General features: G+C 72.8%; 56 protein-coding genes (2 of these 56 running past the window's edge). 38 read left to right on the top strand and 18 right to left on the bottom strand.

All coding sequences use genetic code 11. The features are described from left to right. The 6 genes from ftsZ to AMK27_RS33285 form a co-directional block, all read left to right on the top strand. Positions 1-42 carry the end of a cell division protein FtsZ gene (gene ftsZ / locus AMK27_RS33260; RefSeq protein WP_073916795.1) on the top strand. 1,173 nt of this gene lie to the left of the window's left edge, so only the last 42 of its 1,215 coding nucleotides appear in the window; its start codon lies beyond the left edge, outside the window; the stop codon is at positions 40-42. Then, complete coding sequence (gene pgeF, locus AMK27_RS33265; RefSeq protein WP_073916797.1) at positions 39-767, top strand: peptidoglycan editing factor PgeF; 729 nt, start codon at positions 39-41, stop codon at positions 765-767. Before ftsZ ends, pgeF begins: the two co-directional genes overlap by 4 nt. Positions 768-775: 8 nt before the next feature. Continuing rightward, positions 776-1,495 (top strand): YggS family pyridoxal phosphate-dependent enzyme, encoded by a 720-nt coding sequence (locus AMK27_RS33270; RefSeq protein ID WP_073916800.1) that lies wholly within the window; start codon positions 776-778, stop codon positions 1,493-1,495. Positions 1,496-1,634: 139 nt separating this feature from the next. After that, the gene (locus AMK27_RS33275) at positions 1,635-2,258 is read left to right on the top strand and encodes a cell division protein SepF (protein WP_073916802.1); all 624 of its coding nucleotides are present in this window, start codon (positions 1,635-1,637) and stop codon (positions 2,256-2,258) included. An 81-nt stretch (positions 2,259-2,339) separates the two neighbouring features. Then, on the top strand, positions 2,340-2,630 hold the full coding sequence (locus tag AMK27_RS33280) for a YggT family protein (protein ID WP_017238790.1): 291 nt from the start codon (positions 2,340-2,342) through the stop codon (positions 2,628-2,630). A 55-nt stretch (positions 2,631-2,685) separates the two neighbouring features. Continuing rightward, entirely contained in the window at positions 2,686-3,795 is a 1,110-nt protein-coding gene (locus AMK27_RS33285) for a DivIVA domain-containing protein (protein ID WP_073916804.1), read from the top strand. Positions 3,796-4,026: 231 nt separating this feature from the next. Here AMK27_RS33285 and ileS read toward each other — a convergent pair whose 3' ends face one another. Further along, positions 4,027-7,170, bottom strand: a complete 3,144-nt coding sequence (gene ileS / locus AMK27_RS33290; RefSeq protein WP_073916807.1) for an isoleucine--tRNA ligase — start codon at positions 7,168-7,170, stop codon at positions 4,027-4,029. A 541-nt stretch (positions 7,171-7,711) separates the two neighbouring features. Here ileS and AMK27_RS33295 point away from each other — a divergent pair. From AMK27_RS33295 to AMK27_RS33320, 6 genes are all read left to right on the top strand, one after another. Continuing rightward, on the top strand, positions 7,712-8,536 hold the full coding sequence (locus tag AMK27_RS33295) for a TraR/DksA family transcriptional regulator (protein WP_073916809.1): 825 nt from the start codon (positions 7,712-7,714) through the stop codon (positions 8,534-8,536). Positions 8,537-9,021: 485 nt separating this feature from the next. Then, positions 9,022-9,645, top strand: coding sequence for a signal peptidase II (gene lspA, locus AMK27_RS33300; RefSeq protein ID WP_073916811.1), 624 nt, complete (start codon positions 9,022-9,024; stop codon positions 9,643-9,645). Positions 9,646-9,696: 51 nt separating this feature from the next. Continuing rightward, a complete protein-coding gene (locus AMK27_RS33305; protein ID WP_073916813.1) occupies positions 9,697-10,638 on the top strand; it encodes an RluA family pseudouridine synthase in 942 nt (313 codons plus the stop codon). Continuing rightward, entirely contained in the window at positions 10,635-11,111 is a 477-nt protein-coding gene (locus tag AMK27_RS33310) for a GNAT family N-acetyltransferase (protein WP_073916816.1), read from the top strand. The genes AMK27_RS33305 and AMK27_RS33310 overlap by 4 nt, the downstream gene beginning before the upstream one ends. Before the next feature lie 110 nt (positions 11,112-11,221). Next, on the top strand, positions 11,222-12,808 hold the full coding sequence (locus AMK27_RS33315; protein WP_073917363.1) for a Na+/H+ antiporter: 1,587 nt from the start codon (positions 11,222-11,224) through the stop codon (positions 12,806-12,808). 226 nt (positions 12,809-13,034) lie between these two features. After that, positions 13,035-13,604 carry a dienelactone hydrolase family protein gene (locus AMK27_RS33320; protein ID WP_073916818.1) on the top strand — a complete coding sequence of 190 codons (570 nt, stop codon included), beginning with the start codon at positions 13,035-13,037 and terminating at the stop codon, positions 13,602-13,604. A 65-nt stretch (positions 13,605-13,669) separates the two neighbouring features. On the opposite strand, the gene AMK27_RS33325 is transcribed toward AMK27_RS33320, so the two are convergent. From AMK27_RS33325 to AMK27_RS33345, 5 genes are all read right to left on the bottom strand, one after another. Beyond that, the gene (locus AMK27_RS33325; protein ID WP_241847681.1) at positions 13,670-14,641 is read right to left on the bottom strand and encodes a zinc metalloprotease; all 972 of its coding nucleotides are present in this window, start codon (positions 14,639-14,641) and stop codon (positions 13,670-13,672) included. Positions 14,642-15,021: 380 nt separating this feature from the next. Beyond that, positions 15,022-16,671: an alkaline phosphatase D family protein gene (locus tag AMK27_RS33330; RefSeq protein ID WP_073916824.1), complete on the bottom strand. Its 1,650-nt coding sequence runs from the start codon at positions 16,669-16,671 to the stop codon at positions 15,022-15,024. A gap of 269 nt (positions 16,672-16,940) precedes the next feature. Continuing rightward, positions 16,941-17,756 (bottom strand): thioredoxin domain-containing protein, encoded by an 816-nt coding sequence (locus tag AMK27_RS33335; RefSeq protein WP_073916827.1) that lies wholly within the window; start codon positions 17,754-17,756, stop codon positions 16,941-16,943. Between the two features lie 60 nt (positions 17,757-17,816). Further along, positions 17,817-18,503, bottom strand: coding sequence for a hypothetical protein (locus tag AMK27_RS33340; protein ID WP_073916830.1), 687 nt, complete (start codon positions 18,501-18,503; stop codon positions 17,817-17,819). A gap of 114 nt (positions 18,504-18,617) precedes the next feature. Beyond that, complete coding sequence (locus AMK27_RS33345) at positions 18,618-19,967, bottom strand: DUF2252 domain-containing protein (protein WP_073917365.1); 1,350 nt, start codon at positions 19,965-19,967, stop codon at positions 18,618-18,620. 191 nt (positions 19,968-20,158) lie between these two features. Here AMK27_RS33345 and dnaE point away from each other — a divergent pair, with 191 nt between their 5' ends. Then, on the top strand, positions 20,159-23,698 hold the full coding sequence (gene dnaE / locus AMK27_RS33350) for a DNA polymerase III subunit alpha (RefSeq protein ID WP_073916833.1): 3,540 nt from the start codon (positions 20,159-20,161) through the stop codon (positions 23,696-23,698). Between the two features lie 71 nt (positions 23,699-23,769). Here the strand turns inward: dnaE and AMK27_RS43125 are convergent, their stop codons facing one another. After that, on the bottom strand, positions 23,770-23,943 hold the full coding sequence (locus tag AMK27_RS43125; RefSeq protein WP_167346844.1) for a hypothetical protein: 174 nt from the start codon (positions 23,941-23,943) through the stop codon (positions 23,770-23,772). Positions 23,944-24,159: 216 nt separating this feature from the next. Here AMK27_RS43125 and AMK27_RS33355 point away from each other — a divergent pair, with 216 nt between their 5' ends. The 4 genes from AMK27_RS33355 to AMK27_RS33370 all read left to right on the top strand — a co-directional run bounded on the left by AMK27_RS33355 (position 24,160) and on the right by AMK27_RS33370 (position 28,150). Beyond that, entirely contained in the window at positions 24,160-25,515 is a 1,356-nt protein-coding gene (locus tag AMK27_RS33355) for an NYN domain-containing protein (protein ID WP_073916840.1), read from the top strand. Between the two features lie 20 nt (positions 25,516-25,535). After that, positions 25,536-26,507, top strand: a complete 972-nt coding sequence (locus AMK27_RS33360) for an ABC transporter ATP-binding protein (protein WP_198955984.1) — start codon at positions 25,536-25,538, stop codon at positions 26,505-26,507. A 139-nt stretch (positions 26,508-26,646) separates the two neighbouring features. Then, complete coding sequence (locus tag AMK27_RS33365; protein WP_073916845.1) at positions 26,647-27,474, top strand: ABC transporter permease; 828 nt, start codon at positions 26,647-26,649, stop codon at positions 27,472-27,474. Positions 27,475-27,508: 34 nt separating this feature from the next. After that, positions 27,509-28,150, top strand: a complete 642-nt coding sequence (locus AMK27_RS33370; protein ID WP_073916847.1) for a DUF2567 domain-containing protein — start codon at positions 27,509-27,511, stop codon at positions 28,148-28,150. 33 nt (positions 28,151-28,183) lie between these two features. Here the strand turns inward: AMK27_RS33370 and ybaK are convergent, their stop codons facing one another. From ybaK to AMK27_RS33390, 4 genes are all read right to left on the bottom strand, one after another. Then, on the bottom strand, positions 28,184-28,681 hold the full coding sequence (gene ybaK, locus AMK27_RS33375) for a Cys-tRNA(Pro) deacylase (RefSeq protein WP_073916849.1): 498 nt from the start codon (positions 28,679-28,681) through the stop codon (positions 28,184-28,186). Between the two features lie 14 nt (positions 28,682-28,695). Then, positions 28,696-29,433: an LON peptidase substrate-binding domain-containing protein gene (locus AMK27_RS33380; protein ID WP_073916852.1), complete on the bottom strand. Its 738-nt coding sequence runs from the start codon at positions 29,431-29,433 to the stop codon at positions 28,696-28,698. A 10-nt stretch (positions 29,434-29,443) separates the two neighbouring features. Continuing rightward, positions 29,444-30,523, bottom strand: coding sequence for a hypothetical protein (locus AMK27_RS33385; RefSeq protein ID WP_073916855.1), 1,080 nt, complete (start codon positions 30,521-30,523; stop codon positions 29,444-29,446). Between the two features lie 111 nt (positions 30,524-30,634). Continuing rightward, positions 30,635-32,239, bottom strand: coding sequence for an oxidoreductase (locus tag AMK27_RS33390; protein ID WP_073916857.1), 1,605 nt, complete (start codon positions 32,237-32,239; stop codon positions 30,635-30,637). A 214-nt stretch (positions 32,240-32,453) separates the two neighbouring features. Between AMK27_RS33390 and hisD the strand changes: the two genes are divergently transcribed. From hisD to AMK27_RS33435, 10 genes are all read left to right on the top strand, one after another. Continuing rightward, positions 32,454-33,797, top strand: a complete 1,344-nt coding sequence (hisD, locus tag AMK27_RS33395) for a histidinol dehydrogenase (RefSeq protein ID WP_073916858.1) — start codon at positions 32,454-32,456, stop codon at positions 33,795-33,797. Beyond that, complete coding sequence (locus tag AMK27_RS33400; protein ID WP_374119747.1) at positions 33,794-34,918, top strand: histidinol-phosphate transaminase; 1,125 nt, start codon at positions 33,794-33,796, stop codon at positions 34,916-34,918. The genes hisD and AMK27_RS33400 overlap by 4 nt, the downstream gene beginning before the upstream one ends. Next, the gene (gene hisB / locus AMK27_RS33405; RefSeq protein WP_015032911.1) at positions 34,915-35,508 is read left to right on the top strand and encodes an imidazoleglycerol-phosphate dehydratase HisB; all 594 of its coding nucleotides are present in this window, start codon (positions 34,915-34,917) and stop codon (positions 35,506-35,508) included. Before AMK27_RS33400 ends, hisB begins: the two co-directional genes overlap by 4 nt. Before the next feature lie 2 nt (positions 35,509-35,510). Next, entirely contained in the window at positions 35,511-35,675 is a 165-nt protein-coding gene (locus AMK27_RS43130; RefSeq protein WP_187623890.1) for a hypothetical protein, read from the top strand. After that, positions 35,672-36,319 (top strand): imidazole glycerol phosphate synthase subunit HisH, encoded by a 648-nt coding sequence (hisH, locus tag AMK27_RS33410; protein ID WP_073916861.1) that lies wholly within the window; start codon positions 35,672-35,674, stop codon positions 36,317-36,319. The genes AMK27_RS43130 and hisH overlap by 4 nt, the downstream gene beginning before the upstream one ends. 2 nt (positions 36,320-36,321) lie before the next feature. After that, complete coding sequence (gene priA, locus AMK27_RS33415) at positions 36,322-37,053, top strand: bifunctional 1-(5-phosphoribosyl)-5-((5-phosphoribosylamino)methylideneamino)imidazole-4-carboxamide isomerase/phosphoribosylanthranilate isomerase PriA (protein ID WP_073916864.1); 732 nt, start codon at positions 36,322-36,324, stop codon at positions 37,051-37,053. Beyond that, entirely contained in the window at positions 37,050-37,463 is a 414-nt protein-coding gene (locus tag AMK27_RS33420) for a RidA family protein (protein WP_073916866.1), read from the top strand. The genes priA and AMK27_RS33420 overlap by 4 nt, the downstream gene beginning before the upstream one ends. Next, positions 37,460-38,215 carry an imidazole glycerol phosphate synthase subunit HisF gene (gene hisF, locus AMK27_RS33425; RefSeq protein ID WP_073916868.1) on the top strand — a complete coding sequence of 252 codons (756 nt, stop codon included), beginning with the start codon at positions 37,460-37,462 and terminating at the stop codon, positions 38,213-38,215. Before AMK27_RS33420 ends, hisF begins: the two co-directional genes overlap by 4 nt. 118 nt (positions 38,216-38,333) lie before the next feature. Further along, positions 38,334-38,921: an ArsR/SmtB family transcription factor gene (locus tag AMK27_RS33430; RefSeq protein WP_073916870.1), complete on the top strand. Its 588-nt coding sequence runs from the start codon at positions 38,334-38,336 to the stop codon at positions 38,919-38,921. Beyond that, positions 38,918-40,165 (top strand): MFS transporter, encoded by a 1,248-nt coding sequence (locus tag AMK27_RS33435; RefSeq protein WP_073916872.1) that lies wholly within the window; start codon positions 38,918-38,920, stop codon positions 40,163-40,165. Before AMK27_RS33430 ends, AMK27_RS33435 begins: the two co-directional genes overlap by 4 nt. 4 nt (positions 40,166-40,169) lie before the next feature. Here AMK27_RS33435 and AMK27_RS33440 read toward each other — a convergent pair whose 3' ends face one another. Further along, entirely contained in the window at positions 40,170-40,805 is a 636-nt protein-coding gene (locus AMK27_RS33440; RefSeq protein ID WP_073917368.1) for a TIGR03085 family metal-binding protein, read from the bottom strand. Positions 40,806-40,889: 84 nt separating this feature from the next. Here AMK27_RS33440 and hisI point away from each other — a divergent pair, with 84 nt between their 5' ends. From hisI to lgt, 11 genes are all read left to right on the top strand, one after another. Then, positions 40,890-41,282: a phosphoribosyl-AMP cyclohydrolase gene (gene hisI / locus AMK27_RS33445; RefSeq protein ID WP_073916874.1), complete on the top strand. Its 393-nt coding sequence runs from the start codon at positions 40,890-40,892 to the stop codon at positions 41,280-41,282. Between the two features lie 11 nt (positions 41,283-41,293). After that, positions 41,294-42,784: an anthranilate synthase component I gene (locus AMK27_RS33450; RefSeq protein ID WP_073916876.1), complete on the top strand. Its 1,491-nt coding sequence runs from the start codon at positions 41,294-41,296 to the stop codon at positions 42,782-42,784. A gap of 14 nt (positions 42,785-42,798) precedes the next feature. Then, positions 42,799-43,449 (top strand): TIGR02234 family membrane protein, encoded by a 651-nt coding sequence (locus AMK27_RS33455; RefSeq protein WP_073916879.1) that lies wholly within the window; start codon positions 42,799-42,801, stop codon positions 43,447-43,449. Positions 43,450-43,606: 157 nt separating this feature from the next. After that, positions 43,607-43,855, top strand: coding sequence for an HGxxPAAW family protein (locus AMK27_RS33460; protein ID WP_073916882.1), 249 nt, complete (start codon positions 43,607-43,609; stop codon positions 43,853-43,855). 299 nt (positions 43,856-44,154) lie between these two features. Further along, positions 44,155-44,622 carry a DUF2752 domain-containing protein gene (locus AMK27_RS33465; RefSeq protein WP_079188669.1) on the top strand — a complete coding sequence of 156 codons (468 nt, stop codon included), beginning with the start codon at positions 44,155-44,157 and terminating at the stop codon, positions 44,620-44,622. 155 nt (positions 44,623-44,777) lie between these two features. Further along, positions 44,778-45,587, top strand: a complete 810-nt coding sequence (gene trpC / locus AMK27_RS33470; protein WP_073916884.1) for an indole-3-glycerol phosphate synthase TrpC — start codon at positions 44,778-44,780, stop codon at positions 45,585-45,587. 7 nt (positions 45,588-45,594) lie between these two features. Beyond that, positions 45,595-45,855, top strand: coding sequence for a tryptophan biosynthesis modulator TrpM (gene trpM / locus AMK27_RS33475; RefSeq protein WP_073916887.1), 261 nt, complete (start codon positions 45,595-45,597; stop codon positions 45,853-45,855). Between the two features lie 446 nt (positions 45,856-46,301). Next, positions 46,302-47,540, top strand: a complete 1,239-nt coding sequence (trpB, locus tag AMK27_RS33480) for a tryptophan synthase subunit beta (RefSeq protein ID WP_073916890.1) — start codon at positions 46,302-46,304, stop codon at positions 47,538-47,540. Continuing rightward, complete coding sequence (trpA, locus tag AMK27_RS33485) at positions 47,537-48,361, top strand: tryptophan synthase subunit alpha (protein ID WP_073916893.1); 825 nt, start codon at positions 47,537-47,539, stop codon at positions 48,359-48,361. Before trpB ends, trpA begins: the two co-directional genes overlap by 4 nt. Positions 48,362-48,424: 63 nt before the next feature. Beyond that, positions 48,425-49,282, top strand: a complete 858-nt coding sequence (locus AMK27_RS33490) for a DsbA family protein (protein ID WP_073916896.1) — start codon at positions 48,425-48,427, stop codon at positions 49,280-49,282. A gap of 88 nt (positions 49,283-49,370) precedes the next feature. Next, on the top strand, positions 49,371-50,366 hold the full coding sequence (lgt, locus tag AMK27_RS33495) for a prolipoprotein diacylglyceryl transferase (protein WP_073916899.1): 996 nt from the start codon (positions 49,371-49,373) through the stop codon (positions 50,364-50,366). Between the two features lie 106 nt (positions 50,367-50,472). Here lgt and AMK27_RS33500 read toward each other — a convergent pair whose 3' ends face one another. The 6 genes in view from AMK27_RS33500 to AMK27_RS33525 are tightly spaced (each overlapping or abutting the next) and all read right to left on the bottom strand, a layout consistent with a single transcriptional unit that may run on beyond the window. Further along, on the bottom strand, positions 50,473-51,327 hold the full coding sequence (locus AMK27_RS33500; protein ID WP_073916902.1) for an HpcH/HpaI aldolase/citrate lyase family protein: 855 nt from the start codon (positions 51,325-51,327) through the stop codon (positions 50,473-50,475). Then, positions 51,324-52,535 (bottom strand): CaiB/BaiF CoA transferase family protein, encoded by a 1,212-nt coding sequence (locus AMK27_RS33505; RefSeq protein WP_073916905.1) that lies wholly within the window; start codon positions 52,533-52,535, stop codon positions 51,324-51,326. Before AMK27_RS33505 ends, AMK27_RS33500 begins: the two co-directional genes overlap by 4 nt. After that, complete coding sequence (rbsK, locus tag AMK27_RS33510; RefSeq protein WP_073916908.1) at positions 52,532-53,470, bottom strand: ribokinase; 939 nt, start codon at positions 53,468-53,470, stop codon at positions 52,532-52,534. Before rbsK ends, AMK27_RS33505 begins: the two co-directional genes overlap by 4 nt. Further along, positions 53,467-54,915 carry an ADP-ribosylglycohydrolase family protein gene (locus AMK27_RS33515; protein ID WP_073916911.1) on the bottom strand — a complete coding sequence of 483 codons (1,449 nt, stop codon included), beginning with the start codon at positions 54,913-54,915 and terminating at the stop codon, positions 53,467-53,469. Before AMK27_RS33515 ends, rbsK begins: the two co-directional genes overlap by 4 nt. Continuing rightward, the gene (locus tag AMK27_RS33520) at positions 54,912-56,090 is read right to left on the bottom strand and encodes an ADP-ribosylglycohydrolase family protein (protein ID WP_073916915.1); all 1,179 of its coding nucleotides are present in this window, start codon (positions 56,088-56,090) and stop codon (positions 54,912-54,914) included. Before AMK27_RS33520 ends, AMK27_RS33515 begins: the two co-directional genes overlap by 4 nt. Next, positions 56,047-56,629 carry the final stretch of an ADP-ribosylglycohydrolase family protein gene (locus AMK27_RS33525; RefSeq protein WP_241847682.1) on the bottom strand. 929 nt of this gene lie beyond the right edge of the window, so only the last 583 of its 1,512 coding nucleotides appear in the window; the start codon falls outside the window, past its right edge; the stop codon is at positions 56,047-56,049. Before AMK27_RS33525 ends, AMK27_RS33520 begins: the two co-directional genes overlap by 44 nt.

The raw sequence follows: 56,629 nt of genomic DNA on the forward strand, positions 1-56,629 counted from the left end.
AGCCAGGCCGAAGAGCTGGACGTCCCGGACTTCCTGAAGTGATAGGACAGCGCTTCGACGCGAACGGCGCGCACTTCGCCTTCACCGACCGGTGGGGCGGGGTGAGCGCCGTTCCGTACGAGGAGCTCAACCTCGGCGGCGCGGTGGGCGACACCCCCGAGGCGGTACGGACCAACCGGGCACGCGCGGCCGGAGCCCTCGGGCTCGACCCCGCGTCGGTGGTCTGGATGAACCAGGTGCACGGCGCGGACGTCGCCGAGGTCGAAGGGCCGTGGGGCGCCGACGGGATCCCGTCGGTGGACGCCCTCGTCACCTCCCGGCCCGGAGTCGCCCTCGCCGTCCTCACCGCGGACTGCGTCCCCGTCCTCCTCGCCGACCCGGTCGCCGGGGTCGCGGCCGCCGCCCACGCGGGACGGCCCGGGATGGTGGCGGGCGTCGTTCCCGCCGCGGTCGCGGCCATGATCGACCTCGGCGCCGACCCCGCCCGTATCGTCGCCCGCACCGGCCCCGCCGTCTGCGGGCGCTGCTACGAGGTGCCGGAGGCCATGCGGGCCGAGGTCGCCGGGACCGAACCCGCCGCCTGGGCCGAGACGAGCTGGGGCACCCCGGCCGTCGACGTCACCGCCGGAGTCCTCGCCCAGCTCGAACGGCTCGGCGTCACGGACCGGCAGGCCAGTACGGTCTGCACCCGGGAATCCGTTGACCACTACTCGTACCGCCGCGATCGCACCACGGGGCGACTCGCGGGATATGTCTGGTTGGACTGAGAAGAGACATGACGGACCGCACGTCGGAACTCGCCGAGAACCTGGCCCGGGTGGAGGCGCGCATCGCAGCCGCCTGCGCGGCCGCCGGGCGCCCGCGGGAAGAGGTGACGCTCGTCGTGGTCACCAAGACCTATCCCGCGAGCGATGTGAGGATCCTCCACGGACTCGGCGTGCGGCACGTCGCCGAGAACCGGGACCAGGACGCCGCCCCGAAGGCGGCCGCCTGCGCCGACCTTGATCTGACCTGGCACTTCGTGGGTCAGTTGCAGACCAACAAGGTCAGATCCGTGGTGGGTTATGCCGATGTGGTGCAGTCCGTCGACCGCTTGAAGCTCGTTTCCTCGCTCTCCGCGGCCGCGGAGAGGGAGGGCCGCGAGCTCGGCTGCCTCCTGCAGGTCGCGCTCGACGCCGAGTCCGGCGAGCGGGGCGACCGCGGCGGTGTCGCCCCCGACGGGATCGAGGAGTTGGCGGCCGCGGTGGACGCCGCTCCGGGGCTGCGGCTCGGCGGACTCATGACCGTCGCGCCGCTCTCCGGCCCGTACGCGGGACGGCAACGCGCCGCCTTCGACCGGCTGATGGATTTGTCGACTGCCCTGCGCGCGACCCGTCCGGCTGCGAACATGGTGTCAGCAGGGATGAGTGCGGACCTCGAGGAGGCCGTCGCTGCCGGGGCGACACACGTACGCGTCGGTACGGCGGTACTCGGAGTCCGCCCGAAGCTCGGGTAACGTCGCGAAGCAAGTCGGACCACAGCAGAAAATATGGTCATTCCGCAGAACGGCGGGACGACCCGTGGATCGCGGGCACTTGGTGACGCTGCGACATCGGCCGGTATGGCGATCCACCACAGAGCGGAGGACTCAGAGAATGGCCGGCGCGATGCGCAAGATGGCGGTCTACCTCGGCCTCGTGGAGGACGATGGGTACGACGGCCGGGGCTTCGACCCCGACGACGACTTCGAACCCGAGCTGGAGCCGGAGCCCGAGCGCGACCGGCGCCACATCGCGCCCCCGCGACAGGTGGAGCGTGAGGAACCGGTGCGAGTGGTGCAGCCTCCGGCCCCCCGCGAACCGATGTCCCATCCTGTACCGGTACTCGCCGAAAGCGGACGTCCGGCCCGAATTGCCCCCGTGGCATCCATCACACCCGAACGTCCCAGCATGGAGAAGAACGCACCCGTGATCATGCCCAAGGTCGTGTCCGAGCGGGAGCCCTACCGCATCACCACGCTGCACCCCCGGACCTACAACGAGGCCCGTACCATCGGGGAACACTTCCGCGAGGGCACCCCGGTGATCATGAACCTCACGGAGATGGACGACACGGACGCGAAGCGACTTGTCGACTTTGCCGCCGGACTCGTCTTCGGGCTCCATGGCAGCATTGAGCGAGTGACGCAGAAGGTGTTCCTGTTGTCGCCTGCTAACGTCGATGTCACGGCGGAGGACAAGGCCCGGATCGCAGAGGGCGGATTCTTCAACCAGAGCTGAGAACACGAGAACCGGACGGACCGGTCGCGAAGCGGCCGGAACAAGTGAGAGCACGTAAGTCAGGGGAGAGGGAACCGCGGGATGGGCGTCGCACTACAGGTGGTCTACATCGTGCTGATGTGCTTCCTCGTCCTCCTGATCGTCCGACTTGTCATGGACTACGTCTTCCAGTTCGCCCGTTCATGGCAACCCGGTAAGGCGATGGTGGTCGTCCTTGAGGCCACCTACACTGTCACCGATCCACCGCTCAAGCTTCTGCGGCGACTCATCCCGCCGCTGCGTCTCGGGGGCGTGGCACTCGACCTGTCCTTCTTCGTTCTGATGATCATTGTCTACATCCTGATCTCCATCGTGAGCAGCTTCGCGAGGTGAATGTGGACGATACGGTCTTGCCGACTGCCGACGACTACGTAGAGGTGAAGAAGAGATGCCGCTGACCCCCGAGGACGTGCGGAACAAGCAGTTCACGACCGTCCGCCTCCGAGAAGGCTATGACGAGGACGAGGTCGATGCCTTCCTCGACGAGGTCGAGGCCGAGCTGACCCGCCTGCTCCGCGAGAACGAGGACCTGCGCGCCAAGCTGGCCGCCGCGACGCGTGCCGCCGCGCAGAACCAGCAGCAGCAGGGCATGCGCAAGCCCCCGGAGCAGCAGGATCGTCCCGTCGGTCCCGGCGCGCCCGTGCCCGCCGCCATATCCGGACCTCCGGTCCAGCAGCAGCCGCCGCAGATGGGCCCGCCGCAGCTTCCGTCCGGTGCCCCGCAGCTCCCGGCCGGCCCGATGCAGGGTGGCCCGATGCAGGGCGGCCCCATGCAGGGCGGTCCGATGCAGGGCGGCCCCATGGGCCCCGGCCCGATGCAGGGCGGCCCCATGGGTCACCCGCAGCAGCAGCAGATGCAGCAGCAGATGCCGCCGCAGATGCAGCAGCCGCAGCAGGGCCCCGGTGGCGACAGTGCCGCGCGTGTCCTCTCGCTGGCCCAGCAGACCGCCGACCAGGCGATCGCCGAGGCCCGCTCCGAGGCCAACAAGATCGTCGGCGAGGCGCGTTCGCGCGCCGAGGGCCTGGAGCGGGACGCCCGCGCCAAGGCGGACGCTCTTGAGCGGGACGCGCAGGAGAAGCACCGCGTCGCGATGGGCTCCCTGGAGTCCGCCCGCGCGACGCTGGAGCGCAAGGTCGAGGACCTGCGCGGCTTCGAGCGCGAGTACCGCACGCGTCTGAAGTCGTACCTGGAGTCGCAGCTGCGTCAGCTGGAGACCCAGGCCGACGACTCGCTCGCCCCGCCGCGCACCCCGGCCGCGGCCTCGCTGCCGCCGGCCCCGTCGATGGCCTCGGCCGGCGCCGGTGCGCCGTCCTACGGCGGCAACGGCGGGATGGGCGGTGGACCGTCCATGGGCGGCGCCCCGTCCTACGGCGGCCAGCAGCAGATGTCTCCGGCGATGACCCAGCCGATGGCTCCGGTCCGTCCGCAGGCTCCGCAGCCGATGCAGCAGGCGCCGGCGCCGATGCGCGGCTTCCTGATCGACGAGGACGACAACTGACGGCGCGTGGTCGCGCGATGAGCGCGTAGCCGTCGGCAGGCCGAAGGGCCGGACCCGGGAAACCGGGCCCGGCCCTTTGCCGTACCCGCGGCCGGCTGTGCACCGCACCGGCGGTGCGGGTTCAGGCGAGGGAGCCTGGGCCCGGCAAGGGTGGTGCCCGCGGTGAGGTGGGTGGGAGGGATGGCGAAGGGCCCGGCACCAGGTTGGTGCCGGGCCCTTCGCGCGGGGGGGTTAGGCCTTGCGGAGGCGGAAGGTGAGGTTCAGGGAGTCGTCCGTGAACGGCTCGCCGTACGTGGTGTCCGCCTCGCCCTGCGCGTGGTCCGTCGCCAGGACCTCGTCCGCGATCAGGCCCGCGTGGGCCGTCAGGGCCTCCGCCGTCTCCGGGGAATCCGTCACCCAGCGGAGCGCGATGCGGTCCGCCACGTCCAGGCCGCTGTTCTTGCGGGCCTCCTGGATCAGGCGGATCGCGTCACGGGCCAGTCCCGCCTTGCGGAGCTCCGGGGTGATCTCCAGGTCCAGGGCGACCGTCGCGCCCGCGTCCGAGGCCACCGACCAGCCCTCGCGGGGGGTCTCCGTGATGATGACCTCCTCGGGGGTGACGGTGATCTCCTCGCCGTTCACCGAGAGGGTCGCCTCGCCCGAGCGGAGGGCCAGCGAGAGCGCCGCCGCGTCCGCCGCCGCCACCGCCTTCGCCACGTCCTGGACGCCCTTGCCGAAGCGCTTGCCCAGGGAGCGGAAGTTCGCCTTGGCGGTGGTGTCCACCAGCGAGCCGCCCACCTCCGAGAGGGAGGCCAGGGAGCTGACGTTCAGCTCCTCCGTGATCTGGGCCTGGAGGTCCGTGGAGAGGGCCGAGAAGCCCGTCGCCGCCACCAGGGCCCGGGAGAGCGGCTGGCGGGTCTTCACGCCCGACTCGGCGCGCGTCGCCCGGCCCAGCTCGACCAGGCGCCGGACGAGGAGCATCTGCTCCGAGAGCGTCTTGTCGATCGCCGTGGTGTCCGCCTCCGGCCACGTCGCCAGGTGGACCGACTCGGGGGCGTCAGGCGACACCGGCACCACCAGGTCCTGCCAGACCCGCTCGGTGATGAACGGGGTCAGCGGGGCCATCAGGCGCGTGACCGTCTCCACCACGTCGTGGAGGGTGCGGAGGGCCGCCTTGTCGCCCTGCCAGAAGCGGCGGCGGGAGCGGCGCACGTACCAGTTGGAGAGGTCGTCGACGAAGGCGGAGATCAGCTTGCCGGTGCGCTGGGTGTCGTACGACTCCATCGCCTCGGTCGTCTCGGCGACCAGCGTGTTCAGCTCGGAGAGCAGCCACCGGTCGAGGACCGTGCGGTCGGCCGGCGCCGGGTCCGCGGCCGAGGGGGCCCAGCCGGACGTGCGGGCGTACAGCGCCTGGAAGGCGACCGTGTTCCAGTACGTCAGGAGGGTCTTGCGGACGACCTCCTGGATCGTGCCGTGGCCGACCCGGCGGGCCGCCCACGGGGAGCCGCCGGCCGCCATGAACCAGCGGACGGCGTCGGCGCCGTGCTGGTCCATGAGCGGGATCGGCTGGAGGATGTTCCCCAGGTGCTTGGACATCTTGCGGCCGTCCTCGGCGAGGATGTGGCCCAGGCAGACCACGTTCTCGTAGGACGACTTGTCGAAGACCAGCGTGCCGACGGCCATCAGCGTGTAGAACCAGCCGCGGGTCTGGTCGATGGCCTCGGAGATGAACTGCGCCGGGTAGCGGGACTCGAAGAGTTCCTTGTTCTCGTACGGGTAGCCGTACTGCGCGAACGGCATCGAGCCCGAGTCGTACCAGGCGTCGATGACCTCCGGCACCCGGGTGGCCTCCAGCGAGCAGCCCTCGGTGGGGCAGCCGAAGGTCACCGCGTCGATGTACGGGCGGTGCGGGTCGAGCTGCGACTGGTCGGTGCCCGTCAGCTCGGTCAGCTCGGCGCGCGAGCCCACACAGGTCAGGTGGCCCTCCTCGCAGCGCCAGATCGGCAGCGGGGTGCCCCAGTAGCGGTTCCGGGAGAGCGCCCAGTCGACGTTGTTGGTCAGCCAGTCGCCGAAGCGGCCGTGCTTGACCGAGTCGGGGAACCAGTTCGTCCGCTCGTTCTCCGCGAGCATGCGGTCCTTGACCGCGGTCGTGCGGATGTACCAGGACGGCTGCGCGTAGTACAGCAGCGCCGTGTGGCAGCGCCAGCAGTGCGGGTAGCTGTGCTCGTACGCGATGTGCTTGAAGAGCAGCCCGCGCGCGTCCAGGTCGGCGGTGAGCGCCTCGTCGGCCTTCTTGAAGAAGACGCCGCCGACCAGCGGCACGTCCTCCTCGAAGGTGCCGTCGGGACGGACCGGGTTCACGACCGGCAGGCCGTATGCCTTGCAGACCTTGAGGTCGTCCTCGCCGAAGGCGGGGGACTGGTGGACCAGACCCGTGCCGTCCTCGGTCGTCACGTACTCGGCGTTGACGACGTAGTGGGCCGGCTCGGGGAACTCGATCAGCTCGAAGGGGCGCTGGTAGGTCCAGCGCTCCATCTCGGCGCCCGTGAAGGACTCGCCGGTGGTGACCCAGCCCTCGCCGAGGGCCTTCTCGACCAGCGGCTGGGCGACGACGACGCGCTCGTCGCCGTCGGTGGCGACGACGTAGGTGACCTCGGGGTGGGCGGCGACCGCGGTGTTGGACACCAGGGTCCACGGGGTCGTCGTCCAGACCAGGAGCGCCGCCTTGCCGGCGAGCGGGCCGGAGGTCAGCGGGAAGCGGACGTAGACCGAGGGGTCGACGACCGTCTCGTAGCCCTGGGCCAGCTCGTGGTCGGAGAGGCCGGTGCCGCAGCGCGGGCACCAGGGGGCGACGCGGTGGTCCTGGACCAGCAGGTCCTTGTCGAAGATCTGCTTCAGCGACCACCAGACCGACTCGATGTACGAGGGGTCCATGGTCCGGTACGCGTCGTCCAGGTCGACCCAGTAGCCCATGCGGGTCGTGAGCTCGGCGAACGCGTCGGTGTGCCGGGTCACGGACTCGCGGCACTTGTCGTTGAACGCGGCGATGCCGTAGTCCTCGATGTCCTTCTTGCCGGAGAAGCCGAGCTCCTTCTCGACGGCGAGCTCCACGGGGAGGCCGTGGCAGTCCCAGCCGGCCTTGCGGGCCACGTGGTAGCCGCGCATCGTCCGGAAGCGGGGGAAGACGTCCTTGAAGACGCGGGCCTCGATGTGGTGGGCGCCCGGCATGCCGTTGGCGGTCGGCGGGCCCTCGTAGAACACCCACTCGGGGCGTCCCTCGGACTGTTCGAGGGTCTTGGCGAAGACCTTGTTCTCGTGCCAGAAATCGAGCACGGCGTGCTCCATCGCGGGCAGGTCGACCTGGGCGGGCACCTGGCGGTACTGCGGCGGTGTCATCGAGTTCCTCCGGCGGACTGTCGTCGTTCCGTCGGAGGGACGAGAGCGCTGCTCCCGCGGTACCACCCTCCTTGGCCCGGGGCGCGCACGCCCTGAGCCCCCTCATTGGGGTCGCGACGCCGGGTCTAGTCACCGCAGTGCCCTGCGGCTTTCTTCCGACGGCTCCGGGGTGATGCTTCACATCGGGCTCGCCCCCGGGCTCTCACCGTCCCCGGGTCGCTCATGGCTGCGTACGACGCTACTCGTCCCCATCCAAGCCTTTCGCCAGCACCAGTGTACGGGCCCAGGGGTGGGGTGGCAGACAGGTTTTCCCGTGACCCGAATGGCCACACGGGGCGGCGCGGACTTGGTGTGCGGCCATGTGGGGGAGGGGCGGGACGGATTACCCGGCGGGGAGCTGGGCACAACGGAGGCAGGCCCGCCCCGAGGGGTGCGGGGGCGGGTGGGAACGGCGGCGTGCCCCGTTGCCGCGGGCCTTGGGCCGATTTATCGTCCCAGCACGATTCGCGAGCAAGATCACAAAATGTGAAGGGGCCGCGACATGGTGGCGAAGAAGACCGCCGCGAAGAAGCCCTCGGCCGCCGGTTCCACCGGTTCGGCGGAGGGCGCCAAGGACGTGGCCGGGAAGAAGACGACGGTCGCGGAGCCGCCGACGGTCGCGAAGAGCACCACCGCGAAGAAGACCACCGCGAAGAAGACCACCCCCCGGAAGACCACCGCGAAGAAGGCCGCCGTGAAGAAGACCGCCGTGAAGAAGAGCGCGGGGGAGGTGGCGGTCGCCGAGGAAACGGTTGCCCCGAAGGCCGCCGCCAGGAAGACGCCCGCCAAGAAGGCCGCGGCGAAGAAGGCGGCCGCCGCCCCGGCGTCCGCCGCGAAGAAGCAGACAGGAGCCAGGACGGTGGCAGCGAAGAAGACGGCGGGTGGCGTCACGACCGCCGGGGACGAGGCCGCCGTGCCTCCCGCCCGGACCGGCGAGCTCGCGGTACGTCCCGGGGAGGACCCGTGGACCCCGGCCGAGGTCACCGAGGCCCGCGACGAGCTCCAGTCCGAGGTGCTGAGACTCCGCAGCGAGCTCGCGCACTCCCAGGAGGAGCTCACCGGCCTCATGCGGGACTCGGGCGACGGCGCCGGGGACGACCAGGCCGACACCGGCACCAAGAACATCACCCGCGAGCACGAGCTCGCCCTGGCCGCCAACGCCCGGGAGATGCTGGAACAGACCGAGCACGCCCTGGAACGGCTCGACGCGGGCACGTACGGCCTCTGCGAGGTGTGCGGGAAGCCGATCGGCAAGGCGCGGATGCAGGCCTTCCCCCGGGCCACGCTCTGCGTCGAGGACAAGCAGCGGCAGGAGCGGCGCGGCTGACGCCTGCGGGCGGCGCCGTTCGGCGGGCGCCGGGGGGCCGGGGCCGCGAGGGTTGTGGCCGGGGCGGCCCGGATCCGGCCGGGGTGGCACGGATCGGATCGGGGCGGCGCGGGGCGTGGCCGGGGAGGGCCGTGGCCGGGACGGGCCGGGCGGCGAGCCGGTGTAGCGCCGCCCCCCGCCCGGGGCGGCCTGCGCGGCGAAGCGGCGAGTCTGTGCTGCGCGGCTGCGCGGCTGCGGCCGGGGCGGCGAAGCGGCGAACCTGCGCAGCGCCGCTCCGGCCGACGGCGGCCCGCGCGGCGAACAGGCGCCGCGCCGCCGTCACCGCCGCGCCGTCGCCGGCCGGACGCCCCGCCGCCGCCCCGCCCCCGCCGCCGCGCCGTCGCCGGCCGGACGCCGCGCGGCCGGTGATCTCGGCTGCCGGTCTCGTACGCCTGTGCCGTACCCTCGGTGCACGGTCAGGCATCGAGGTCGAGGGACTCACTCACGTGGCAGAGGCGGAGCGCATCATCGGTACGCCGGATTCAGCAGGGGCCGAGGAGCCGGCCGCCTCCGACGAGACGGTGGCCGCCGACGGTACGGCCACCCCCGACGACGGTTCCGCCGCTCCCGGGGAGCGGCCGAGGGGCAGGCGCAGGATCCTCGCCCTGTTCGTCGTGGCCGTCCTCGCCTACCTGCTCGACCTGGGCAGCAAGATGCTCGTGGTCGCCAAGCTGGAGGGCCGTGAGCCGATCCGGGTGATCGGCGACTGGCTGCGCTTCGACGCCATCCGGAACCCGGGCGCCGCGTTCGGCATGGGCGAGGCCTTCACGATCATCTTCACCTGTATCGCGGCCGCCGTGATCATCGTGATCATCCGGCTGGCGCGGAAGCTCTACAGCCTGCCCTGGGCGATCGCGCTCGGCCTGCTGCTCGGCGGCGCGCTGGGCAACCTCACGGACCGGATCTTCCGCTCCCCCGGCGTCTTCGAGGGCGCGGTCGTCGACTTCATCGCCCCCGCGCACTTCGCCGTCTTCAACCTCGCCGACTCGGCGATCGTCTGCGGCGGCATCCTCATCGTGATCCTGTCGTTCCGGGGTCTGGACCCCGACGGCACCGTCCACAAGGACTGAGCCGATCCGGCCGCGAGACCCGAGCACCTCGGGGCAAGGCATACTCGACGAGTGAGTACGAGTCCCGAGATCCGCACGCTGCCCGTTCCCGATGGCCTGGAGGGCGAGCGCGTCGACGCCGCCATCGCCCGTATGTTCGGGTTCTCCCGTACGAAGGCGGCCGAGCTGGCCGCCGCAGGGAAGGTCCAGGTCGACGGCTCCGTCGTCGGCAAGTCCGAGCGGGTGAGCGGCGGCGCGTGGCTCGAGGTCGAGATGCCGGGCGCGGCCGCGCCCGTGCAGATCGTCGCGGAGCCCGTCGAGGGCATGGAGATCGTTCACGACGACGACGACATCGTCGTGATCATGAAGCCGATCGGTGTGGCCGCGCACCCCAGCCCCGGCTGGACCGGCACCACGGTCATCGGCGGCCTGGCCGCCGCCGGCTACCGCATCTCCACCTCCGGCGCCGCCGAGCGCCAGGGCATCGTGCACCGCCTCGACGTCGGCACCTCCGGTCTGATGGTGGTCGCCAAGTCGGAGTACGCGTACACCTCGCTCAAGCGCCAGTTCAAGGAGCGCACGGTCGACAAGCGCTACCACGCGCTGGTGCAGGGCCACCCGGACCCGATGAGCGGCACCATCGACGCCCCCATCGGCCGGCACCCGAACCACGACTACAAGTGGGCCGTCACCGCCGACGGCAAGGCGTCCGTCACGCACTACGACCTCATCGAGGCGTACCGCTCGGCGTCGCTGCTCGACATCAAGCTGGAGACGGGCCGCACCCACCAGATCCGGGTGCACATGTCCGCCCACCGCCACCCCTGCGTCGGTGACCTCACCTACGGAGCCGACCCGACGATCGCCAAGCGCCTCGGTCTCACCCGGCAGTGGCTGCACGCCGTCCGGCTGGGCTTCGAGCACCCGGGCGACGGCTCGTGGGTCGAGTTCGCCAGCACGTACCCCGAGGACCTCCAGAAGGCCCTGGACCGGATCGCGGCGGAGAGCCAGTGAGCGCCCCGCAGCCCGCGTACCGGGTCCGTGAGGCGGCCGCTCCCGAGGACCGCGAGGCCTGCTTCGCCGTCCGCCGGGAGGTCTTCGTCGGCGAGCAGGGCGTCCCGCCCGAGCTGGAGTACGACACGTACGACACCACCGCGGTGCACGTGCTCGCCGTCCGCGAGGACGGGCTGCCGCTGGGCACCGGACGGCTCCTCCTCGGGGCGGACGCGGTCGGGAAGACCGGCGCCGACGACTCGGTGGGCTCGCTCGGCCGGCTCGCGGTCTCGAAGGCCGCGCGCGGCCTCGGCGTCGGCGCGGCGCTCGTGCGGGGCATCGAGGCGGTGGCGCGCGAGCGCGGTCTGACCGCCGTCGACCTGCACGCGCAGACCCACGCGCTCGGTTTCTACGAGCGGCTCGGCTACGAGGCGTACGGCCCCGAGTTCCCGGACGCGGACATGCCGCACCGGGCCATGCGCAGGGCTCTGTAGGGCGCGGACCGCACCCGGACCGCCCGACCGCCCCCTGTCACACCCGCCGCGCGCGGGCGTACACAGGGGGCAGTCATCGTTAAAACGGACATACGTGACAGGGTGTGTCCGTGGATCAATTGGCCCTGTTGTTCTTGCTGCTGCTCGGCGCGCTGCTGACGGTCCCCCTCGGTGAGCGGCTCGGACTGCCCGCACCCGTCCTGATGACGCTCATCGGGATCGGGCTGGCGGTCCTGCCCTTCGTGCCGAACGTCGAGGTGCCGCCGGAGCTCATCCTTCCGCTGGTCCTGCCACCGCTGCTCTACGCCTCCGTGCAGCGGACCTCCTGGCGTCAGTTCGCGGCCAACCGGCGGCCGATCTTCCTGCTCGCGGTCGCGCTCGTGTTCGTCACCACGGCCGCCGTCGGCGCCGTCGCCAACGCCCTCGTGCCCGGTCTTCCGCTGGCCGCCGCGATCGCCCTCGGCGCCCTCGTCGCCCCGCCCGACCCGGTCGCGGCGACCGCCGTCGCCGGCTCGCTGGGGCTGCCGCGGCGACTGGTGTCGATCCTGGAGGGCGAGGGCCTCTTCAACGACGTCACCGCGATCGTGCTCTACCACGTGGCCATCGCCGCCGCGGTCAGCGGCTCCTTCTCCTGGCCCGACGCGCTCGGCGAGTTCGTCCTCTCCGCGGTGGTCGCGGTGGCCGTCGGCCTGGCGCTCGGCTGGCTCTCCAACAAGCTCATCGGGCTGCTCGGCGACGCCACCCTCCAGACCGGCCTCACCCTCCTCGTGCCCTTCGTGAGCTACGTCCTCGCCGAGGAGCTGCACGGCTCGGGCGTCCTCGCGGTCCTGGTCACCGCCCTCTTCCTCGCCGAGCACGCGGCCGACGCCGACGACGTGATGGGCCGGCTCGCCGGGCAGACGTTCTGGCAGATCGTCGACACCCTCGTCACCGGCATCGCCTTCGGCCTCATCGGCCTCGAACTCGTGCATGTCTTCGGGGTGGCCGAGGGGCGCGGCTGGCAGATGCTCGGCTGGGGCGCCGCCGTCGTCGGAGTGGTCGTCGGCGTCCGGCTGCTGTGGCTGCTGCCGGCGACCTGGCTGGCGAAACGGCTGCACGACCGCCGGGACGTCGACGAGGAGATCCCGACCAGCTGGCGGGAGACCATCGTCATGTGGTGGGCGGGGATGCGCGGCGTGGCCTCGGTGGCGCTCGCGCTCGCCATCCCGCTCCGCACCGACGACGGTGCGCCCTTCCCCGGCCGCGACGAGATCGTCTTCATCGCCTTCTGCGTGATCATCGCCACGCTCGTCGTCCAGGGGCTCACGCTTCCCTGGCTGGTGAAGCGGCTCGGCGTGCGGGCCGACGCGGACGCCGAGCGGGTCCTGGAGCGGGATCTCGCCATCCGGGCCGCGAAGGCCGCCCGGCGCAGGCTCAAGGAGATCGAGGAGGTGGAGGAGCTGCCGGAGGAGGTCCAGGAGCGGCTGCTGCGCGGGGCGTACGACATCGGTGCGCGGATCAGTCCGGACATGGTCGACGAGGAGCGGCGGGCGGCGTTCGTCGAGCGGACGAAGCGCTTCAAGGCGGTGCAGCGGATCCAGCGGGAGCTGATGTCGGCCGCCCGGCACGAGGTGCTCGCCGCGCGCAGCGAGCCGGGTGCCGACCCGGAGGTGGTGGACCGGGTGCTGCGTCAGCTGGACGTGCGCAGCATGCGGTGAGCGGTGAGCGGTGAGCGGTGAGCGGTGAGCGGTGAGCGGTGAGTGGTGAGTGGTGAGTGGTGAGTGGGGGGACGGGCGGCGGGCGCGGAGGAGGCGGGCGCCCCCCGTGGGCGGAGGAGGCGGTAGCGCCAGGTGGGAGGCGGTGCCTCTGCCGTCCGGTCGGCGGCGGGCGCCGCGGCGGTCGGTGCGGCCGGAGTCCCGTGGGGCGGGTGGCAGGATGGGACGCATGGACATCATGCTCTTCCACTCGGCCTACGGGCTGACCCCTTCCGTCGAGGCCGCTGCCGAGCGGCTCCGTGCCGCCGGGCACCAGGTCTGGACCCCGGACCTCTACGGAGGCCGGACGGTCGGGACCGTGGAGGAGGGCGTGGAGCTCCGGGACGAGATCGGCAAGGACGAGCTGCTGAAGCGGGCGGTCCTCGCCGCCGCCCCGTACTCCGAGCGCGGCCTGGTCTACATGGGCCTCTCCCTCGGGGCCTCGATCGCGCAGACCCTGGCGCTCGGCGACGAGAAGGCGCGCGGGCTGCTGCTCCTCCACGGCACCTCGGACCTCGCGGAGTCGGCCTCGGTGGACGAGCTGCCCGTGCAGCTGCACGTGGCCGATCCCGATCCGTTCGAGACCCACGACTGGCTGTCCTCCTGGTACCTGCAGATGCGCAGGGCCGGTGCGGACGTGGAGATCTACCGCTACCCGGGCGCGGGCCACGTGTACACCGACCCGGAGCTGCCCGACTGGGACGAGGAGTCGGCCGACCGGACGTGGTCGGTGGCGCTGGCGTTCCTGGACGGCCTGTAGGACCGCGCCGAACGGGTGTGGCCCCCGGGGGAGTTCCCCGGGGGCCACACCCGTGTCCGGTCGGATCAGGCGCGGTACGCCGTCCAGTAGTCGTTCATCCGGGTCACCTGGCCCGAGGTGAACTGGTACATGCAGGCGTCGTACGTGTAGTCCATGAAGTTGTGGATCGGGTCCACGCCGGCCTTGTTGGTGCAGGTGTCACGGCCGGTCGGGCACTCGTAGGCGGGGCTCTTCTCGGCCGGGGTGTCGGCGACGCCGTCGCCGCTGCCGCTGCAGCCGCCCTGGAAGGTGTGGTAGAGGCCCATCCAGTGGCCGACCTCGTGGGTGGCGGTGTCGCCCTGGTTGTAGTTGGCCGCGGAGCCGCCCGGGAGGGAGGCGTCGAGGACGACGACGCCGTCCATGGACGGCTGCGAGGCGTACGAGGACGGGAAGGTCGCCCAGCCGAGGAGGCCGCCGCCCAGGTTCGCGGTGTAGAAGTTCAGCGCGCCCGCGCCGCCCTTGCGGAGGGTCTGCTTCATCTGCTTCTCGGCGGTGGAGCCGGAGGACAGGTTGTACCAGGACGCGTTGTCCGTGTAGTCGGTACCGGCCAGGGTGAACTGGAAGTTGGAGTTCACGTTGCCGGTGCCCTGGCCCGCGTAGGCCGCGTTCAGGACGTTCATCTGGCTGGTGATCGCGCTCGCGGAGAGCTTGCCCGTCGTACCGGAGTGGATGACGTGGAAGTAGACGGGGATGTTCACCACCGCGGCGGCTCTGTCGGCGGAGCCGCTGAGGCGGGCTTCGGAACGGGCGGCGGACAGCTTCTTCTTGAAGTCGGCGTCCATGGCCGCGGCCTTGGCGGCCGTGACCTCGTTCGGCTCGGCGGCGTGGCCGTCGGCGCCGCGGGCCTTGCGGGCGCCGGACACGGCGCCGGCGTCGTCGGCGCACTCCTCGGCGGAGGCGCCCGCCAGGGTGGTGGTGCCGCTCGCGACCGGGGCGGAGAGCGGGGCAAGGGCCAGGGTTCCGGCCATGACGGCCGTACCGATCATCCGACGTGACATACGCGGGGATATGCGGACAAGAGCACGCATGGTGACTCCTCGTGGGGGGTGGGGGGAGGAACTTCCTCCGCCACGCCGGGGAGATTACGCGTCCATGTCAGCCACGGTTGAGGAGTGATCAAGCCCAATCATTCAGGGGGCAATTCGGGTCATCGGGAAGAAATTCTTGTGCTGTTTCCGGAGTTTGAGACCTCGACGTAACAGCTGAGGTGACGGAGGCGGGTGGTGTGTCCGGATTCGATCTCCGAAACCAGCCACCCGCCGTAGCGACGTGATCTCCCGTTAACAGAAGGGATCATGGCTGAAAAGCATCGCTGTGGAGCCGTCAGGACGTCACCGGGGAGACGTCAGGGAGACATCGGGGAGACATCCGGGGGACGTCAGCGGACCGGCTGGTACACCCGCTCGACACGCTGCGTCCCGCTCAGCGTCCGGTACGAGCGCGCCCAGGACGTCGTCGCGGCCGGGTCCGCCTTGTCGGAGACCGTGTAGTAGTCCATCTGCGAGCGCTCGGCCGTCACGTCGAGCACGCCGTAGCCGTGGTGGTCCATGTCCACCCACTTCACGTGCCGGTTGGCCGCCTTGACGGCGCCGGCGGCCACCACCGAGAGCGTCCCCGGGGCCACGTGCAGCAGGTCGTCCAGGTTGTCCGAGGTCACCGAGGTGACCACGAACTCGGTCGCGGCGGACGCCGACAAGGGGTACGTCGCCGCCTTCACCGGCACGTCGTTGGCCCAGGCCATGTGGATGTCGCCGGTCAGGAAGACCGTGTTGCGGATCGCCCGCGAGGTGAGGTGCCCGAGCAGCTCCTTGCGGTCGTCCGTGTAGCCGTCCCACTGGTCGACGTTGACCGCGAGCCCCTCCTTCGGCAGGCCCATCAACTCGGCGAGCGGCTCCAGGAGGTGGGCGGGCAGGGCGCCGAAGGCGATCGGCGAGATCATCACCGAGGTGCCGACCAGCTGCCAGGCCGCGTCCGAGCCCGCGAGCCCGGACTTCAGCCAGTCGAGCTGCGCGCGGCCGGTGATACTGCGAGCCGGGTCGTCGACCGAACCGCTGCCGGTCTTCGCCGGCGCGGACCGGAACGACCGCAGGTCGAGCAGGTGCAGATCGGCCAGCTTGCCGAAGCGCAGCCGCCGGAAGACCGTGCCCTCGGTGGACGCGCGGACCGGCATCCACTCGAAGTAGGCCTGCTTGGCCGCGGCGACCCGGGCCGCCCAGTCCCCCTCGGCGCCGGGGGTGTGGTTCTCGGCCCCACCCTCCCAGGCGTCGTTCGCGAACTCGTGGTCGTCCCAGATGGCGATGACCGGATGGGCCGCGTGCAGCGCCTGCAGGTCGGCGTCCGTCTTGTAGTGGCCGTGCCGGGTGCGGTAGTCGGCCAGCGAGACGATCTCGTGGCGCGGCTCGTGCTGCCGGACGGTGTACTTCGCCTCCGGGTAGGTGCCGCTGCCGTACTCGTACACGTAGTCGCCGAGGTGGAGGATCGCGTCCAGGTCGGCGCGGGCGGCGAGATGGCGGTACGCGGAGAAGTGGCCGGCCTCCCAGTTGGCGCAGGAGACGACACCGAAGCGGACGCCGGGCGCCGCGGCGTCGACGGCCGGCGTGGTGCGGGTGCGGGCGGCGGGGGAGACGGCGGATCCCGCGGTGAAGCGGAACCAGTAGGAGGTGGCCGGGCGCAGGCCCCGGACGTCCGCCTTCACCGTGTGGTCGGAGCCTGCGCTCGCCGTGCTCGTGCCGGAGGCCGCGATCCGCGTGAAGCCGCGGTCCTCGGCGAGCTCCCAGCCGACCTGGACGTCGGGGCCGAGGCCGGAGCCGGGCACGGCTTCGGGGGTGGGGGTGACGCGCGTCCAGAGCAGGACGCCGTCGGGCAGGGGGTCGCCGGAGGCGACGCCGTGGAGGAACGCGGGCGCCCCGGGGGCCGCGTGGGCCGTGGTGGCCGCGCCGAGGAGGGCGGGCGCGGTGACGGCGGTGACGGCGGCGGCCTTGACGACCGTGCGCCGCGTGGGGGCGGAGGATATGAAACGACTGGTCACGGGCAGTCAGATTACTGGCGGGTACGGTGGGTGGGGAGGGGCTTGCGGGAAAGTTCGCCGGATCGTCGCCCCCCGGTCGCGTCCGCCGCCGCGGCGGCGACGCCACCCGTGGGGCGCTGACCTGACGTGACATCAGAGGGTCGTCGGCCCCGGGAGACGATTCGCCCCACACGGCTCCGCCCGCACACGGCTTCGCCCCGCACACGGCTTCGCCCCCTGACCCGGTGGGCGGGTCAGGGGGCGAAGGAGGCCGTTCCGTGCGGTCCGGGTCAGCCCTTGAGGGCCGTGGCGATCGCCGTGTCGAACTCCGGCACGGTCATCGGCGGGTTGTCGGTGCCCGCCACCGTCACCGGCTTGCCGTCCATCTTCAGCGTCGGGGTGCCCGTGACCCCGCTGTCGTCGAAGGCCTTCGACATCTTCATCGCCCAGGCGTCGAACGTGCCGTCCTCGACGTTCTTCTTGAACGCGGCGCTGCCCTTCAGGGCCGGCACCGAGTCCGCCACCTCCAGGAGGTAGGAGTCCTTGGCGAACTTGTCGTCGTTCTCCTCCGGGTGGAACTTCGCCGAGTAGAGCGCCGCCTTGTACTTCAGGAAGGCCTCGGGGCTCACGTCGAGGGCGGCGCCCAGCGCCGAGAGGGCGTTCTTCGACCCCTCGCCCGTGGCGGCGTTGTCGATGAACGTGGCGCCGACGTACTTGATCTTGTACTTGCCGGCCTCGACGTCCTTCTCGACCGTGGAGCCCACGGACTGCTCGAAGGTCGCGCAGACCGGGCAGCGCGAGTCCTCGTACAGCTCCAGGGTCTTCTTCGCGGCCGGCTTGCCGACGACGACGGTCGTGCCGTTCGTGCCGGAGGTGTTCTTCGGGGCGGTCACGGTGGTCGCCTTCGCCGCCGACTCCCACGCGGAGGGCTTGTTCGACTGGACCACCGCGTAGCCGATGCCGCCGGCGGCGGCGAGGACGGCCACGGCCGAGACGCCGACGACGAGCTGCCGGCGGGCCCGGTCCTTCTTCGCCTGGCGCTCGCGCTCGACGCGCAGACGCTCGCGGGCGGCAGCCTTGTTGGCCTGGTTGTTGCGTGCACTCATGATCGTGTTCTCCGTGACGGTGAGGAAGGAAGGGGGTACGGCGTGCCTGGGGCGCGTCGCTCAGACGAGAGCGAGGCGCGGGCACGGCGGTCCCCGCCGTCCCACGGAGTGGGTGAGGAGCCGGGTCCGGGAGGGCCGGGGCCGTCCCGCGGGCCGTCCGGCGCGCCGCGGCGCCGGACCACCGGTCCGGAAGAGGGCCGCCATCAGGAGCAGCGGCCGGAACGCGAAGGCCGACACCGCGGCGAGCAGCCGGGCGAGCGCCCGCTCCCCGCCGCGCAGCCAGGCCGCCGCGAAGAGCCCGACGCCCACATGGGCCAGCAGCAGCAGCCAGGGCAGCGCCGGGTCGGGGGAGTCGAGGAGCGCGGCGGCCGTGCCGCTCTCGGGGACCGCCACGCCGGGCAGCGGGGTGCCGACGGCGCCGCCGCAGAACACCTCCACGCCGACCGCGCGCAGCGAGCCCGCGACCGGGCCGCCCGCGGCGCCGTAGCAGACCGCCTGACCGCTGGTGAAGAGCGTGTCGGCGGCCAGCTCCAGCGGGACCAGGAGCCCGGCGATCGGGCCGAGGCCCCGCTCGCGGCCCGCGAGGGCGTACGCCACGGCGAAGACGCCGACGGCGACCGGGACGACCGTCCCGAGCGGCAGCGGCACGCGGGAGAGCAGCACGTGGGACGCCACGGACAGCGTCACGACCAGTGCCGTGAAGAACGCCGCCCGCAGCGCCCTCAGCTGCGTCCCTGCCATGTCCATCGTCGTGGAGTGTCCCATGCCGGTCCGTAAGACGTCCTTAAAGGCAGTCTGTGAAGCGGCCCCGCAGGCACGCGATGCCCGCAGGACCCGTCACCGCCGACTGCCCGGAGTCCGCTACAGCCCCGGGATCCGGCCGTTGCGGAAGAGGTCCACGAAGATCTGGTGGTCGGCCCGCGCCCGTGCCCCGTAGCTGTGGGCGAAGTCGACCAGGAGTTCCGCGAAGCCGTCCTCGTCGGCGGCGATCGCCGCGTCGATGGCCCGCTCCGTCGAGAACGGCACCAGCGAGTGCCCGCTGGACTCGTCCGCGGCCGCGTGCATGGTCGCCGTCGCCCGGCCCAGGTCGGCGACCGTGGCGGCGATGTCCTGGGGGTCGTCGATGTCCGACCAGTCGAGGTCCACGGCGTACGGCGAGACCTCGGCGACGAGCTGCCCGGCGCCGTCCAGCTCCGTCCAGCCGAGCCACGGGTCGGCGTGCGCCTGGAGCGCCCGCTGCGAGATCACGGTGCGGTGGCCCTCGTGCTGGAAGTACTCCCGGACCGCCGCGTCCGTCACATGGCGGGAGACCGCCGGGGTCTGCGCCTGCTTGAGGTAGATCACGACGTCGTTCTCCAGGGCGTCGCTGTTGCCCTCCAGCAGGATGTTGTACGACGGGAGGCCGGCCGAGCCGATGCCGATCCCGCGCCGCCCCACCACGTCCTTGACCCGGTACGAGTCGGGGCGGGCCAGGCTGGCCTCCGGCAGGGTCTCCAGGTAGCCGTCGAAGGCCGCCAGGACCTTGTACCGGGCGGCCGCGTCCAGCTCGATCGCCCCGCCGCCCGCGGAGAAGCGGCGCTCGTAGTCGCGGATCTCCGTCATCGAGTCGAGGAGGCCGAAGCGGGTCATGGCGCGGGCGTCGCGCAGCGCGTCGAGCAGCGCGCCCTCGGCGGTGTCCAGGGTGAACGGGGGCAGGTCGTCGGTCTTCGTGCCGGTGGCGAGGGCGTGGATCCGCTCCCGGTAGGACGCGGCGCATATCCGGACCAGGTGGCTGATCTGCTCGTCGCTGAGCGCCTTCGCGTAGCCGACGAGGGCGAGCGAGGCCGCGAGCCGCTTGAGGTCCCAGGTGAAGGGGCCGACGTAGGCCTCGTCGAAGTCGTTGACGTTGAAGATCAGCCGTCCGTTGGCGTCCATGTACGTGCCGAAGTTCTCGGCGTGCAGGTCGCCGTGGATCCAGACCCGGCCGGTGCGCTCGTCCAGGTAGGGGCCGCTGTGGATGCTCCCGTCCGCCCGTCCGGCGCTCTCCTGCTCCAGGTCGGCGTAGAACAGGCAGGCCGTGCCCCGGTAGAAGGCGAAGGCCGAGCCGGCCATCTTCCGGAACTTGACGCGGAAGGCCGCGGGGTCGGCCGCGAGGAGCTCGCCGAAGGCGGTGTCGAAGACGGCGAGGATGTGCTCACCGCGCTCCGTGGCGGTGGGCTGGGGGACCGACATCGAGGGTGCCTCCTGGTACCGGGCGTACTGCAAGACTGTTCATGGCAATTTGGACAGGTGTTCCGTGTCTCTCAACGCGCGACCCTAGCCGCGAGTGCCCGACGCCTGTCAGTCCGGAGACGTAGACTTCCACGCTGTCCCCCCAGACTGTCCGCAGCCTGTCGACTCCTGTTTTCCGGAGGCCTCCCGCCGTGACCAAGCCGCCCTTCACGCACCTCCACGTCCACACCCAGTACTCGCTGCTGGACGGTGCCGCGCGGCTGAAGGACATGTTCAACGCGTGCAACGAGATGGGCATGACCCACATCGCGATGTCCGACCACGGCAACCTGCACGGGGCGTACGACTTCTTCCACACGGCGAAGAAGGCCGGGGTGACGCCGATCATCGGCATCGAGGCGTACGTCGCCCCCGAGTCGCGGCGGAACAAGCGGAAGATCCAGTGGGGGCAGCCGCACCAGAAGCGGGACGACGTCTCCGGTTCCGGCGGTTACACCCACAAGACGATCTGGGCGGCCAACGCCACCGGACTCCACAACCTCTTCCGGCTCTCCTCCGACGCGTACGCCGAGGGCTGGCTGCAGAAGTGGCCCCGGATGGACAAGGAGACCATCTCCCAGTGGTCGGAGGGGCTCATCGCCTCCACCGGCTGCCCCTCCGGCGAGCTGCAGACCCGGCTCCGGCTCGGCCAGTTCGACGAGGCCCTCAAGTCGGCCTCCGAGTACCAGGACATCTTCGGCAAGGAGCGGTACTTCCTGGAGCTGATGGACCACGGCATCGAGATCGAGCGCCGGGTCCGCGACGGGCTCCTGGAGATCGGCAAGAAGCTCGGCATCCCGCCGCTGGTCACCAACGACTCGCACTACACGTACGCGCACGAGGCCGGCGCGCACGACGCCCTGCTCTGCATCCAGACCGGCAAGAACCTCTCCGACCCGGACCGCTTCCGGTTCGACGGCACCGGCTACTACCTGAAGTCCACGGACGAGATGTACGCCGTGGACTCCTCGGACGCCTGGCAGGAGGGCTGCCGCAACACCCTCCTGGTCGCCGAGCAGGTCACCACCGACGGCATGTTCGTCGAGAAGAACCTCATGCCGAAGTTCGACATCCCGGAGGGGTTCACCGAGGTCACCTGGTTCCGCGAGGAGACCATGCGGGGCATGCACCGCCGCTTCCCCGGCGGCATCCCCGACGACCGCATGAAGCAGGTCGAGTACGAGATGGACACGATCATCTCGATGGGCTTCCCCGGCTACTTCCTCGTCGTCGCCGACTTCATCATGTGGGCGAAGAAGCAGGGCATCGCCGTGGGCCCCGGACGAGGCTCCGCGGCCGGCTCGATCGTCGCGTACGCCATGGGCATCACCGACCTCGACCCGATCCCGCACGGACTGATCTTCGAGCGCTTCCTCAACCCCGAGCGCATCTCCATGCCCGATGTCGACATCGACTTCGACGAGCGTCGGCGCGTCGAGGTGATCCGGTACGTGACGGAGAAGTACGGCTCCGACAAGGTCGCCATGATCGGCACCTACGGCAAGATCAAGGCGAAGAACGCCATCAAGGACTCCGCGCGCGTCCTCGGCTACCCGTACGCCATGGGCGACCGGCTCACCAAGGCCATGCCCGCCGACGTCCTCGGCAAGGGCATCGACCTCAACGGCATCACCGACCCCTCGCACCCCCGCTACAGCGAGGCCGGCGAGATCCGCGCGATGTACGAGAACGAGCCGGACGTCAAGAAGGTCATCGACACCGCCCGGGGCGTCGAGGGCCTGGTCCGGCAGATGGGCGTGCACGCGGCCGGCGTGATCATGTCCAGCGAGCCGATCGTCGACCACGCGCCGATCTGGGTGCGGCACACCGACGGCGTCACCATCACGCAGTGGGACTACCCCCAGTGCGAGTCGCTCGGCCTGCTCAAGATGGACTTCCTGGGCCTGCGCAACCTCACGATCATGGACGACGCCGTCAAGATGGTGAAGGCCAACAAGGGGATCGACCTCGACCTCCTGGCCCTGCCGCTCGACGACCCGAAGACCTTCGAACTGCTCCAGCGCGGTGACACCCTCGGCGTCTTCCAGTTCGACGGCGGCCCCATGCGCTCGCTGCTGCGGCTGATGAAGCCCGACAACTTCGAAGACATCTCCGCCGTGTCCGCCCTGTACCGGCCGGGCCCGATGGGCATGAACTCGCACACGAACTACGCCCTGCGCAAGAACGCGCAGCAGGAGATCACCCCGATCCACCCCGAGCTGGAGAAGCCGCTCGAAGAGGTGCTCGCGGTCACCTACGGCCTCATCGTGTACCAGGAGCAGGTGCAGAAGGCCGCCCAGATCATCGCCGGGTACTCCCTCGGCGAGGCCGACATCCTCCGCCGCGTGATGGGCAAGAAGAAGCCCGACGAGCTGGCGAAGAACTTCGTCATCTTCGAGGCCGGAGCCAAGAACAAGGGCTTCAGCGACGAGGCCATCAAGGCGCTCTGGGACGTCCTGGTCCCCTTCGCCGGCTACGCCTTCAACAAGGCCCACTCGGCCGCGTACGGCCTGGTCTCCTACTGGACCGCCTACCTCAAGGCCAACTTCCCGGCCGAGTACATGGCGGGACTGCTCACCTCGGTCAAGGACGACAAGGACAAGTCCGCGATCTACCTCAACGAGTGCCGCCGCATGGGCATCAAGGTGCTCCCGCCGAACGTGAACGAGTCCGAGTCGAACTTCGCCGCCCAGGGCGACGACGTGATCCTCTTCGGCCTCTCCGCCGTCCGCAACGTCGGCACCAACGTCGTCGAGTCGATCATCAAGTCGCGCAAGGCGAAGGGGAAGTACTCCACCTTCCCCGACTTCCTCGACAAGGTCGAGGCCGTCGTCTGCAACAAGCGGACCGTCGAGTCGCTGATCAAGGCCGGCGCGTTCGACGAGATGGGGCACACCCGCAAGGGCCTGGTCGCCCACCACGAACCGATGATCGACAACGTGGTGGCGGTCAAGCGCAAGGAGGCCGAGGGACAGTTCGACCTGTTCGGCGGCATGGGCGACGAGTCCGCCGACGAGCCCGGCTTCGGCCTGGACGTCGAGTTCTCCGACGTCGAGTGGGAGAAGTCCTACCTGCTCGCCCAGGAGCGCGAGATGCTCGGCCTGTACGTCTCCGACCACCCGCTCTTCGGCATCGAGCACGTGCTGTCCGACAAGACGGACGCGGCGATCTCCCAGCTCACCGGCGGCGAGCACTCCGACGGCGCGGTCGTCACCATCGGCGGCATCATCTCCGGCCTCCAGCGGAAGATGACCAAGCAGGGCAACGCCTGGGCCATCGCCACCGTCGAGGACCTGGCCGGCTCCATCGAGTGCATGTTCTTCCCGGCCACCTACCAGCTGGTCTCCACCCAGCTCGTCGAGGACACGGTCGTCTTCGTCAAGGGCCGGCTCGACAAGCGCGAGGACGTGCCCCGGCTCGTCGCCATGGAGCTGATGGTCCCCGACCTGTCGAACGCCGGGACCAACGCGCCGGTGATCCTCACCATCCCGACCGTCAAGGTGACCCCGCCGATGGTCACCCGCCTCGGCGAGATCCTGGGCCACCACAAGGGCAACACCGAGGTGCGGATCAAGCTCCAGGGCCCCCGGACCACCACCGTGCTGCGCCTCGACCGGCACCGGGTGCAGGCCGATCCGGCGCTCTTCGGCGACCTGAAGGTGCTGCTCGGCCCGTCCTGCCTGGCCGGCTGACCAACGGCCCCGCACGCGCAAGGGGCGCGCCCGTCGTCACGGGCGCGCCCCTTTGCCGTACGCGAAGGCCGTCAGTTGTGGCCGAAGCGCTTCTGGCGGCCCTTGCGGGCGACATCGCTCGGCAGCACCTGGGACGCGCGCTGCGACGCCTCGGACTCCATCGCCGACTGCTGCGCCTGCTGGGCGCCGCGCTCGGCCGGGGACTGCTGCTTCTGACTGCGGTTCTGGTTGCGGTTCTTGGCCATGGGGATGCCTCCTCAAAGGGACCTAGGGGCCAGGGCCGCTGTCAGACTCACATACGGTACGAACCGCCGCATGTTGGATCATTACGGAGCGTTAGGCCCCGGGGAACGTGACATCCGCCACGCCGATGATCCAGTTCCGACCGTCGAGCCCCCGCCCTTCGGGCAGACTCGAAGGAAATCCGAAGCAACTTCCGATCCCGAGGTTCCCGAAAGAGGGTGGAACACGTGGACCGCTGCGTCGTCCTGGTGGATGCCGGCTACCTGCTGGGAGCTGCCGCCAGTCTTCTGGCCGGGGAACCGGCCCGCTCCCGGATCACCGTCGATCACGCCGGGCTCATCCAGCAGCTGCGCCAGCGCGCCGAGGCCGAGACCGCGCTGCCCCTCCTGCGGATCTACTGGTTCGACGGAGCGCCCGACCGGGTGCCCCAGCCCGAGCACCGGAGACTGCGCGTGATGCCCCGCGTCACCGTCCGGCTCGGCGCGCTGACCCGGAGCGACGGACGCTGGGCCCAGAAGGGCGTCGACGCGGCGATGCATACCGAGCTGACCGAGCTCGCCAGGAACCGGGCCTGCTCCGACATCGTGCTCGTCACCGGCGACGGCGACCTGCTGCCCGGACTGATGTCGGCCAAGGAGCACGGCGTCGCCGTCCACCTCTGGGCCGTCCAGGCCGCCGACGGCGACTACAACCAGTCCGAGGACCTGGTCGCAGAGGCCGACGAACGGCGCGTCCTCGACCGGGCCTGGATCACCCGGGCCGTCCGCGCCAAGGACCTCACCGGGATCTGCGCGCCCCCGCCCGCCCCGCGCCCCGAGATCGCCGCCATCCTCTCCGCGCCGCTGCCGGAGGCCGCCCTGGCCGCCTCCGCCGAACGGGCCGCGGAGGCGGCCGCCGCCAGGGCCGCGGGGGAGGTGTCCCACGCCGGCGGCGACGCCAACGGCCACACCCACCACGGCGGCGGGCACGCGGGCGCCAACGGCCACCTCCGCGAGGACGGCCACGACCGCGGCCACGGGACCGGCGTCCCCGCCCCGGCCCCCGGCAAGGGCGTCCCCACCCCCAAGGACCTGGCGGGACTGCGCGGCCCCGGCACCGCCGCCTCCCCGGGCGCCCCCGTGCCCCAGGGCGCCAGCGCCCTCCGCTGGTCCTCCGACCGGGGCTGGGTCGAGCGCCCCGCAGCCCCCCTCGGCGAACCGGCCGAGACCGCCTCCCTGCCCACCCTCGCCGCCCTCACCAGCGCCGAGCAGCGCTGGGCGGACCGCGAGGAGGACATCACCACCGTCGGCGGAGACCCCTTCGAGGTGGGGCAGGTGTTCGCCCGGCGGTGGATGGAACGGCTCCCCGAGCAGACCCACGTCCAGAAGCTGTCCACCCTCTACCCCCGCATCCCGCACCGCATCGACGGCGAACTCCTCCGGTACGCCGCCCGGTTCGGTCTGCTCGCCCACAAGGACGACCAGATCGACGAGCACGACCGGTATGCGATCCGGGCGGGATTCTGGCGCGAGATCGACGTCCGCGCCGCCGCCGAACACGCCCCCGCGCCCGGAGCGGGCCCGTCGACCCCGTAGGCTCTTCCCCCGTGAGTACGGTGTGCGTGGTGCGGGATCTGGTCAAGACGTACCCCGCCACGCGCGGCGGGCGCGGTGCGCCGGCGACCCCCGAGGTGCGGGCCACCGACGGGATCAGCCTCGACGTGCGCGGCGGCGAGATCTTCGGGCTGCTCGGCCCCAACGGAGCGGGCAAGTCGACCCTCGTCCGCCAGCTGACCGGGCTCATGCGCCCCGACTCCGGCAGCGTCCTGCTCCTCGGCCACGACCTGGTGCGCCACCCCGAGCGGGCCTCCCGCCTCCTCGCGTACCTCGGCCAGGAGTCCACCGCCCTGGACGAGCTGACCGTCGCCCTCGCCGCCGAGACCACCGGGCGGCTGCGCGGCCTCACCGCCCGCGACGCGCGCGCCGAGCGCGACGCCGTCCTGGACGAGCTCGGCCTCGGCGCGCTCGCCTCCCGGCCCCTCAAGAAGCTCTCCGGCGGCCAGCGCAGGCTCGCCTGCTTCGCCACCGCCCTCGTCGGCGAGCGCCCCGTCCTCGTCCTCGACGAGCCCACCACCGGCATGGACCCCGTCGCCCGCCGCGCCGTCTGGGCGGCCGTCGACCGCAGGCGCGCCGAACACGGCGCCACCGTGCTGCTCGTCACCCACAACGTCATCGAGGCCGAGACCGTCCTCGACCGCGTCGCCGTCCTCGAACGCGGCCGGGTCATCGCCTGCGACACGCCCGCCGGGCTCAAGGAACGCGTCGCCGGAGAGGTCCGCGTCGAGCTGGTCTGGCGCGAGTCCGCCCCGCTCCACCTGCCCGAGGTCGCCGCGCTGCGCGAGCTCGCCCAGGAGACGGGCCGCCGCTGGATCCTCCGGCTCGCCCCCGACGCCGCCCGCGCCGCCGTCGCCACCGTCACCGGCGGGGCCGCGTTCGCCGCGCTCGACGACTTCACCCTGGCCACGCCCAGCCTGGAGGACGTGTACCTGGCGCTGGGCGGCGCGACCGAGGGACTGGTGAAGGCATGACCCGCCCCGTACCGCACGCCCACCACGCACCCCGCCGAAGCCGCGTCCCGCACGTACTGCCCGTACCGCACGCACCCCGCCGAAGCCGTGTCCCGCACGTACTGCCCGTACCGCACGTCACCCCCAGGAGCTGTACGCAGTGAGCACCGTGCCCGCAGAGGCCCTGCCGACCGGCGCGCCTGCCGTCCGCGCCGGCGCCGCCGCCGACGAGGCCGCCCCCCTCGCCCCGAGCGCCCGGCTGCTGCCTGCCCTGGCCGCCGTCTACCGCGCGCAGCTCTCCCGCGCCCGGGTCGCCCGCATCCCGCTGCTCTTCGTCGCGACCTTCCAGTCCATCGGGATCATGGTCCTGATGCGCGGGGTGGTCGACGGGGGCTCCGAGGCGCGCGCCGTCGTGGCCGGCTCCACCGTCCTCGTCGTCGCCTTCGTCGCGCTCAACCTGCTCGCCCAGTACTTCGGCCAGCTGCGGGCCACCGGCGGCCTCGACCACTACGCCACCCTGCCCGTGCCGCCGGCCGCCGTCGTGCTCGGCGCGGCGGGCGCGTACGCCTCCTTCACGGTGCCCGGGACCGTGTTCACCGCCGTGGCCGGCTCCGTGCTCTTCGGGCTGCCGCTCAGCCATCTCTGGATCCTCGCCGCCGTCGTCCCGCTCGCCGGTGCCGCGCTCGCCGGCCTCGGCGCCGCGCTCGGCCTCCTCGCGCCCCGGCAGGAGCTGGCCACCCTCCTCGGCCAGCTCGGCATGTCCGCGGCGCTGCTCCTCGGCGTGCTCCCGGCGGAGCGGCTGCCGCAGCCCGTCGGCTGGGCCCGGGACCTGCTGCCGTCGACCTACGGCGTGGAGGCCCTGGCCCGCACCTTCGACCGCGATCCCGACTGGGCGGCCGTCGCCCTCGACCTCGCCGTGTGCGGGGTGGTCGGCGTGGTCTCGCTGGCCCTCGCCACCTGGGCGTACCGGCGGGCAGCCGTCCGCTGAGGCGGGCCACGGGCACACCTGGCACGATGGCGGGGTGACCGCACCTCTGACTCCGCCTCACCAGCCACCGCCGCACGACCCCGACTGGCCCCCGCCGCCCCCGCCGATGCTGGGCCCGTCCGGGGACCGGATCACGGCGGCCGAGGTCCTTCAGGGCGTCCTGGTGACCCTCGTCTCGGCGATCGCCGGGGCGGTGCTCGGAGTGCTGTGGCTGAACCTGGCCCCGCGGGTCCTGCTCATCTCGGACGGCAAGGGCGTCTACCTCCGCAACTCGGAGGGGGAGGCGGCGATCGGCTCGGACGGAACGTTCGTCCTGCTCGCGCTGGCCTTCGGCGCGGTCGCCGCGCTCGTCGTCTTCCTCGCCCGCCGCAAGGGCGGTGTCCCGCTGGTGATCGGCCTCGCGCTCGGCGGCGTCCTGGGCTCGCTGCTCGCCTGGGGCCTCGGGACCTACTTCGGCCCCACGAGCGACGTCGTCGCCCACGCGAAGGCGGTCGGCCCCAACGTGGCCTTCGAGGCGCCGCTCGAACTGAACCTGGGGGCCGCCGCGATGCTGGCCTGGCCGCTCGCCGCGATGATCGTGCACCTGGGGCTCACGGCCCTCTTCGGCCCGCGCGACCCGGAGCCCGAGGCGTGGGACCAGCCGAAGGCGTACACGCCGGGTCCTGGCCGGAGCTGACGGCCCCGGCCGGTCGTCAGGCGCGCCCGGTCGTCAGGCGCGGCCGATCGGGGCCACGACCGCCGACGTGAGCGCGGCCAGGTCCCCGGGGGCGAGCTCCACCTCGAGGCCCCGCCGGCCCGCCGAGATGCAGATCGACGCGTGGTCCGAGGCGGAGGCGTCGAGGACCGTACGGAGCCGCTTGCGCTGGCCCAGCGGGGAGATGCCGCCCCGCACGTAGCCCGTGGTGCGCTCGGCCGCCGCCGGGTCCGCCATCGCCGCCCGCTTGCCGCCGACCGCCGAGGCCAGGGCCTTCAGGTCGAGCTGGCCGGCGACCGGGACCACCGCGACCGTCAGCTCGCCGTCGACGTCCGCCACCAGGGTCTTGAAGACCCGGTCCGGGGAGACGCCGAGGGCCTCGGCCGCCTCCTCGCCGTACGAGGGGGAGGACGGGTCGTGCTCGTACGCGTGCAGGGTGAACGGGGTGCCGGCCGCGGCCAGGGCCACCGTCGCCGGAGTGCCCCCGCTGTTCTTCTTCTGCTTCTTCGCCACGCGCGCGCTCTTCCTCAGTTCGGGTATGTCGGGGCCTGCGTCAGGTCCACCACCGGCAGCGACGGCAGATGCCGGAGGACCGCCGTCTCCGCGCGCAGCAGCGCCAGCTCCTCGCGCAGCCGGGTCGCCGTGTCCGGGGCCTGCAGCAGCCGCTGCTTCGACGGCGTGTCGAGCACCGCCGCGGCCGCGACCAGGTACGACACCACCGAGGGGTCGTCCGGCAGCTCGCTCGTGGTCAGCGAGCGCTCGCGCGCCCCGGCCAGCCGCTTCTGGTAGCTGCGGAAGGCCCGCAGCACGCCCTCCGCGAGGCTGCCGGCCTCCTCGCCCTGCTCCTCGGGGATCTCCTCGACCTCGGCGACCAGGAACGGCCCGCTCGCGTCGACGGACAGCAGCTTCACCCGGGTCGTCCCGGTGACCGTCACCTCGAAGCTGCCGTCGGCGCGCTCCCGGATCTGCACCGCGTCGGCGACGCAGCCGACCCGGTGGAAGGACTGGATGGGGTCGGAGCCGAAGCCCGCGGCCGGGCCCTTCTCCGGCAGCGCCGTCTGGTCCGGCATGCCGGGGGCCGTCGGGGCCACCTCGCGGCCGTCGCGGATGGCGACGACGGCGAAGCGGCGCGGCTCCGCGTCGTCGATCGTGAGCAGCTCGCGCATCATGGCGCGATAACGCTCCTCGAAGACGTTCAGCGGCAGCACGAGGCCCGGAAACAGCACCGCGTTGAGCGGGAAGAGAGGCAGGCGAGCGGTGGTCACAGCGGTCAGCCTAGTGGCCGCCGGGCCCGTCCCGTCCGGCCCGTCCCCCTCCGGTGTCCCAGAGAGGGGTCCGGCGGGCCAGCTCGGTCCTGACCGTGTCCCGTGCGGCGAGGAACCGGAGCAGCGGATCCCCCCTGCCCGGGCGGACCCGGGAGCCCGCAGGAGGGTCCTCCCGTACAGGTCCCCGCCCGGCTCCCCACGGGAAGGAGGTCGCGTGGACCCCGATCCGGCCGAACTCCTCCCGGGCCTCCTCCCAGCGGGCCCGCTCCACCAGGACGTACGCCAGCAGGTTGCGGACCTCGGCGGGCCACGGGTCGCCGGACGGGAAGACCGCCGACAGGGCCAGGGCCCGGTCCGCCGCCCGGTCGGTCCGCGCCCCCGGCACGGACGGGTCCCGGTCCGGCGCCACCCGGAGCAGGTCATGGGCGGCGCGGACCGGCAGCGCCCGGACGAGCGAGTCCGGGGCGGCGTCGTCGGCCGCCTGCTCGGCGAAGTCGAAGGCGGCCCGGTGCGAGCCGTACCACTGCGCCGACAGGTACTTGAGCGCCGCGACGTGGCAGCCGTAGTGGTGCGGGGAGCGGCGCACCGCCTGCTCCCAGAGCGACTCGAAGACGGCGGGCCCGGCGTGCGCCCCGCGCGCGTGGTCCAGGGCGAGCCGCCACGGCACCGGGTCGCGCGGGGCCTCCTCGGCCATCTCCCGGATCACCGGTGCGAGTTCCCGCAGCCGCTCGGCCCGCGCGGGCGACTCCCAGGCCCGGCGGACCGCTAGCTGCGCGGTGACGAGCAGGGCGTCGGGGTCGCGGGGCGCGGCGGAGAGCCAGTGGTTCAGCCACCCGTCCCTGCTGTACGCGAAGGTGGCGAGCCGGGTGACGTACCGGTCGCGGTCCTCCCACTCGCCGGCGTCCCGCGTGGTGGCGAGCAGCTTCGCCGCGGGCTCCGGGTCGGCGAGCGCGGCGGCGACCAGGGCGGGGGCGAGCCGCTCGTCCGGGGCGTCGAGCAGCACGTCGTCGTCCGGCACGAACCCGGCGGCGATCCGCGGGGCGTGCCGGGCCGAACGAACGGCGCCCCTCAGGGCTCGGAGCAAGGACATGGTGCGACGTATTGTCCCCCGACGCCCGCCTTCGCGGCAGCCGGTCTCACCCCCTGCTCACCAAACCTTCGCGGCAGCACGACGCCTCCACCGATCCTCCGCCGCGCCGCCTCACCCCCTGCTCAGCAGCCGGGTCGCCCCCGCCGCCACCGTCGTCGCCAGGATCCAGCCCAGCAGGATCAGCACCGCCGCCGCCCACTGCCATATCCCCTCCAGGCGCCAGTAGCCGTCCTGGCCGAGGTTGATCACCGGGAGCAGCAGGTCGAGCGCGTACAGCGGGCCGTTCCACGCGGGGGCCTCCTCCGCCTTCAGCGGTATCGGCCGGTAGTGGGAGAAGGCCACCGTGCCCGCCGCCCACAGGACGGCCATCCACAGCGCCGCCCGGCCGGGCCGGTAGCCGTAGGCCACGGTCCAGTCCTGGAGGTAGCCCCAGAGCTTCCCCGCCACCGGCAGGGTCTCGCGTCTGCGCCGCTGCTTGGCCAGCAGCACCTCGCGGGCGTCGGCGTCCTCCCCGCTGGCGCGCAGCACGGTCGCCAGCCGCTCGTACGGCTCGGGGGCGTACTCCGGGGTCGCCGCCGCCACCCACTCCAGGCGCCGGGCCAGCGGGAAGTGCCCGTACGGCACGAGGTTCTCGTAGGCGAAGCCGCCCATCGCGAGCCCGCCGGGTCCCGGCCAGCTGGTCGACAGGTCGATCAGGGTGACGACCTTCGCGCCGTTGAGCACGACGCGGCCCTCCTCCGGCCGCTCGCCGTTGAACCGGAGCTCCGGGGTGACGATCCGGCGCAGCGAGACCTCCTCCCGGCGCGCCCCGCTCAGCAGGAACCGGGCGTGGTGCAGGTCCACCGCGTCACCGAAGCGGCCGTCGTCGAGCCGCACCCCGCCGTGGAACTCGACCGGCTTGCGGTGGGCGCCCTGGGCGGGCGTCACCCCGTACGGCGGGGTGGCCGTGCTCTGTCCCGCGGTGTCCGACTCCTCGTACACCCAGGCCGCGTTCAGATAGAGCGAGCGCTCCACCGTCAGCTGCGGCGCGTTGAGCGCGCGGCGGCCCTGCGCGCCGCGCAGCACGCTGCCCCGGAGGCTCAGCGACACGCCGATCTTCGCCCCGCGCAGGCTCAGCTCCCCGTGCGTCTCGATCAGCTCGGCCTGGAGGTCCTGGGCGACCACCAGGCCGTCCGCGGTGATGGCCCGGCCGCGCCGGTCCGGCCACACCTGGATCTGGTTGACGAGCAGGTCCGTGCCGATCTGCGCGTCGGTGAGCCGGATGCCCCACCGCACCCGGCAGCGCGGCAGATGCAGGTCCCCCTCGGTGTGCAGCCGGGCCGCCTCCAGCCGCGGCAGCGCGCACTCGACCATCCGCAGCGTGCCGAACCTGGCCTCCGGCAGCACCACCTCGCCGTCGAACCGGCAGCCGTGCAGCTCGACGTACGGCCCTATCGTCCCGCCCGCCAGGTTCAGCACGCCGGTGATCCGCACCCCGCGCAGCTTCAGCGCGGCCACCCGCCCGGACCGGGCCGGCGGCCCGGCGAGCAGCAGCAGCGCCACCACATCGGCGCGGACGCTCCGCTCCTCCCCCCAGTCCCGTGCCCCGAAGGGGTCGTCCCGCTCCGCGACCCCCTCCGTCAGATCGCACGTCCTGCCGACGACGAACGCCCGCCACACGGCCCGCTCCGGGCCCGTGAGACCGTCCGGCATCCCGTCCTCGTGCGGCTCGGTCACTGCCGCCCCCCTCGCTTTCCACGATCCGCTCGCACGATTCCGCGATTCCGGTTTCGATCGGTTTCCGGTGCCCCGTGGATTCGTACAGCCGTTCTTCCCGCTGAGTGACGGGCTGAACGCTAACGGTCAGGAGTGGCGACAAGACGCCAGTGTGGCCCGTATCAGCCATTGATACGGGCGACCGGCGCTGTGGGCCGTCTGCGAGAATTGACCCGTGATCTCTCGAATCGATCTGCGCGGCGAGGCCCTCCCCGAGGGTTCCGCCCTGCGCGACCTGCTGCCCCGTGCCGAGTTCGACGTGGAAGCCGCCCTGGAGACGGTGCGGCCGATCTGCGAGGACGTCAGGCATCATGGCGCGGCCGCGGTGATCGACTACGGGGAGAAATTCGACGGCGTCCGCGTCCCGTCGCTGCGCGTGCCCGCCGAGGCGATCACCCGCGCCCTCGACGAGCTCGACCCGGCCGTCCGCGCCGCCCTCGACGAGTCCATCCGGCGCGCCCGCCTCGTCCACCGCGAGCAGCGCCGCACCACCCACACCACCCAGGTCGTCCCCGGCGGCACGGTCACCGAGAAGTGGATCCCGGTCGAGCGCGTCGGTCTGTACGTGCCGGGCGGCCGCTCGGTCTACCCGTCCTCCGTCGTGATGAACGTCGTCCCGGCCCAGGAGGCCGGCGTCGAGGGCGTGGCCATCGCCTCGCCCCCGCAGAAGGAGTTCGGCGGGCTTCCGCACCCGACGATCCTCGCCGCCTGCGCCCTGCTCGGCGTCGACGAGGTGTACGCCGCCGGCGGCGCCCAGGCCGTCGCCATGTTCGCGTACGGCACGGAGGGGACGGACGGCGAGCCCGGCTGCGCCCCCGTCAACCTGGTCACCGGCCCCGGCAACATCTACGTGGCCGCGGCCAAGCGCCTCCTCAAGGGCCGGATCGGCATCGACGCCGAGGCCGGCCCGACGGAGATCGCGATCCTCGCGGACTCCACCGCCGACCCCGTGCACGTCGCCGCCGACCTCATCAGCCAGGCCGAGCACGACCCGATGGCCGCCTCCGTCCTCGTCACCGACTCGGACGAGCTGGCCGCCGCCACCGAGGCCGAGCTGAAGACCCAGGTCGCCGCCTCCAAGCACGTCGACGACCGGATCGTCCCGGCCCTGGCGGGACGCCAGTCCGCGATCGTCCTCGTCCGCGACCTGGCCGACGGCCTCAAGGTCGTCGACGCGTACGGCGCCGAGCACCTGGAGATCCAGACCCGTGACGCGGCGGCCGTCGCCGACCGGGTCCGCAACGCCGGCGCGATCTTCGTCGGCCCCTGGGCGCCCGTCTCCCTCGGCGACTACTGCGCGGGCTCCAACCACGTCCTGCCCACCGGCGGCTGCGCCTGCCACTCCTCGGGCCTCTCCGTGCAGTCCTTCCTGCGCGGGGTGCACATCGTGGACTACACGCGCGACGCGCTCGCCGACGTCGCCCACCACGTGGTGACCCTCGCCGAGGCGGAGGACCTCCCCGCCCACGGCGCGGCGATCAAGGCCAGGTTCGGATGGAAGGTGCCGGAGACCAAGTGACCGGAATCAGCGATCGATCCCCTTGGGACGAGCTCCCCGTCCGGGACGAGCTGAAGGGCAAGTCCCCCTACGGAGCGCCCCAGCTCGACGTCCCCGTCCAGCTGAACACCAACGAGAACCCGTACCCGCTGCCCGAGCCGCTCGTGGCCCGCATCGCGGAGCGCGTCGCCGAGGCCGCCCGCGGCCTCAACCGCTACCCCGACCGGGACGCGGTCGAGCTCCGCACCGAGCTCGCCCGCTACCTCACCCGGACCGGCGGGCACCCGGTCGCCCTGGAGAACGTCTGGGCGGCCAACGGGTCCAACGAGGTCCTCCAGCAGCTGCTGCAGACCTTCGGCGGCCCGGGGCGCACCGCGATCGGCTTCGAGCCCTCGTACTCGATGCACGCGCTGATCGCCCGCGGCACCGGCACCGGCTGGATCTCCGGCCCGCGCGGCGAGGACTTCACCCTCGACGTGGCGGCGGCCGTCGCGGCGATCACCGAGAACCGGCCCGACGTCGTGTTCATCACCTCGCCCAACAACCCCACCGGCACCGCCGTCGAGGCCGACACCGTCCTCGCCCTGTACGAGGCGGCGCAGGCGGCCAAGCCGTCCCTGGTCGTCGTGGACGAGGCGTACGTGGAGTTCAGCCACCGGGACTCGCTGCTGCCCCTCATCGAGGGCCGCCCGAACCTGGTGGTCTCCCGGACCATGTCCAAGGCCTTCGGCGCCGCCGGACTGCGGCTCGGCTACCTCGCCGCCCACCCGGCCGTGGTCGACGCCGTCCAGCTGGTCCGGCTGCCGTACCACCTCTCCGCCGTCACCCAGGCGACCGCGCTCGCCGCCCTGGAGCACACCGACACCCTCCTCGGGTACGTCGAGCAGCTCAAGGCCGAGCGCGACCGGCTCGTCACCGAGCTGCGCGGGATCGGCTACGAGGTCACCGATTCGGACGCCAACTTCGTGCAGTTCGGGAAGTTCCCCGACACGCACGCGGCCTGGCAGCGGATCCTCGACCGGGGCGTCCTGGTCCGGGACAACGGCGTACCGGGATGGCTGCGGGTCACCGCCGGCACCCCCGAAGAGAACGACGCGTTCCTCGACGCGGTTCGTGAATTGATGAAGGAGCAGGAGCGATGAGCCGCGTAGGCCGCGTAGAGCGCACCACCAAGGAGACCTCCGTCGTCGTCGAGATCGACCTCGACGGCACCGGAAAGGTCGACGTGTCGACCGGGGTCGGGTTCTACGACCACATGCTCGACCAGCTCGGCCGGCACGGTCTGTTCGACCTCACCGTCAAGACCGACGGCGACCTGCACATCGACTCGCACCACACCATCGAGGACACCGCCCTCGCCCTCGGCGCCGCCTTCAAGCAGGCCCTCGGCGACAAGGTCGGCATCTACCGCTTCGGCAACTGCACCGTCCCGCTGGACGAGTCGCTCGCCCAGGTGACCGTCGACCTCTCCGGCCGCCCGTACCTCGTGCACACCGAGCCCGAGAACATGGCGCCGATGATCGGCTCGTACGACACGACGATGACCCGGCACATCTTCGAGTCCTTCGTCGCCCAGGCCCAGATCGCGCTGCACATCCACGTGCCGTACGGGCGCAACGCCCACCACATCGTGGAGTGCCAGTTCAAGGCCTTCGCCCGCGCCCTCCGCTACGCCTCCGAGCGTGACCCGCGCGCTGCCGGAATCCTCCCCTCCACGAAGGGCGCGCTCTGATCGTGAACGGCCTCTCCACCATCCTCATCGTCGTCGGGCTGTTCCTGCTCGGCGGCATCTACTCCTTCGTCAAGCAGCAGATGCCCAAGGGCCTCATCGCGCTCGTCGCCTTCGGCGCCGCGATGTGCCTGGTCGCCGGTGTGCTGCGGCTGGACGTGTGGGCATGACCGCGAGCACCCCCAGGAAGGTCGTCGTCTTCGACTACGGCTTCGGCAACGTGCGCTCGGCCGAGCGCGCCCTCGCCCGGGTCGGCGCCGACGTCGAGATCACCCGCGACTACGACACCGCGATGAACGCGGACGGACTCCTCGTCCCCGGCGTCGGCGCCTTCTCCGCCTGCATGCAGGGGCTGAAGGACGCGCGCGGCGACTGGATCATCGGCCGCCGGCTCTCCGGCGGCCGCCCGGTCATGGGCATCTGCGTCGGCATGCAGATCCTCTTCGCGCACGGCTTCGAGCACGGCGTGGAGAGCGAGGGCCTCGACGAGTGGCCCGGTACGGTCGAACCGTTGAACGCCCCCGTCGTCCCCCACATGGGCTGGAACACGGTCGAAGCGCCGCAGGACACCGAGATGTTCGCGGACCTCGACGCCGACGCCCGGTTCTACTTCGTGCACTCCTACGCGGTGCGCGAGTGGACCCTCGAAGTCGGCAACAAGAACATCCGCGCCCCCAAGGTCACCTGGGCCACCCACGGCGAGCCCTTCGTCGCCGCCGTCGAGAACGGCGCCCTGTGGGCCACCCAGTTCCACCCCGAGAAGTCCGGCGACGCCGGAGCCCAGCTCCTCACCAATTGGATCGAGACCCTCTGATCATGGCTCAGAAGCTTGAACTCCTCCCCGCCGTCGACGTCCGCGACGGCCAGGCCGTCCGTCTCGTGCACGGCGAGTCCGGCACCGAGACCTCCTACGGCTCCCCGCTCGAAGCGGCCCTCGCCTGGCAGAGCTCCGGCGCCGAGTGGCTGCACCTCGTCGACCTCGACGCCGCCTTCGGCACCGGCGACAACCGGCAGCTGATCGCCGAGGTCGCCCAGGCCATGGACATCAAGGTCGAGCTCTCCGGCGGCATCCGCGACGACGCCTCGCTCGCCGCGGCGCTCGCCACCGGCTGCACCCGCGTCAACCTGGGCACCGCCGCCCTGGAGACCCCCGAGTGGGTCGCCAAGGTCATCGCCGAGCACGGCGACAAGATCGCCGTCGGCCTCGACGTCCGCGGCACGACCCTGCGCGGCCGCGGCTGGACCCGCGACGGCGGCGACCTCTACGAGACCCTCGCCCGCCTCGACTCCGAGGGCTGCTCCCGCTATGTCGTCACCGACATCGCCAAGGACGGCACCCTCCAGGGCCCCAACCTGGAGCTCCTGAAGAACGTCTGCGCGGCCACCGACAAGCCCGTCGTCGCCTCCGGCGGCGTGTCGTCCCTGGACGACCTGCGGGCCCTGTCCGGCCTGGTGCCGCTCGGCGTCGAGGGCGCGATCGTCGGCAAGGCGCTGTACGCCAAGGCCTTCACCCTCGAAGAGGCCCTGGAGGCGGTGGCGGCCGTATGACCGACGGCGTGAAGAAGGTCGTCACCGGCGCCCCCTGGGAGGAGCAGTTCGGCTACTCCCGCGCGGTGGAGCTGCCGAACGGCCTGGTCCTCGTCGCCGGCTGCACGTCCGTGGTCGGCGGCCAGATCGCCGGCGGAGGCCCGTACGACCAGACGGTCAACTCCTTCAACGTCGCGTTCGAGGCCTTGAAGCAGCTCGGTCTGGGCCCGGAGGACGTCGTCCGCACCCGGATGTACCTCACCCACGCCCGGGACGTGGACGAGGTCGGCCGCGCCCACAAGGAGCTGTTCGACGCCGTCCGCCCGGCCGCTTCGATGATCATCGTCTCCGGTTTCGTCGACCCCAGCCTGGTCGTCGAGGTCGAGGTCGAGGCGTTCCGCGCGGAAGGACAGCGGGGTGGTGCGGCATGAGCCTCGCCGTACGCGTGATCCCCTGCCTGGACGTGGACAACGGCCGGGTCGTCAAGGGCGTCAACTTCCAGAACCTGCGGGACGCCGGCGACCCCGTCGAGATGGCCAAGCTGTACGACGCCGAGGGCGCCGACGAGCTGACCTTCCTCGACATCACGGCCTCCTCGGGCAACCGGGAGACCACCTACGACGTGGTGCGCCGCACCGCCGAGCAGGTCTTCATCCCGCTCACGGTCGGCGGCGGGGTCCGCGCGGCCGAGGACGTCGACAAGCTGCTGCGGGCCGGCGCCGACAAGGTGGGCGTCAACACCGCCGCCATCGCGCGCCCCGAGCTGATCCAGGAGATCGCCGAGCGCTTCGGCCGCCAGGTGCTCGTCCTGTCGGTCGACGCCCGGCGCACGGCCTCCGGCTCCTTCGAGGTGACGACGCACGGCGGCCGCAAGGGCACCGGCATCGACGCCGTCGAGTGGGCGCACCGGGCCGCCGAGCTGGGCGCGGGCGAGATCCTGCTCAACTCGATGGACGCCGACGGCACCAAGGACGGCTACGACACGGAGATGATCGCGGCCGTGCGCAAGCACGTGACCGTGCCGGTGATCGCCAGCGGGGGAGCGGGCAAGCTCGCCGACTTCCCGCCGGCGGTGGCGGCGGGCGCCGACGCGGTGCTCGCGGCTTCCGTCTTCCACTTCGGTGATCTGCGGATCTCCCAGGTCAAGGACGAGCTGCGGGCGGCCGGCCACCCGGTCCGCTGATCCGGCATTCCGCTTGGGGAAGGGCTCCTTCGGGGGCCCTTTCTCTTTCCCCGGACACGCAGGATCTGTTGCGCAATTTTCGTTGCGCAATTTTCCCTTCGTATCTAGGGTCGATGTCATGACCTCGCCGGAGCACCGCCGGATCACCGATCTCGGCACCCTGAAAGCCATCGCGCACCCGCTGCGGATGCGCCTCTACCGCGCCCTCTTCGTCGCCCGCACCGCCACCGCGTCCCAGCTCGCCGACCAGGTCGACGAGGCGGTCTCACTGGTCAGCTACCACCTGCGCAAGCTCGCCGAGCACGGCCTCATCGAGGAGGCCGAGAGCCGGTCGACGGACGGCCGGGAGCGCTGGTGGCAGCCGAGCTCGTACGGCTTCAGCATCCACGACGAGGACCTCCGCGACGCCCCCGAGCTGGCCGCCGCGAGCGCCGCCTTCGGCCGTACGGTCGACGAGCAGCGCACCCGGATGTACGCCCGGTACCTCGACGAGCGGCACACCTGGCCCGACGCCTGGCGCTCCGCCGCCCTCAGCGCCGAGTGGCTGCCCCGCCTCACCGCGGAGGAGCTCACCGCCCTCGGCGCCGAACTCGACGCCGTCCTGCGGAAGTACGACCAGCGGGCCCGCGCCGCCGAGGCCGCCGGCGACAACGAGGGCCGCGAGAACGTCGCCATCCACCTCAACGGCTTCCCCTACCGCTCATGACCGCCACCGACACCGCCCCGGCACCCGCCGCCGTCGAGCGGCCCGCCCACCGCGACCCCCAGGTCCTGCGCTGGCTCGGCGCCCACACCGCCTCCACCCTCGGCGACAGCGTCTACTACCTCGCCCTCTCCTGGACCGCCGTCAGCGCCGGCACACCCGCCCAGGCCGGGCTCGTGCTGGCCGTCTCGGCCGTGCCCCGCGCCCTGCTCATGCTCTTCGGGGGCGTGATCGCCGACCGCATCGGCCCGCGCCGGGTCGTCATCGCCTCCGACACCGTCCGCTGCGTGGTCGTCCTCGGCCTCGCCGCGGTGCTGCTCCTCGCCGCGCCCGGCCTCTGGGCGCTCGCCGCCGTCGCCCTGGTCTTCGGTGTCGTCGACGCCCTCTTCCTGCCCGCCGTCGGAGCCCTGCCGCCGCGCATCACCGGACGCGGCCAGCTCGCCCGCGTCCAGGGCATGCGAGGCCTCTCCTCCCGCCTCGGCGCCGTCCTCGGCGGTCCGCTCGGCGGCCTCGCCGTCGCCCTCGGCGGCCCGGCCACCGCCTTCGGGGTCGCGGGACTGCTCTTCGCCCTCTCGATACCCCTGCTCTGCGCGCTCCGCCTCCGGCCGCTGCCCACCGCCGGCGAGGCCCGCGACGGCACCGCCCTGCGCGACCTCGCCGACGGACTGCGCTACCTGCGGGGTCACCGCGTCCTGGGCCCGCTGATGATCGTCGTACTCCTCAGCGACCTCGGCTTCGTCGGGCCCTTCAACGTCGGCCTCGCCGTCCTGTCCGACCAGCGGGGCTGGGGCGCCTCGGGCATCGGCTGGATCCTCGCCGGCTTCGGCACGGGCGCGGGCGCCGCCTCGCTGCTCCTGACCGTGTGGGGGCGCGTGCCGCGCGCGGGAGCCGTCAGCGGCTGGACCATGACGCTGGGCGCCGTCGCCGTCGGCGCCCTCGCCTTCGCCTCCCACCTGGCCGCGGCGGTCGCCGTGGCCCTGGTCGTCGGCCTGCTCGCCGGACTCTCCGGGGCGCTGTGCAACGCCCTCCTCCAGACCGAGTGCGACCCCGCCTACCTCGGCCGCGTCACCGCCGTCTCCAGCCTCATGAGCCTCGGCCTCGCGCCGCTCAGCTTCCCGCTCACCGGCGCGGCGATCGAGCTGTGGGGCATCGGGACGGTGTACGTCGCGAGCGCGTCGGTCTGCGCCCTCGCCGGGCTCTGCGCCCTCGCGGTCGCCGCCGTCCGGCGGGCCGAGCTGCCCCGCTGACCGCTCAGAGCCCCAGCTGCTTCGTCTCCTTCAGCCGCTCGATCGCCTCCGGCTCCCCGTCCAGCTCCACCTTGGCCGAGCCCTGGCGGCCGAACAGGTACATCGTCAGCTCGCCCGGCTCCCCGGAGACCGTCACCACGGGCGTGCCCCGGTGCGCCACCGCCGTCTGGCCGTTCGGCCGGCGCAGCACCAGGCCCACCGGGACCTTCCGGCCCAGCAGACGGGCGCTGCGCTCCAGACGGGACCAGAGGGCGTCGGAGAAGACCGGGTCGAGCTCCCGCGCCGACCACTCGGGCTGCGCACGGCGCACGTCCTCGGCGTGGACGTAGAACTCGACGACGTTCGCCCCCTCGTCCACCTGCTTGATCGTGAACGGCGAGAACCGCGGCGGCCCCGTCCGGATGAGCTGGATCAGCTCCTCGTACGGCTTGTCGGCGAACTCCGCCTGCACCCGGTCCTGCCGGTCCTTCAGCGCCGGTACGAGCGAACCGGCCGCCGCGTCCGGACGCCGCTCCCGCACCACCACATGGGCGGCGAGGTCCCGGGTCCGCCAGCCCTCGCAGAGCGTCGGCGCATCGGGACCCGCCGCCTCCAACAGGTCGGCGAGCAGAAGCCGTTCACGTTTGGCATGGGTCGACATGACCGCCAGCGTACGGCGGGTGCCGCCGGTCCGCCCAGTGGACGCCCCGCCGGACACCCCTCCAGGTCGCGGCACAATGGCGCCATGAGCAGCACGCCCCGGACCCCCAGCGACCTCGACCCGGCCATCGCCGCGCGCCTCAAGCGCGGCCCCGACGGGCTCGTCCCCGCCATCGCCCAGCAGTACGACACCGGCGAGGTGCTGATGCTCGGCTGGATGGACGACGAGGCCCTCCACCGCACCCTCACCACCGGCCGCTGCACCTACTGGTCCCGCAGCCGCCAGGAGTACTGGGTCAAGGGCGACACCTCCGGCCACGTCCAGCACGTCAGGTCCGTCGCCCTCGACTGCGACGCCGACACCGTCCTCGTCAAGGTCGACCAGGTCGGAGCCGCCTGCCACACCGGCGACCGGACCTGCTTCGACGCCGACGTGCTCCCCGTCTCCGGGTCCGACGCGGACCCCGTATCCGAGTAGGGTCTGGCGCCATGGATCTCGACACCTTCCGCAAGCTGGCGGCCGACCGCCGCGTCATCCCCGTCAGCCGCAGGCTGCTCGCGGACGGCGACACCCCGGTCGGGCTCTACCGCAAGCTCGCCGCCGAACGGCCCGGCACCTTCCTCCTCGAATCCGCGGAGAACGGCCGGAGCTGGTCCCGGTACTCCTTCATCGGCGTCCGCAGCGACGCCACCCTGACGGTGCGGGACGGCGAGGCCCACTGGCTGGGCACCCCGCCCGTCGGCGTCCCCACCGACGGCGACCCGCTCCAGGCCCTGCGCGCCACCGTCGAGACCCTCCACACCCCCCGCGACCTCGCGTCCGGCATGCCCCCGTTCACCGGAGGCATGGTCGGCTACCTCGGCTACGACATCGTCCGCCGCCTGGAGAAGATCGGCGACTCCACCCGGGACGACCTCGAACTCCCCGAGCTCACCATGCTCCTCACCAGCGACCTCGCGGTCCTCGACCACTGGGACGGCTCGGTCCTGCTGATCGCCAACGCGATCAACCACAACGACCTGGAGACCGGCGTCGAGGAGGCGTACGCGCACGCCGTCGCCCGCCTCGACGCCATGGAGGCCGACCTGGCCCGCCCGGTCGCCACCGCCCCCACCGCCCTGCCCGCCTCCGCGCTCCCCGAGTTCTCCGCGCTCTGGGGCGGAGCGGCCTACCAGGACGCCGTCGAGGACATCAAGGAGCGCATCCGGGCCGGCGAGGCCTTCCAGGTCGTGCCCTCGCAGCGCTTCGAGACCCCCTGCACCGCCTCCGCGCTCGACGTCTACCGGGTCCTGCGGGCCACCAACCCGTCCCCGTACATGTACCTCTTCCGCTTCGAGAACGGCTTCGACGTCGTCGGATCCAGCCCCGAAGCCCTGGTCAAGGTCGAGGACGGGCACGCGCTGCTCCACCCGATCGCGGGCACCCGGCACCGCGGTGCCACCCCTCAGGAGGACCACGACCTCGCCGAGGAACTGCTCGCCGACCCCAAGGAGCGCGCCGAGCACCTCATGCTCGTCGACCTCGGCCGCAACGACCTCGGCCGCGTCTGCGCGCCCGGCTCCGTCGAGGTCGTCGACTTCATGTCCGTCGAGCGCTACTCGCACGTCATGCACATCGTCTCCACCGTGACCGGCCGGGTCGCCGAGGGCAGGACCGCCTTCGACGTCCTCACCGCCTGCTTCCCGGCCGGCACGCTCTCCGGCGCGCCCAAGCCCCGCGCGATGCAGATCATCGAGGAGCTCGAACCCTCCCGGCGCGGCCTGTACGGCGGATGTGTCGGTTATCTCGATTTCGCCGGCGACGCGGACACGGCCATCGCCATCCGCACCGCCCTGCTCCGCGACGGAACCGCGTATGTGCAGGCCGGAGCGGGTGTCGTCGCCGACTCGGATCCCGTCGCCGAGGACAACGAGTGCCGGAACAAGGCCGCGGCCGTCCTCCGCGCCGTCCACACCGCCAACCGGATGAACGGCGCCTGACCCCGTAGGGGATAGTGGGGTACGTGAGTGCCGTACCCGTACCCCAGCCCCGCGCCGCCCGCGCGGCCGTCCCCGGCGGCGGCCGCCGCAGCCTGGCCGCGGCCCTCTTCCTCGGCGCCCTCGGCGCCACCGTCGTCCTGCTCTCGGCGGGCCAGATCTGGGCGGAGGGCACCGCCTCCGTCATCGGCGGCAGTGTCGCCGTCGAGGCCGAAGGCGGCACCGTCACCGGTGTGCCGACCGCCCTCGCGATCGTCGGCCTCGCCGCGCTCTTCGCGGTCTTCGCCGTCCGCCGCACCGGCCGCACCCTCGTCGCCGCGCTCCTCACGCTCAGTGGCGCCGGCGCCGCGCTCGCCGCGGTCCTCGGCGCCTCCGACCGCGCCGCCCTGGACGCCGAGGCCGCCCGCCTCAGCGGGGACACCGCCGCCGCCGTGGCCGGTCTCAGCCACACCGTCTGGCCGTACGTGACCGCCGCGGGTGCCGTCCTCATCCTGCTCGCCGGCCTCCTCGCCCTGCGCTTCGGCAAGAGCTGGCCCGCGATGGGCGGCCGCTACGAGCGCTCCGGCACCCCGCGGGCCGCCCGCAAGGCCCCCACGGGCGACCCCGACCGGCCCGAGGACCTGTGGAAGGCCCTGGACCGCGGCGAGGACCCCACCCACGGGGCGTGACGCCCGGCCCGGGGCGCCCGACGGCGCCTCCGACCGCGACGCGTGATCGTCCCGGTACCCCCGATTCACCCTCGCGCGCCCGCGTGCGGGACAATGAGCGCCGAGAGTCCGCGCACGCGTGACCTCACCATCGAGCAACTGCAACGAGGAGCAACTCATGGCGGGCAGCGCCCACGGACACACCCCGGCCGCCTGGACCGGTGTCATCATCTCCTTCATCGGCTTCTGCATCGCCGGAGTCTTCATGGTGGCCGCCAACCAGGCCGGTTTCTGGGCCGGCATGGGCGTCGTCCTGCTCGGCGGCGTCGTCGGCGGCGGGATGAAGGCCGCGGGCCTCGGCATGCCGAAGGACTCGGCGGCCGTCGTCGCCGCCCGCGAGGCCGCGACGCTCCAGGCCCGTTCCTGACGCGCCACGACACCTCCGAGAGCGCAGCCCGGCCGTGCCGGGCTGCGCTCTCGCGCGTCGGGGGCGAGAATCACCGGGTGGACCCCCAGCCGACGGCCGGAGCCGTGAACGACGCATCCCGCACCCGACCGGGTGAACCTGCCCCACCGGCGGAAGCGCCCCGCCGGGAGTCTCCCGCGCGGAGGGGTCCCGAGGCGGGGCCGGTGGCGGTACCGGCGGCTTCCGAGGCGCCGGGGTCCGGGTCCGTACAGCCTCCCCACGCTCCCGCTCACGCGCACGCGTGGCCGGACGGCAGGGCCATGACGCCTCCGGGCGCCTGGGGACCCGGCCGCCCCGGCGGGCTGCTGACGCCACCACTGCCACCGGCCCGGTCGCTCGCGCGGCGGCTGCTCGCGCCCGGCGCCACGCTCGCCGGAGTGGCGGCCGCCTTCGCGTACGTCGGGACCGTCGACCCCAACGAACCCGGGCACTACCCCGTCTGCCCCCTGCTGCGCTTCACCGGCATCTACTGCCCCGGCTGCGGCGGGCTCCGCAGCGCCCACGCCTTCGTCCACGGCGACCTCCCGGCCGCCCTCGGAGCCAACGCCCTCGCCGTCGTCGGCTACGGACTCTTCGGCGCCCTCATGGTCGTCTGGCTGATTCGTGTCATCCGCGGAGTGCCCATGCGCCTCGCGGTCTCCCCGGTCCTGTGGTGGGGGATCGGGGCCGTCCTCGCCCTCTTCACCCTGGTCCGGAACCTTCCCTTCGGCTCCGCACTGGCCCCCTGAGGGCCCCGTACGGCGCCGCGGAGACTCCCGCGGGAGTCCCAGCAGGTGGGACGCGACTCCGGCCGATGCGAGTCCGGGGCCGTCCTGCGGATAGGATCGATGTGGCTGAACCTGGTTCATCATCACCATCACCGTCCCGGAAGGGGGCCCCTCGCGTGAGTGTGCTCGACGAGATCATCGAAGGCGTACGCGCCGACCTCGCAGAGCGGCAGGCGCGGGTCACCCTCGACGAGCTCAAGGAGCGCGCCGCCAAGGCGCCGCAGGCCAAGGACGGCGTCGCCGCACTGCGCGGCGACGGCGTCAAGGTGATCTGCGAGGTCAAGCGCTCCAGCCCGTCCAAGGGCGCGCTCGCCGCGATCGCCGACCCGGCCGGACTCGCCGCCGACTACGAGGCGGGCGGCGCGGCCGTCATCTCCGTCCTCACCGAGCAGCGCCGCTTCGGCGGCTCGCTCGCGGACCTGGAGGCCGTCCGCGCCAAGGTCGACATCCCGGTCCTGCGCAAGGACTTCATCGTCACCGCGTACCAGCTCTGGGAAGCGCGCGCGTACGGAGCGGATCTCGCGCTCCTCATCGTCGCCGCCCTGGAGCAGGAGGCCCTGGTCTCCCTCATCGAGCGCGCCGAGTCCATCGGGCTCACCCCGCTCGTCGAGGTCCACGACGAGGAGGAGGTCGAGCGCGCCGTCGACGCGGGCGCCCGGATCATCGGCGTCAACGCGCGCAACCTGAAGACCCTCAAGGTCGACCGCTCCACCTTCGAGCGCGTCGCCCCCGAGATCCCCGCGCACATCGTCAAGATCGCCGAGTCCGGCGTCCGCGGCCCGCACGACCTCATCGCCTACGCCAACGCCGGCGCCGACGCGGTCCTGGTCGGCGAGTCCCTCGTCACCGGCCGCGACCCGAAGGCCGCCGTCGCCGACCTGGTCGCCGCCGGCGCCCACCCGGCACTCCGGCACGGCCGGAGCTGACCGCGTCATGACCCGCCGCCGCGCCATGCCGACCCCTCCGGGCACCGCCCGGGGGACCGTCGGCGTGCCCGGCGGCAGGCTGCGTGCCGCAGCCGCGTCCGTGCCCGCGCCGCACGCCCCGCTGGCCCGGGGCTGCCGTCCGCGTGGCTGCCGCGCGCCCGCCCGCCGTGTCCACGGCCGCCGGGTGCGGTACGTCATCGGGGACGAGCCCGGCCAGGTCAACGGGATGCGATGGCGCCGGCGCCTCGCGCGCACTTCCACGAACTGACGCAACCGCTCCCAGTCCCTCGGCGCCCTCCAGGACGCCACCCGGGTGGCCCCGCCGTTCCCCGGCACCGCACCTGCCGCCGGCAGTCGCCGTCCCCTTCCCCACCCCACCCCCGTGTGGGCAATCGTCCCGCAGGGCGGGACGGGTGGGCACACGGGACGGCGCCCTCTGGCGGCGCCTCCGCCCCTTGTGCCGTGACCCGCACCCAGTCGTGCGGCGCGCACGGGGTGCGGGTTACGGCGCGGAAGCCTAGGCCCGGCAACGGGCGCCGTTCCGTTGTGCCCACCCGTTCCGCCCCAGCGGAACGATTGCCCACAACGGGGTGGGCGGGCGGGCCGGCGCGGGCGGGAGCCCGGGGTTGGCGGACGGGAGTGGGGTGTGCGCATACCGTGACCATCGACCGCACGTAAAGAGCACGGGGCACCCGCCCCGCGAGGAGCATCCGCATGTCCAGCGAGTTCTTCATTCCCGACCCGGAGGGTCAGGTCCCCACCCCCGAGGGCTACTTCGGCGCCTACGGCGGCAAGTTCATTCCCGAGGCCCTCGTCGCCGCCGTCGACGAGGTCGCCGTCGAGTACGACAAGGCCAAGGCCGACCCGGAGTTCGCCCGCGAGCTCAACGACCTGATGGTCAACTACACGGGCCGCCCGAGCGCCCTCACCGAGGTGCCCCGGTTCGCCGAGCACGCCGGCGGCGCCCGGATCTTCCTCAAGCGCGAGGACCTGAACCACACCGGCTCGCACAAGATCAACAACGTGCTCGGGCAGGCCCTGCTCACCAAGCGCATGGGCAAGACCCGCGTCATCGCCGAGACCGGTGCCGGTCAGCACGGCGTCGCCACCGCCACCGCCTGCGCCCTCTTCGGCCTCGACTGCACCATCTACATGGGCGAGGTCGACACCCAGCGCCAGGCCCTCAACGTGGCCCGGATGCGGATGCTCGGCGCCGAGGTCGTGGCCGTGAAGTCCGGCAGCCGTACCCTCAAGGACGCCATCAACGAGGCGTTCCGCGACTGGGTCGCCAACGTGGACCGGACGCACTACCTGTTCGGCACCGTGGCCGGCCCGCACCCCTTCCCCGCCATGGTCCGCGACTTCCACCGGGTCATCGGCGTCGAGGCGCGCCGCCAGATCCTGGAGCGCGCCGGCCGCCTCCCCGACGCGGCGATCGCCTGCGTCGGCGGCGGCTCCAACGCCATCGGCCTCTTCCACGCCTTCGTCCCCGACGCGGACGTGCGCCTGATCGGCTGCGAGCCGGCCGGCCACGGCGTCGAGACCGGCGAGCACGCGGCCACCCTCACCGCCGGCGAGCCGGGCATCCTGCACGGCTCGCGGTCGTACGTCCTCCAGGACGAGGAGGGCCAGATCACCGAGCCGTACTCGATCTCGGCGGGCCTCGACTACCCGGGCATCGGCCCGGAGCACGCGTACCTGAAGGACAGCGGGCGCGGCGAGTACCGTGCCGTCACCGACGACGCCGCCATGCAGGCGCTGCGGCTGCTCTCCCGCACCGAGGGGATCATCCCGGCGATCGAGTCGGCGCACGCCCTCGCCGGGGCGCTGGAGGTCGGCAAGGAGCTCGGCAAGGACGCCCTGCTCCTGGTGAACCTCTCCGGGCGCGGCGACAAGGACATGGACACGGCCGCCCGCTACTTCGGCCTGTACGACGGGGAGGGCTCCCAGTGACGACCGGCAACATCCAGCTGCTCAGCGACACCCTCGCCAAGGCGAAGGCGGAGAACCGGGCCGCGCTCATCGCGTACCTCCCGGCCGGCTTCCCGACCGTCGACGGCGGCATCGCGGCGATCAAGGCCGTCTTCGACGGCGGCGCGGACGTGGTCGAGGTCGGCCTCCCGCACAGCGACCCGGTCCTCGACGGGCCGGTCATCCAGACCGCCGACGACATCGCCCTGCGCGGCGGTGTCAAGATCGCCGACGTGATGCGGACGGTCCGCGAGGCCCACGAGGCCACCGGCAAGCCGGTCCTCGTCATGACGTACTGGAACCCGATCGACCGGTACGGCGTCGAGCGCTTCACCGAGGAGCTCGCCGCGGCCGGCGGCGCGGGCTGCATCCTGCCCGACCTGCCGGTCCAGGAGTCCGACGTCTGGCGCGCGCACGCCGACAAGCACGGTCTCGCGACCGTCTTCGTCGTCGCGCCCAGCAGCCGGGACGCGCGCCTCGCCACCATCACCGCGGCCGGCTCCGGCTTCGTGTACGCGGCCTCCCTCATGGGGGTCACCGGCACCCGCGAGTCGGTCGGTGAGCAGGCGGCCGACCTGGTCCGCCGTACCCGCGCGACCGCCCCCGCCCTCCCCGTCTGCGTGGGCCTCGGCGTCTCCAACGCCGCCCAGGCCAAGGAGGTCGCCGCCTTCGCCGACGGTGTGATCGTCGGCTCCGCGTTCGTGAAGCGGATCCTCGACGCCGACGGCGACGAGACCGCGGGACTCGCCGCCGTAAGGGAACTGGCGGCCGAACTCGCCGAGGGTGTCCGGCGCGTCTCGTAACCCATCCGGGTGGATCTGCGACCGGGGAGGCACGCACGTGCCTCCCCGGTTCGTTTCCGAGGCGTGAGCCAGAAGAACAGTGGTGACGGTAATCGGAGTGCGCGGGAGCGTCTCCAGCAGCAGCGCGAGCGCGAGAAGGCCCGCGAGAAGCAGCGGCGGATCCTGATCGTGTCGGCGGCGGTGGTCGGTGTCCTCGGACTGGCCGCGGTCGTCGGTGTGATCGCCGCGGGCGGCGACAAGGACAGCGCGTCCGACGACGCGGGCCAGGTGGTCGTGCCGGCGGGGGCGACCGACGAGGACGGCAAGCCCGCCGTGCCCACCGGGAAGTCGGACGCCCCCTCGACGCTCGCGATCTGGGAGGACTTCCGCTGCCCGGCGTGCGCCCAGTTCGAGAACGCGTTCCGGGACACCATCCACGAGCTGGAGGCCGCGGGCGCGATCAGGACCCAGTACCACCTCGCCACCCTCATCGACGGGAACATGGGCGGCAGCGGCTCCCTGCGGGCGGCGAACGCCGCCGCGTGCGCCCAGGACGCGGGGAAGTTCACCGCGTACCACGACACGCTCTACATCAACCAGCCGCAGGAGACCGACGACGCCTTCGGGGACAACGCCAAGCTGATCGAGCTGGCGGCGAAGGTGCCGGGGCTCGACACGCCCGCCTTCCGCAGCTGTGTGAACGACGGCACGCACGACACCTGGGTGGCCAAGTCGAACGAGGCCTTCCGCAACGGCGGCTTCGGCGGCACGCCGTCCGTCCTGCTCAACGGCGAATCGATCTTCCCGCAGAAGGGGAGCGAGCAGATCTCCCCGGAGAACCTGAAGAAGTGGGTCGCCGAGGCGAACAAGGGCAAGAAGCCCGGCACGGCGGCGCCGACGACCGCCCCGGCGGCCTCTCCGGGCTCCCCCTCGGCGGGCTGAGCCGCCGCCCCGGGGCCGGGTTAGTTACCCATACGTTGCCGGGTGGGCTGCCGTCCCGCCCGCCCGGCAGGGTAGCGTCGGTTCTGCCATGGAACTTGCCTACATTCCCAGCCCGTCGACCGGCGTGATCAACCTCGGACCGATCCCGCTGCGCGGCTATGCCTTCTGCATCATCATCGGTGTCTTCGTCGCCGTCTGGTACGGCAACAGGCGCTGGATCGCCCGGGGCGGCACCGCCGGCACCGTGGCCGACATCGCCGTCTGGGCGGTGCCCTTCGGCCTCGTCGGCGGACGCCTCTACCACGTGATCACCGACTACCAGCTGTACTTCAGCGAGGGTGAGAACTGGGTCGACGCCTTCAAGATCTGGGAGGGCGGCCTCGGTATCTGGGGTGCCATCGCGCTCGGCGCGGTGGGTGCCTGGATCGGCTGCCGCCGGAGGGGCATCCCGCTCCCGGCGTACGCCGACGCCATCGCTCCCGGAATCGCGTTCGCCCAGGCCATCGGCCGCTGGGGCAACTGGTTCAACCAGGAGCTGTACGGCAAGCCGACCGATCTGCCCTGGGCCCTGAAGATCACCGAGAGCGCGAACCGCGAGGCCGGGCTCTACCACCCGACCTTCCTGTACGAGTCGCTCTGGTGCGTCGGCGTCGCCTTCCTCGTCATCTGGGCCGACCGCCGCTTCAAGCTCGGCCACGGACGCGCCTTCGCGCTGTACGTCGCCGCGTACTGCGTGGGCCGGGCCTGGATCGAGTACATGCGCGTCGACGAGGCCCACCACATCCTCGGCCTGCGCCTGAACGTGTGGACCGCGATCGGCGTCTTCGTGCTCGCCGTCGTCTACATGGTGGTCTCCGCGCGGATCCGTCCGGGCCGCGAGGAGGTCGTCGAGCCGAAGGCCGCGAAGGCGGCGGCGGACAAGGCGGCCGGGACGACGGCCGACGACGAGGACGCGCCGGCGGACGACGCCGCCGCGGACGCCGTCGCGGACGCGCCCACGGACACCGGGAAGGACGCCGCGGACTCCGACGGGGACGTGGAGCACGGGGCCGGGAACGGCGCGGGGTCCGCCGCCAAGAGCTGATCCCCCCCCCGCAAGCCGGTCGGAAGGGCCGCCGGGACCGAGAGGTCCCGGCGGCCCTTCCGCATACCCGGGCACGGGGGAGGGCGATCGTGCCCGGGTGCCGGAGTCAGGACGTGCGGGCCGCGAGGGCGAGGGTCCGGTGCGCGCCCGCCACCACCGCGGCGTCCACGAAGCGCCCGTCCGGGAGGGCGAGGGCACCCGGCTCGGGACCGGCGGCCTCGACCACCTCCCGCGCCGCGTCGACCTCCTCGGGGGTGGGGAGGTAGGCGCGCTCGATGACCGGGAGCTGGCGGGGGTGGATGGCCGCCCGGCCGAAGAAGCCCATGGCCCGGCCCCGGGCGCAGCCCGCGGCCAGCGCGTCCAGGTCGCCGATGTCCGGATGGACCGACTGGGCCGGGGGCGGGAGGGCGGCCGCGCGGGCCGCGACCACCACCCGGCCGCGCGACCAGTCCAGGGCGCAGTCCTCCCGTACCCCCAGGTCCGCGCGGAGATCGGCCTCGCCGAGCGCGATGCCGCGGACGGCGGGGTGGGCGGTGGCGATGGCGTACGCGTGCTCCACGGCCAGGGCGTTCTCCAGGAGCGGGTAGAGCGGCAGGCCCGGGGCGAGGTCGACGAGCCGGTGGATGTCAGTGGCGTGTGTCACCTTGGGGACACGGAGACCGTGGAGTCCGGGGAGGAGGGCCAGGGTGGGGATGTCGCGCGGGGTGTGGACGCGGACGTGCACCGGGACGGGGTGCGGGTCCGTGAGCAGATCGGCCGTGGCCTCCAGGGCGTACGCCTTGCGGTGCGGGGCGACCGCGTCCTCCAGGTCGACGATGACGACGTCGGCTCCGGAGGCCAGGGCCTTGCGAACCACCTCGGGGCGGTCGCCCGGGGCGTACAGCCAGGTGAGGGCGGGGGTGGACGACGGGCGGCGGGCCGTTCCGTCGGCGCGGGTCGGGGTCTCGCTCCAGTGGCTCATACCGCTCCCTGTTCGCGGAGGCTGCCGATCTCGGCCGGGGTGAGGCCGAGTTCGGAGAGGACGGCGGTGGTGTCGGCGCCGTGGGGGCGCCCGGCCCAGCGGATGGCGCCGGGCGTCTCGGAGAGGCGGAAGAGGACGTTCTGCATCTTGATCGGGCCGAGTTCGGGGTCCTGCACCTCGGTGACGGTGCCGAGCGCCCGGTACTGGGGGTCGTCGACGACGTCCCGGATGTCGTAGACCGGGGCGATCGCCGCCTCGGCCTTCTCGAACGCGTCCATCGCCTCGTCCCGGGTGCGGCGGGCGATCCACGCGCCGACCGCCTCGTCCAGGACGTCCGCGTGCGCGGCCCGTCCCGTGCCGTCGGCGAACCACGGCTCGTCGATCAGATCGGGGCGGCCGACCAGGACCATGACGCGTTCGGCGATGGACTGGGCGGACGTGGAGACGGCGACCCAGGAGCCGTCGAGGGTGCGGTACGTGTTGCGGGGGGCGTTGTTGCGGGAGCGGTTGCCCGTGCGGGGCTGGACATAGCCGAGCTGGTCGTACCAGAGGGGGTGGGGCCCGATGACCGAGAGCATCGGTTCGATGATCGCCATGTCGACGACCTGGCCGCGCCCGGTCGCGGTCCTCGCGGTGAGCGCGGTCATCACCGCGTACGCCGTGGCCAGGGCGGCGATCGAGTCGGCCAGGCCGAAGGGAGGCAGGGTGGGCGGGCCCTCGGGCTCGCCGGTGAGGGCGGCGAAACCGCTCATGGCCTCGGCGAGGGTGCCGAAGCCGGGGCGGTGGGCGTACGGGCCGAACTGGCCGAAGCCGGTGACCCGGGCGAGGACCAGGCGCGGGTTGGCGGCGGAGAGCTCCTCCCAGCCGAGACCCCAGCGCTCCAGGGTGCCGGGGCGGAAGTTCTCCACGATCACGTCGGCGTCGGCGGCGAGCGCCAGAAGGGTGTCACGGCCGCCGGGGGAGGACAGGTCGAGGGTGATCGCCCGCTTGTTGCGGCCGAGGACCTTCCACCAGAGACCGACGCCGTCCTTGGCGGGGCCGTGACCGCGGGACGGGTCGGGCTTCCGGGGGTGCTCGACCTTGACGACGTCGGCGCCGAAGTCGCCGAGCATCGTCGCGGTGAGCGGGCCGGCGAAGAGGGTCGCCAGGTCCAGGACGCGCAGACCGTGGAGGGGCGCCCGGGGCGTGGGGGCGGGTGTGGGGGTCATGCGGGGTCGGTCTCCTTCTCGCCCTGGTCCTCGGTCGCGCCGAGGGAGTCGTAGGCGGCCTCGATCTCGCTGCGGTAGGGCATCGACGTGGACGCGCCCTCGCGCTGGACGGAGAGCGCGGCGGCGGCTCCCGCCCAGGCGAGTGCCTCGGGCACGGGGCGGCCCTCGCCCAGGGCGACCACCAGCGCGCCGACGAAGGTGTCACCGGCGGCGGTGGTGTCCACGGCCCGGACGCGGGGCGCGGGCACCGTCACCGGATCGGCGCCCCGGGCGGCGTACAGGCAGCCGGCCGCTCCCAGGGTGACGACGACCTCGGGGACGTCCCGGAGCAGGGCGAGGGCGGCCTCGCGGGGGTCCGACAGGCCGGTGAGCGCGGCGGCCTCGTGCTCGTTGGGCACCAGCAGGTCGATGGTGGCGAGCAGTTCGGGAGGGAGCGGCTGGGCGGGGGCGGGGGTGAGAACGGTGCGGACGCCGAGGCGGCGGGCGGTCGCGGCGCCCTCCACGACGACGGAGAGGGGGAGTTCGAGCTGGAGCAGCAGGGCGTCGGCGGTGCCGATGAGCGCCTCGTCGCCGTGGTCGAGGGAGGTGACGGTGCCGTTCGCGCCGGGGACGACGACGATCGCGTTGCCGCCCTCGTCGTCGACGACGATGTGCGCGGTGCCGGAGGCGCCCTCGGCGGTGCGCAGGAGATCGGTGTCCACCGAGCAGTGTTCGAGGGTGGCCCGGAGCCGGGTGCCGAAGTCGTCGGCGCCGACCGCGCCGATCATCGACACCTCGCCGCCGGCGCGCGCGGCGGCGACGGCCTGGTTGGCGCCCTTGCCGCCGGGGATCGTGCGGAACTCGCGGCCGGTGACGGTCTCGCCGAGGGCCGGGGCCCTCGGGACGTAGGCGACGAGGTCCATGTTGGTGCTGCCGAGTACGACGATGCTGGTCATGGGCGTACTGCCTCCAGGTGGGTCAGTTCGGCCAGGGTGTCGAAGCCGATGCCGTCGAAGGACGGGACGGAGGTCGCGAGACGGTTCTTGAGGGGGGAGGTCCAGCGCTCCGGCAGCCGGTCGGGGTGGCCGGCGAGCAGCCCGGCGACCGAACCCGCGGTGGCGCCGTTGGAGTCGGTGTCCCAGCCGCCGGAGACCGCCGCGCAGATGGAGCGGGTGAAGTCGCCGTCGGCGTGGGTGAGGGCGGCGGCGAGCAGGGCGGCGTTGGGGACGGCATGCACCCAGTGGTACCCGCCGAGTTCGGTGTGCAGACGGTCGGCGACGGTGTCGAAGTCGGGGGTGTCGCGGGCGAGTCCGATCCCCCGGCGGACCGCCCGCGCGAGGCGGGAGCGCGGCGGGATGACGGCGAGGCCCGCGGCGAGCGACCGGTGGACGTCGGCGGCGCCGGACGCGGCGGCGGCGAGGGTGGCGGCGACGAACATGGCGCCGTAGACGCCGTTCGCCGTGTGGGTGAGGGCCGCGTCCCGGTACGCCTGCTCGGCGGCGGCGACCGGGTCGCCGGGGTGGGTCCAGCCGTGGACGTCGGCCCGGATCTGGGCGCCGATCCACTCGCGGAACGGGTTGCGGTGGACGGCGGTCAGCGGGGGTTCGATCCCGTCGAGGAGATTGCGGTAGGCCACGCGCTCGGCCGTGAAGGTGCGGCCGGCGGGCAGTTCGTCGAGCCAGAGGCGGGCGACGTCGGCGGTGCTGAAGCCGCGTCCGTGGCGCTGGAGGAGCAGCAGGTTGAGGAGGGGGTAGTTGAGGTCGTCGTCCTCGGGCATCCCGTCGATGTTCTCGGCGAGGGAGGTGGCGGCGGAGCGGCGGTTCCAGGGATGGGCGGCGAGCAGCTCGGGCGGGACGCCGCGGGCGGTGAACCAGGTGGAGAGGGGCCAGTTGCCGGTGGCGCGGGCGAGGGCGCGGATGGCGTGGAGTCCGAGCTTCTCGACGGGCTTGCCGAGGAGGCAGCCGGCGGCTCGGCCGAGCCAGGCGGCGTGCAGACGGTCGCGGAGGGCGTCGTCCACGCCCACCCCTCGCCCCGCGCCGGGCGTCGGACCCCACTGGCCCGGGGCCCTGACGGGTCCGGAGGCTGCGGCGACCGGTGCGTTGCGCGCGTCGCCGGAGCCCGGCCGGGAGGTCGTCGCGGCCTGGATGTCGGCGAGAGTGGTCGGCTCCCGCGCGGACAGGGGGGTGGGGAGGTCCGACAGGGCGTCGAGGAGGGAGTCCGCCAGGGGGCGGAGGTCCGGGCGGGCGGTGGCGGAGGCGCCTGCCGTCTCCGGGGCCGGAGGGCCGCCCGCCGCCGCCCAGCGGGCCGCGAGGGCGCGGGCGTCGCGGCCGTCCTCCAGCGCCTGGCGGATCTCGTGGCCCACCAGGTCCTCGGGCTGGACCCAGGTCAGGCGGAGGTTCACCGGACGGCCGTGCCCGTCAGCGCCGCGAACGCCTGCTCGTGGGCCCGCCGGCGTCTCCTGTCCTGGGCGAAGACCTCGTGGGTCACCTCCGTCAGGGCCCTCGCCGGGGCGTGCAGGTCCAGCCGGCTCGCCTCCGCGACCCGCTTCGCCCACTCGGCCGGCACCGCCTCCTCCCCGTGCAGCGCGCCCACGATCGCGCCCGCCATCGTGGCGATCGAGTCGCAGTCGCGGCCGTAGTTGACGGAGCCCAGCACCGTGCGCCGGTAGTCGCCCTCTCCGACGAGCAGCATGCCGAGGGCGATCGGGAGTTCCTCGATCGCGTGGAGACGGGACGGGCGGCGGGCGCCGAGGGACGGGGAGCGGTAGTCGGGGCCCACCGAGTCGAACGGGGCCACCGCCCCGCGGAGCGGCGTCAGCGCCGACTCGAAGTCCCGGTGCAGGGAGGCCACTTCCGCCACCGCCTCGATCGCCGCCAGCGTCCCGTCCTTCGCGAGCGACAGGGCCGTGTCGACGACGGATGCCGGGGTGGCGCCGGGCACGCACGCCGCCGCCACCGCCGCCGCGAACACCCCCGCCGCCTCGCGGCCGTACGAGGACTGGTGCGCGCCCGCCACGTCGAGGGCCTCGGCGTACGCGGCCTCCGGGTGGCCCGCGTTGACGAGCCCGACCGGCGCCATGTACATCGCGGCGCCGCAGTTGACGATGTTGCCGCCGCCGGCCTCCCGCGGGTCGACATGGCCGTAGTGGAGGCGGGCCACCAGCCACTTCTCCGCCAGGAAGATCCGCTGGAGCGGGAGCGCCTCCGCCTCCAGCTCCGGGATCCAGACGGGGTTGCCCATGAGGTCCGGGACGAGGTGGTCCGCGACCGCGTACGCGTCCAGGTGGCCGCGGACCCTCTCGTACACCCGGATCAGCGCATGGGTCATCAAGGTGTCGTCGGTGACGTGCCCGTCGCCCTTGTGGTACGGGGCGATGGGGCGGGCGGTGCGCCACGCGTCGCCGTTCCAGGGGCCGACGATCCCGGTGACGCGGCCGCCGTGGCGCTCCAGGATCTGCTGGGGGGTGTAGCCCTCGACCGGGCCGCCGAGCGCGTCGCCGACGGCGGCCCCGAGGAGGCTGCCGGTGATCCGGTCATCCAGTGAAGGCGTCACGGCCGGGGGTGTTGTGGGTGTCATGTCGGGATTGTCCACCCGGGGAGGGTGGTTCCGTGGCTGCGAGCAGCCCGGCGAGTTCGACCAGATCCGTTCCCGCGAGGCGGGGCAGCGCGCAGCCCGCCAGGGTCCGGCAGGCCTCGCGCCAGGTCGCCGGCACCGAACGGCCCCCGCCCAGCGCCCCGGTGAGGGCCCCGGCCAGCGCGGGCGCGGAGTCGGCGACCCGGGAGAGGCAGACGGCGGCGGGGACGGCGGCCGCCGTCCCGCCCCGGGCGGCGGTGGCCAGGGCGAGCGCCACCGGGACCGTCTCGGCCGCCGCGATGCCGTAGCTGTAGACGTGGTCGACGATCTGGTGCTCCAGGAGCGGGACCAGTTCGAAGGCCGACGAGGCGGTCTGGGCCAGCTTCACCGCGTACCGGGCGTTGCGGCCGATCTCGGTGACGGGCGGCAGTTCGGCGAGCGCCGCCTCGACGGCCTCGTCGACCGTCGCCCCGCCGAGGGCCGCGGCGACGGCCGCCGCCATCGCGCGGGCGCCGTGAACGCCGTCGCCGTCCTGGGTGTAC

Source organism: Streptomyces sp. CB02009 (assembly GCF_001905825.1).
Classification (GTDB): domain Bacteria; phylum Actinomycetota; class Actinomycetes; order Streptomycetales; family Streptomycetaceae; genus Streptomyces.

What these genes read in the sequence shown, in the direction of transcription:
- AMK27_RS33270 (WP_073916800.1), top strand. Translation starts at nt 776, where the DNA reads ATGACGGACCGCACGTCGGAACTCGCCGAGAACCTGGCCCGGGTGGAG.
- AMK27_RS33275 (WP_073916802.1), top strand. Translation starts at nt 1,635, where the DNA reads ATGGCCGGCGCGATGCGCAAGATGGCGGTCTACCTCGGCCTCGTGGAG.
- AMK27_RS33280 (WP_017238790.1), top strand. Translation starts at nt 2,340, where the DNA reads ATGGGCGTCGCACTACAGGTGGTCTACATCGTGCTGATGTGCTTCCTC.
- AMK27_RS33285 (WP_073916804.1), top strand. Translation starts at nt 2,686, where the DNA reads ATGCCGCTGACCCCCGAGGACGTGCGGAACAAGCAGTTCACGACCGTC.
- ileS (WP_073916807.1), bottom strand. Translation starts at nt 7,170, where the DNA reads ATGACACCGCCGCAGTACCGCCAGGTGCCCGCCCAGGTCGACCTGCCC.
- AMK27_RS33295 (WP_073916809.1), top strand. Translation starts at nt 7,712, where the DNA reads ATGGTGGCGAAGAAGACCGCCGCGAAGAAGCCCTCGGCCGCCGGTTCC.
- AMK27_RS33320 (WP_073916818.1), top strand. Translation starts at nt 13,035, where the DNA reads ATGGACATCATGCTCTTCCACTCGGCCTACGGGCTGACCCCTTCCGTC.
- AMK27_RS33325 (WP_241847681.1), bottom strand. Translation starts at nt 14,641, where the DNA reads ATGTCACGTCGGATGATCGGTACGGCCGTCATGGCCGGAACCCTGGCC.
- AMK27_RS33335 (WP_073916827.1), bottom strand. Translation starts at nt 17,756, where the DNA reads ATGAGTGCACGCAACAACCAGGCCAACAAGGCTGCCGCCCGCGAGCGT.
- AMK27_RS33340 (WP_073916830.1), bottom strand. Translation starts at nt 18,503, where the DNA reads ATGGACATGGCAGGGACGCAGCTGAGGGCGCTGCGGGCGGCGTTCTTC.
- AMK27_RS33345 (WP_073917365.1), bottom strand. Translation starts at nt 19,967, where the DNA reads ATGTCGGTCCCCCAGCCCACCGCCACGGAGCGCGGTGAGCACATCCTC.
- AMK27_RS43125 (WP_167346844.1), bottom strand. Translation starts at nt 23,943, where the DNA reads ATGGCCAAGAACCGCAACCAGAACCGCAGTCAGAAGCAGCAGTCCCCG.
- AMK27_RS33385 (WP_073916855.1), bottom strand. Translation starts at nt 30,523, where the DNA reads ATGTCCTTGCTCCGAGCCCTGAGGGGCGCCGTTCGTTCGGCCCGGCAC.
- hisB (WP_015032911.1), top strand. Translation starts at nt 34,915, where the DNA reads ATGAGCCGCGTAGGCCGCGTAGAGCGCACCACCAAGGAGACCTCCGTC.
- hisH (WP_073916861.1), top strand. Translation starts at nt 35,672, where the DNA reads ATGACCGCGAGCACCCCCAGGAAGGTCGTCGTCTTCGACTACGGCTTC.
- priA (WP_073916864.1), top strand. Translation starts at nt 36,322, where the DNA reads ATGGCTCAGAAGCTTGAACTCCTCCCCGCCGTCGACGTCCGCGACGGC.
- AMK27_RS33420 (WP_073916866.1), top strand. Translation starts at nt 37,050, where the DNA reads ATGACCGACGGCGTGAAGAAGGTCGTCACCGGCGCCCCCTGGGAGGAG.
- hisF (WP_073916868.1), top strand. Translation starts at nt 37,460, where the DNA reads ATGAGCCTCGCCGTACGCGTGATCCCCTGCCTGGACGTGGACAACGGC.
- AMK27_RS33430 (WP_073916870.1), top strand. Translation starts at nt 38,334, where the DNA reads ATGACCTCGCCGGAGCACCGCCGGATCACCGATCTCGGCACCCTGAAA.
- AMK27_RS33435 (WP_073916872.1), top strand. Translation starts at nt 38,918, where the DNA reads ATGACCGCCACCGACACCGCCCCGGCACCCGCCGCCGTCGAGCGGCCC.
- AMK27_RS33440 (WP_073917368.1), bottom strand. Translation starts at nt 40,805, where the DNA reads ATGTCGACCCATGCCAAACGTGAACGGCTTCTGCTCGCCGACCTGTTG.
- hisI (WP_073916874.1), top strand. Translation starts at nt 40,890, where the DNA reads ATGAGCAGCACGCCCCGGACCCCCAGCGACCTCGACCCGGCCATCGCC.
- AMK27_RS33450 (WP_073916876.1), top strand. Translation starts at nt 41,294, where the DNA reads ATGGATCTCGACACCTTCCGCAAGCTGGCGGCCGACCGCCGCGTCATC.
- AMK27_RS33460 (WP_073916882.1), top strand. Translation starts at nt 43,607, where the DNA reads ATGGCGGGCAGCGCCCACGGACACACCCCGGCCGCCTGGACCGGTGTC.
- AMK27_RS33465 (WP_079188669.1), top strand. Translation starts at nt 44,155, where the DNA reads ATGACGCCTCCGGGCGCCTGGGGACCCGGCCGCCCCGGCGGGCTGCTG.
- trpM (WP_073916887.1), top strand. Translation starts at nt 45,595, where the DNA reads ATGACCCGCCGCCGCGCCATGCCGACCCCTCCGGGCACCGCCCGGGGG.
- trpB (WP_073916890.1), top strand. Translation starts at nt 46,302, where the DNA reads ATGTCCAGCGAGTTCTTCATTCCCGACCCGGAGGGTCAGGTCCCCACC.
- lgt (WP_073916899.1), top strand. Translation starts at nt 49,371, where the DNA reads ATGGAACTTGCCTACATTCCCAGCCCGTCGACCGGCGTGATCAACCTC.
- AMK27_RS33500 (WP_073916902.1), bottom strand. Translation starts at nt 51,327, where the DNA reads ATGAGCCACTGGAGCGAGACCCCGACCCGCGCCGACGGAACGGCCCGC.
- AMK27_RS33505 (WP_073916905.1), bottom strand. Translation starts at nt 52,535, where the DNA reads ATGACCCCCACACCCGCCCCCACGCCCCGGGCGCCCCTCCACGGTCTG.
- rbsK (WP_073916908.1), bottom strand. Translation starts at nt 53,470, where the DNA reads ATGACCAGCATCGTCGTACTCGGCAGCACCAACATGGACCTCGTCGCC.
- AMK27_RS33520 (WP_073916915.1), bottom strand. Translation starts at nt 56,090, where the DNA reads ATGACACCCACAACACCCCCGGCCGTGACGCCTTCACTGGATGACCGG.